The 50,584-nt window shown below is 65.2% G+C and carries 68 protein-coding genes; 34 read left to right on the top strand and 34 right to left on the bottom strand.

Going from position 1 to position 50,584, the window contains the following annotated elements; genetic code table 11:
- Nucleotides 1-38 precede the first annotated feature (38 nt).
- Nucleotides 39-1,553 carry a MocR-like pyridoxine biosynthesis transcription factor PdxR gene (gene pdxR / locus ACVW17_RS29570; protein WP_456755138.1) on the bottom strand — a complete coding sequence of 505 codons (1,515 nt, stop codon included), beginning with the start codon at nt 1,551-1,553 and terminating at the stop codon, nt 39-41.
- A 71-nt stretch (nt 1,554-1,624) separates the two neighbouring features.
- Between pdxR and ACVW17_RS29565 the strand changes: the two genes are divergently transcribed.
- Together ACVW17_RS29565 and ACVW17_RS29560 are read left to right on the top strand one after the other, a co-directional pair.
- Nucleotides 1,625-2,350 (top strand): pyridoxamine 5'-phosphate oxidase family protein, encoded by a 726-nt coding sequence (locus tag ACVW17_RS29565; RefSeq protein WP_456755137.1) that lies wholly within the window; start codon nt 1,625-1,627, stop codon nt 2,348-2,350.
- Between the two features lie 56 nt (nt 2,351-2,406).
- On the top strand, nt 2,407-3,684 hold the full coding sequence (locus ACVW17_RS29560; RefSeq protein ID WP_456755136.1) for an ArgE/DapE family deacylase: 1,278 nt from the start codon (nt 2,407-2,409) through the stop codon (nt 3,682-3,684).
- A 16-nt stretch (nt 3,685-3,700) separates the two neighbouring features.
- Here the strand turns inward: ACVW17_RS29560 and ACVW17_RS29555 are convergent, their stop codons facing one another.
- Nucleotides 3,701-3,928, bottom strand: coding sequence for a hypothetical protein (locus ACVW17_RS29555; RefSeq protein ID WP_456755135.1), 228 nt, complete (start codon nt 3,926-3,928; stop codon nt 3,701-3,703).
- Between ACVW17_RS29555 and ACVW17_RS29550 the strand changes: the two genes are divergently transcribed.
- Together ACVW17_RS29550 and ACVW17_RS29545 are read left to right on the top strand one after the other, a co-directional pair.
- On the top strand, nt 3,927-4,325 hold the full coding sequence (locus ACVW17_RS29550; RefSeq protein WP_456755134.1) for a PaaI family thioesterase: 399 nt from the start codon (nt 3,927-3,929) through the stop codon (nt 4,323-4,325). The genes ACVW17_RS29555 and ACVW17_RS29550 overlap by 2 nt on opposite strands.
- A 140-nt stretch (nt 4,326-4,465) precedes the next feature.
- On the top strand, nt 4,466-5,089 hold the full coding sequence (locus tag ACVW17_RS29545) for an N-acetyltransferase family protein (RefSeq protein WP_456755133.1): 624 nt from the start codon (nt 4,466-4,468) through the stop codon (nt 5,087-5,089).
- A gap of 81 nt (nt 5,090-5,170) precedes the next feature.
- Here the strand turns inward: ACVW17_RS29545 and ACVW17_RS29540 are convergent, their stop codons facing one another.
- The 3 genes from ACVW17_RS29540 to ACVW17_RS29530 all read right to left on the bottom strand — a co-directional run bounded on the left by ACVW17_RS29540 (nt 5,171) and on the right by ACVW17_RS29530 (nt 6,569).
- Entirely contained in the window at nt 5,171-5,479 is a 309-nt protein-coding gene (locus tag ACVW17_RS29540) for a hypothetical protein (RefSeq protein WP_456798184.1), read from the bottom strand.
- Nucleotides 5,480-5,593: 114 nt separating this feature from the next.
- Complete coding sequence (locus tag ACVW17_RS29535) at nt 5,594-5,869, bottom strand: putative quinol monooxygenase (protein WP_456798183.1); 276 nt, start codon at nt 5,867-5,869, stop codon at nt 5,594-5,596.
- Nucleotides 5,870-5,885: 16 nt separating this feature from the next.
- Nucleotides 5,886-6,569 (bottom strand): DUF2161 domain-containing phosphodiesterase, encoded by a 684-nt coding sequence (locus ACVW17_RS29530; protein ID WP_456755130.1) that lies wholly within the window; start codon nt 6,567-6,569, stop codon nt 5,886-5,888.
- Nucleotides 6,570-6,712: 143 nt separating this feature from the next.
- On the opposite strand from ACVW17_RS29530, the gene ACVW17_RS29525 reads away from it, so the two are divergent.
- On the top strand, nt 6,713-7,057 hold the full coding sequence (locus tag ACVW17_RS29525; RefSeq protein ID WP_050401415.1) for a GrlR family regulatory protein: 345 nt from the start codon (nt 6,713-6,715) through the stop codon (nt 7,055-7,057).
- Nucleotides 7,058-7,085: 28 nt separating this feature from the next.
- Here the strand turns inward: ACVW17_RS29525 and ACVW17_RS29520 are convergent, their stop codons facing one another.
- The 3 genes from ACVW17_RS29520 to fabG are packed head-to-tail and all read right to left on the bottom strand — an operon-like array spanning nt 7,086 to nt 8,270.
- On the bottom strand, nt 7,086-7,334 hold the full coding sequence (locus ACVW17_RS29520; RefSeq protein ID WP_456755129.1) for a ParE family toxin-like protein: 249 nt from the start codon (nt 7,332-7,334) through the stop codon (nt 7,086-7,088).
- Nucleotides 7,331-7,540, bottom strand: a complete 210-nt coding sequence (locus ACVW17_RS29515; protein WP_456755128.1) for a hypothetical protein — start codon at nt 7,538-7,540, stop codon at nt 7,331-7,333. Before ACVW17_RS29515 ends, ACVW17_RS29520 begins: the two co-directional genes overlap by 4 nt.
- Before the next feature lie 49 nt (nt 7,541-7,589).
- Nucleotides 7,590-8,270, bottom strand: coding sequence for a 3-oxoacyl-ACP reductase FabG (gene fabG / locus ACVW17_RS29510; protein WP_456755127.1), 681 nt, complete (start codon nt 8,268-8,270; stop codon nt 7,590-7,592).
- 127 nt (nt 8,271-8,397) lie between these two features.
- Here fabG and ACVW17_RS29505 point away from each other — a divergent pair, with 127 nt between their 5' ends.
- The 3 genes from ACVW17_RS29505 (at nt 8,398) to ACVW17_RS29495 (ending at nt 9,429) form a co-directional block, all read left to right on the top strand.
- Entirely contained in the window at nt 8,398-8,805 is a 408-nt protein-coding gene (locus tag ACVW17_RS29505; RefSeq protein ID WP_456798182.1) for an SGNH/GDSL hydrolase family protein, read from the top strand.
- Between the two features lie 5 nt (nt 8,806-8,810).
- Nucleotides 8,811-9,092: a hypothetical protein gene (locus ACVW17_RS29500; RefSeq protein WP_456798181.1), complete on the top strand. Its 282-nt coding sequence runs from the start codon at nt 8,811-8,813 to the stop codon at nt 9,090-9,092.
- 130 nt (nt 9,093-9,222) lie between these two features.
- Nucleotides 9,223-9,429, top strand: a complete 207-nt coding sequence (locus ACVW17_RS29495; protein WP_035634033.1) for a hypothetical protein — start codon at nt 9,223-9,225, stop codon at nt 9,427-9,429.
- A gap of 41 nt (nt 9,430-9,470) precedes the next feature.
- Here ACVW17_RS29495 and ACVW17_RS29490 read toward each other — a convergent pair whose 3' ends face one another.
- Nucleotides 9,471-10,214: a tyrosine-protein phosphatase gene (locus tag ACVW17_RS29490; protein WP_456798180.1), complete on the bottom strand. Its 744-nt coding sequence runs from the start codon at nt 10,212-10,214 to the stop codon at nt 9,471-9,473.
- A gap of 97 nt (nt 10,215-10,311) precedes the next feature.
- On the opposite strand from ACVW17_RS29490, the gene ACVW17_RS29485 reads away from it, so the two are divergent.
- A complete protein-coding gene (locus ACVW17_RS29485; RefSeq protein ID WP_456755124.1) occupies nt 10,312-10,623 on the top strand; it encodes an MliC family protein in 312 nt (103 codons plus the stop codon).
- A gap of 104 nt (nt 10,624-10,727) precedes the next feature.
- Here the strand turns inward: ACVW17_RS29485 and ACVW17_RS29480 are convergent, their stop codons facing one another.
- Nucleotides 10,728-10,937, bottom strand: coding sequence for a DUF2735 domain-containing protein (locus ACVW17_RS29480; protein WP_456755123.1), 210 nt, complete (start codon nt 10,935-10,937; stop codon nt 10,728-10,730).
- 541 nt (nt 10,938-11,478) lie between these two features.
- On the opposite strand from ACVW17_RS29480, the gene ACVW17_RS29475 reads away from it, so the two are divergent.
- The 5 genes from ACVW17_RS29475 (at nt 11,479) to ACVW17_RS29455 (ending at nt 15,173) form a co-directional block, all read left to right on the top strand.
- Complete coding sequence (locus ACVW17_RS29475; protein ID WP_456755122.1) at nt 11,479-12,513, top strand: glutamine synthetase beta-grasp domain-containing protein; 1,035 nt, start codon at nt 11,479-11,481, stop codon at nt 12,511-12,513.
- Nucleotides 12,514-12,722: 209 nt separating this feature from the next.
- Nucleotides 12,723-13,427 carry a GrlR family regulatory protein gene (locus ACVW17_RS29470; protein ID WP_456798179.1) on the top strand — a complete coding sequence of 235 codons (705 nt, stop codon included), beginning with the start codon at nt 12,723-12,725 and terminating at the stop codon, nt 13,425-13,427.
- A gap of 3 nt (nt 13,428-13,430) precedes the next feature.
- On the top strand, nt 13,431-14,117 hold the full coding sequence (locus ACVW17_RS29465) for a substrate-binding domain-containing protein (protein WP_456755120.1): 687 nt from the start codon (nt 13,431-13,433) through the stop codon (nt 14,115-14,117).
- A 32-nt stretch (nt 14,118-14,149) separates the two neighbouring features.
- Nucleotides 14,150-14,968 carry a tetratricopeptide repeat protein gene (locus ACVW17_RS29460; RefSeq protein WP_456755119.1) on the top strand — a complete coding sequence of 273 codons (819 nt, stop codon included), beginning with the start codon at nt 14,150-14,152 and terminating at the stop codon, nt 14,966-14,968.
- A 55-nt stretch (nt 14,969-15,023) separates the two neighbouring features.
- Complete coding sequence (locus tag ACVW17_RS29455) at nt 15,024-15,173, top strand: hypothetical protein (RefSeq protein WP_016843021.1); 150 nt, start codon at nt 15,024-15,026, stop codon at nt 15,171-15,173.
- A gap of 100 nt (nt 15,174-15,273) precedes the next feature.
- Here ACVW17_RS29455 and ACVW17_RS29450 read toward each other — a convergent pair whose 3' ends face one another.
- The 5 genes from ACVW17_RS29450 to ACVW17_RS29430 all read right to left on the bottom strand — a co-directional run bounded on the left by ACVW17_RS29450 (nt 15,274) and on the right by ACVW17_RS29430 (nt 21,038).
- The gene (locus ACVW17_RS29450) at nt 15,274-15,891 is read right to left on the bottom strand and encodes an Isoquinoline 1-oxidoreductase subunit (protein WP_456755118.1); all 618 of its coding nucleotides are present in this window, start codon (nt 15,889-15,891) and stop codon (nt 15,274-15,276) included.
- Nucleotides 15,892-15,902: 11 nt separating this feature from the next.
- Nucleotides 15,903-16,427, bottom strand: a complete 525-nt coding sequence (locus ACVW17_RS29445) for a (2Fe-2S)-binding protein (RefSeq protein ID WP_456755117.1) — start codon at nt 16,425-16,427, stop codon at nt 15,903-15,905.
- Complete coding sequence (locus tag ACVW17_RS29440) at nt 16,424-19,198, bottom strand: xanthine dehydrogenase family protein molybdopterin-binding subunit (protein WP_456798178.1); 2,775 nt, start codon at nt 19,196-19,198, stop codon at nt 16,424-16,426. Before ACVW17_RS29440 ends, ACVW17_RS29445 begins: the two co-directional genes overlap by 4 nt.
- Before the next feature lie 142 nt (nt 19,199-19,340).
- Nucleotides 19,341-20,432 carry a hypothetical protein gene (locus ACVW17_RS29435; protein WP_456755115.1) on the bottom strand — a complete coding sequence of 364 codons (1,092 nt, stop codon included), beginning with the start codon at nt 20,430-20,432 and terminating at the stop codon, nt 19,341-19,343.
- A gap of 279 nt (nt 20,433-20,711) precedes the next feature.
- Nucleotides 20,712-21,038 carry a DMT family transporter gene (locus ACVW17_RS29430; protein ID WP_456798177.1) on the bottom strand — a complete coding sequence of 109 codons (327 nt, stop codon included), beginning with the start codon at nt 21,036-21,038 and terminating at the stop codon, nt 20,712-20,714.
- Nucleotides 21,039-21,316: 278 nt separating this feature from the next.
- Between ACVW17_RS29430 and ACVW17_RS29425 the strand changes: the two genes are divergently transcribed.
- Nucleotides 21,317-22,939: an ABC-F family ATP-binding cassette domain-containing protein gene (locus ACVW17_RS29425; protein ID WP_456755113.1), complete on the top strand. Its 1,623-nt coding sequence runs from the start codon at nt 21,317-21,319 to the stop codon at nt 22,937-22,939.
- A 1-nt stretch (nt 22,940) separates the two neighbouring features.
- On the opposite strand, the gene ACVW17_RS29420 is transcribed toward ACVW17_RS29425, so the two are convergent.
- Nucleotides 22,941-23,573, bottom strand: a complete 633-nt coding sequence (locus ACVW17_RS29420; protein ID WP_456755112.1) for a DapH/DapD/GlmU-related protein — start codon at nt 23,571-23,573, stop codon at nt 22,941-22,943.
- An 87-nt stretch (nt 23,574-23,660) separates the two neighbouring features.
- On the bottom strand, nt 23,661-23,840 hold the full coding sequence (locus tag ACVW17_RS29415; protein WP_456798176.1) for a hypothetical protein: 180 nt from the start codon (nt 23,838-23,840) through the stop codon (nt 23,661-23,663).
- A gap of 91 nt (nt 23,841-23,931) precedes the next feature.
- Between ACVW17_RS29415 and ACVW17_RS29410 the strand changes: the two genes are divergently transcribed.
- Nucleotides 23,932-24,807 (top strand): MBL fold metallo-hydrolase, encoded by an 876-nt coding sequence (locus ACVW17_RS29410; RefSeq protein ID WP_456755111.1) that lies wholly within the window; start codon nt 23,932-23,934, stop codon nt 24,805-24,807.
- Nucleotides 24,808-24,835: 28 nt separating this feature from the next.
- Here ACVW17_RS29410 and ACVW17_RS29405 read toward each other — a convergent pair whose 3' ends face one another.
- The 3 genes from ACVW17_RS29405 to ACVW17_RS29395 are packed head-to-tail and all read right to left on the bottom strand — an operon-like array spanning nt 24,836 to nt 26,057.
- A complete protein-coding gene (locus tag ACVW17_RS29405; protein ID WP_456755110.1) occupies nt 24,836-25,030 on the bottom strand; it encodes a hypothetical protein in 195 nt (64 codons plus the stop codon).
- A 37-nt stretch (nt 25,031-25,067) separates the two neighbouring features.
- On the bottom strand, nt 25,068-25,370 hold the full coding sequence (locus ACVW17_RS29400; protein WP_456755109.1) for a PilZ domain-containing protein: 303 nt from the start codon (nt 25,368-25,370) through the stop codon (nt 25,068-25,070).
- A gap of 6 nt (nt 25,371-25,376) precedes the next feature.
- A complete protein-coding gene (locus ACVW17_RS29395) occupies nt 25,377-26,057 on the bottom strand; it encodes a DUF2336 domain-containing protein (protein ID WP_456798175.1) in 681 nt (226 codons plus the stop codon).
- Nucleotides 26,058-26,491: 434 nt separating this feature from the next.
- On the opposite strand from ACVW17_RS29395, the gene ACVW17_RS29390 reads away from it, so the two are divergent.
- Together ACVW17_RS29390 and ACVW17_RS29385 are read left to right on the top strand one after the other, a co-directional pair.
- The gene (locus ACVW17_RS29390; RefSeq protein WP_456755107.1) at nt 26,492-27,451 is read left to right on the top strand and encodes a helix-turn-helix domain-containing protein; all 960 of its coding nucleotides are present in this window, start codon (nt 26,492-26,494) and stop codon (nt 27,449-27,451) included.
- Between the two features lie 71 nt (nt 27,452-27,522).
- Complete coding sequence (locus tag ACVW17_RS29385; RefSeq protein ID WP_456755106.1) at nt 27,523-27,768, top strand: PilZ domain-containing protein; 246 nt, start codon at nt 27,523-27,525, stop codon at nt 27,766-27,768.
- 110 nt (nt 27,769-27,878) lie between these two features.
- On the opposite strand, the gene ACVW17_RS29380 is transcribed toward ACVW17_RS29385, so the two are convergent.
- Nucleotides 27,879-28,127, bottom strand: coding sequence for a hypothetical protein (locus ACVW17_RS29380; RefSeq protein WP_074126695.1), 249 nt, complete (start codon nt 28,125-28,127; stop codon nt 27,879-27,881).
- Nucleotides 28,128-28,273: 146 nt separating this feature from the next.
- Here ACVW17_RS29380 and ACVW17_RS29375 point away from each other — a divergent pair, with 146 nt between their 5' ends.
- Together ACVW17_RS29375 and ACVW17_RS29370 are read left to right on the top strand one after the other, a co-directional pair.
- Nucleotides 28,274-28,951, top strand: a complete 678-nt coding sequence (locus tag ACVW17_RS29375) for a nitroreductase (protein WP_456755105.1) — start codon at nt 28,274-28,276, stop codon at nt 28,949-28,951.
- 267 nt (nt 28,952-29,218) lie between these two features.
- Entirely contained in the window at nt 29,219-30,382 is a 1,164-nt protein-coding gene (locus tag ACVW17_RS29370; protein WP_456755104.1) for an acyl-CoA dehydrogenase family protein, read from the top strand.
- A 147-nt stretch (nt 30,383-30,529) separates the two neighbouring features.
- Here the strand turns inward: ACVW17_RS29370 and ACVW17_RS29365 are convergent, their stop codons facing one another.
- Nucleotides 30,530-32,611 (bottom strand): methyl-accepting chemotaxis protein, encoded by a 2,082-nt coding sequence (locus tag ACVW17_RS29365; protein ID WP_456755103.1) that lies wholly within the window; start codon nt 32,609-32,611, stop codon nt 30,530-30,532.
- Between the two features lie 173 nt (nt 32,612-32,784).
- Nucleotides 32,785-33,036, bottom strand: a complete 252-nt coding sequence (locus ACVW17_RS29360) for a hypothetical protein (RefSeq protein ID WP_456755102.1) — start codon at nt 33,034-33,036, stop codon at nt 32,785-32,787.
- Between the two features lie 180 nt (nt 33,037-33,216).
- Between ACVW17_RS29360 and ACVW17_RS29355 the strand changes: the two genes are divergently transcribed.
- Genes ACVW17_RS29355 through ACVW17_RS29345 form a run of 3 tightly spaced genes read left to right on the top strand, consistent with a single transcriptional unit; the run spans nt 33,217 to nt 34,613 of the window.
- On the top strand, nt 33,217-33,807 hold the full coding sequence (locus ACVW17_RS29355) for an NADPH-dependent FMN reductase (RefSeq protein WP_456755101.1): 591 nt from the start codon (nt 33,217-33,219) through the stop codon (nt 33,805-33,807).
- Nucleotides 33,808-33,828: 21 nt separating this feature from the next.
- Nucleotides 33,829-34,098, top strand: a complete 270-nt coding sequence (locus ACVW17_RS29350; RefSeq protein ID WP_456798174.1) for an SDR family NAD(P)-dependent oxidoreductase — start codon at nt 33,829-33,831, stop codon at nt 34,096-34,098.
- Nucleotides 34,095-34,613, top strand: a complete 519-nt coding sequence (locus ACVW17_RS29345; protein ID WP_456798173.1) for an SDR family NAD(P)-dependent oxidoreductase — start codon at nt 34,095-34,097, stop codon at nt 34,611-34,613. The genes ACVW17_RS29350 and ACVW17_RS29345 overlap by 4 nt, the downstream gene beginning before the upstream one ends.
- A gap of 13 nt (nt 34,614-34,626) precedes the next feature.
- Here the strand turns inward: ACVW17_RS29345 and ACVW17_RS29340 are convergent, their stop codons facing one another.
- Nucleotides 34,627-35,007 (bottom strand): hypothetical protein, encoded by a 381-nt coding sequence (locus ACVW17_RS29340; RefSeq protein ID WP_097675394.1) that lies wholly within the window; start codon nt 35,005-35,007, stop codon nt 34,627-34,629.
- A gap of 176 nt (nt 35,008-35,183) precedes the next feature.
- Here ACVW17_RS29340 and ACVW17_RS29335 point away from each other — a divergent pair, with 176 nt between their 5' ends.
- Nucleotides 35,184-35,813 carry a L,D-transpeptidase gene (locus ACVW17_RS29335; protein WP_456755099.1) on the top strand — a complete coding sequence of 210 codons (630 nt, stop codon included), beginning with the start codon at nt 35,184-35,186 and terminating at the stop codon, nt 35,811-35,813.
- Between the two features lie 140 nt (nt 35,814-35,953).
- Here ACVW17_RS29335 and ACVW17_RS29330 read toward each other — a convergent pair whose 3' ends face one another.
- Nucleotides 35,954-37,072, bottom strand: coding sequence for a hypothetical protein (locus ACVW17_RS29330; RefSeq protein ID WP_456798172.1), 1,119 nt, complete (start codon nt 37,070-37,072; stop codon nt 35,954-35,956).
- A 399-nt stretch (nt 37,073-37,471) separates the two neighbouring features.
- On the opposite strand from ACVW17_RS29330, the gene ACVW17_RS29325 reads away from it, so the two are divergent.
- From ACVW17_RS29325 to ACVW17_RS29315, 3 genes are all read left to right on the top strand, one after another.
- Nucleotides 37,472-38,032 carry a septal ring lytic transglycosylase RlpA family protein gene (locus ACVW17_RS29325; protein ID WP_456798171.1) on the top strand — a complete coding sequence of 187 codons (561 nt, stop codon included), beginning with the start codon at nt 37,472-37,474 and terminating at the stop codon, nt 38,030-38,032.
- A gap of 356 nt (nt 38,033-38,388) precedes the next feature.
- Nucleotides 38,389-39,894, top strand: coding sequence for a serine hydrolase domain-containing protein (locus ACVW17_RS29320; protein ID WP_456755097.1), 1,506 nt, complete (start codon nt 38,389-38,391; stop codon nt 39,892-39,894).
- A gap of 105 nt (nt 39,895-39,999) precedes the next feature.
- Nucleotides 40,000-40,206: a hypothetical protein gene (locus ACVW17_RS29315; protein ID WP_074126738.1), complete on the top strand. Its 207-nt coding sequence runs from the start codon at nt 40,000-40,002 to the stop codon at nt 40,204-40,206.
- Nucleotides 40,207-40,266: 60 nt separating this feature from the next.
- On the opposite strand, the gene ACVW17_RS29310 is transcribed toward ACVW17_RS29315, so the two are convergent.
- Nucleotides 40,267-40,995, bottom strand: a complete 729-nt coding sequence (locus tag ACVW17_RS29310; protein ID WP_456755096.1) for a class I SAM-dependent methyltransferase — start codon at nt 40,993-40,995, stop codon at nt 40,267-40,269.
- 175 nt (nt 40,996-41,170) lie between these two features.
- On the opposite strand from ACVW17_RS29310, the gene ACVW17_RS29305 reads away from it, so the two are divergent.
- On the top strand, nt 41,171-41,356 hold the full coding sequence (locus ACVW17_RS29305; protein ID WP_128970955.1) for a hypothetical protein: 186 nt from the start codon (nt 41,171-41,173) through the stop codon (nt 41,354-41,356).
- A gap of 140 nt (nt 41,357-41,496) precedes the next feature.
- Nucleotides 41,497-42,018, top strand: coding sequence for a DUF1993 domain-containing protein (locus ACVW17_RS29300; RefSeq protein ID WP_456755095.1), 522 nt, complete (start codon nt 41,497-41,499; stop codon nt 42,016-42,018).
- Between the two features lie 112 nt (nt 42,019-42,130).
- On the opposite strand, the gene ACVW17_RS29295 is transcribed toward ACVW17_RS29300, so the two are convergent.
- The 7 genes from ACVW17_RS29295 to ACVW17_RS29265 form a co-directional block, all read right to left on the bottom strand.
- Complete coding sequence (locus ACVW17_RS29295; protein WP_456756555.1) at nt 42,131-42,367, bottom strand: hypothetical protein; 237 nt, start codon at nt 42,365-42,367, stop codon at nt 42,131-42,133.
- Between the two features lie 419 nt (nt 42,368-42,786).
- A complete protein-coding gene (locus ACVW17_RS29290) occupies nt 42,787-42,960 on the bottom strand; it encodes a hypothetical protein (RefSeq protein ID WP_456755094.1) in 174 nt (57 codons plus the stop codon).
- A 9-nt stretch (nt 42,961-42,969) separates the two neighbouring features.
- Nucleotides 42,970-43,200 (bottom strand): DUF6894 family protein, encoded by a 231-nt coding sequence (locus tag ACVW17_RS29285; RefSeq protein ID WP_244063322.1) that lies wholly within the window; start codon nt 43,198-43,200, stop codon nt 42,970-42,972.
- Between the two features lie 139 nt (nt 43,201-43,339).
- A complete protein-coding gene (locus ACVW17_RS29280) occupies nt 43,340-43,684 on the bottom strand; it encodes a tRNA-binding protein (RefSeq protein WP_456798170.1) in 345 nt (114 codons plus the stop codon).
- Nucleotides 43,684-44,310, bottom strand: coding sequence for a LysE family translocator (locus ACVW17_RS29275; RefSeq protein ID WP_456755092.1), 627 nt, complete (start codon nt 44,308-44,310; stop codon nt 43,684-43,686). The genes ACVW17_RS29280 and ACVW17_RS29275 overlap by 1 nt, the downstream gene beginning before the upstream one ends.
- 18 nt (nt 44,311-44,328) lie before the next feature.
- Complete coding sequence (gene pdxY / locus ACVW17_RS29270; protein WP_456755091.1) at nt 44,329-45,186, bottom strand: pyridoxal kinase PdxY; 858 nt, start codon at nt 45,184-45,186, stop codon at nt 44,329-44,331.
- 10 nt (nt 45,187-45,196) lie between these two features.
- Entirely contained in the window at nt 45,197-45,370 is a 174-nt protein-coding gene (locus ACVW17_RS29265) for a hypothetical protein (protein WP_016840760.1), read from the bottom strand.
- 515 nt (nt 45,371-45,885) lie between these two features.
- Here ACVW17_RS29265 and ACVW17_RS29260 point away from each other — a divergent pair.
- Both ACVW17_RS29260 and ACVW17_RS29255 read left to right on the top strand, forming a co-directional pair.
- The gene (locus ACVW17_RS29260) at nt 45,886-46,125 is read left to right on the top strand and encodes a hypothetical protein (RefSeq protein ID WP_456755090.1); all 240 of its coding nucleotides are present in this window, start codon (nt 45,886-45,888) and stop codon (nt 46,123-46,125) included.
- A gap of 85 nt (nt 46,126-46,210) precedes the next feature.
- On the top strand, nt 46,211-46,864 hold the full coding sequence (locus tag ACVW17_RS29255) for an FMN-binding negative transcriptional regulator (protein WP_456755089.1): 654 nt from the start codon (nt 46,211-46,213) through the stop codon (nt 46,862-46,864).
- 143 nt (nt 46,865-47,007) lie between these two features.
- Here the strand turns inward: ACVW17_RS29255 and ACVW17_RS29250 are convergent, their stop codons facing one another.
- On the bottom strand, nt 47,008-47,298 hold the full coding sequence (locus ACVW17_RS29250; protein ID WP_456755088.1) for an alpha/beta fold hydrolase: 291 nt from the start codon (nt 47,296-47,298) through the stop codon (nt 47,008-47,010).
- 680 nt (nt 47,299-47,978) lie between these two features.
- Here ACVW17_RS29250 and ACVW17_RS29245 point away from each other — a divergent pair.
- The 3 genes from ACVW17_RS29245 to ACVW17_RS29235 all read left to right on the top strand — a co-directional run bounded on the left by ACVW17_RS29245 (nt 47,979) and on the right by ACVW17_RS29235 (nt 50,563).
- Nucleotides 47,979-48,701 carry an ROK family protein gene (locus ACVW17_RS29245; protein ID WP_456755087.1) on the top strand — a complete coding sequence of 241 codons (723 nt, stop codon included), beginning with the start codon at nt 47,979-47,981 and terminating at the stop codon, nt 48,699-48,701.
- A gap of 133 nt (nt 48,702-48,834) precedes the next feature.
- Nucleotides 48,835-49,095, top strand: a complete 261-nt coding sequence (locus tag ACVW17_RS29240) for a PepSY domain-containing protein (RefSeq protein WP_097675378.1) — start codon at nt 48,835-48,837, stop codon at nt 49,093-49,095.
- Nucleotides 49,096-49,279: 184 nt separating this feature from the next.
- Nucleotides 49,280-50,563, top strand: a complete 1,284-nt coding sequence (locus ACVW17_RS29235) for a cystathionine gamma-synthase family protein (RefSeq protein WP_456755086.1) — start codon at nt 49,280-49,282, stop codon at nt 50,561-50,563.
- The last annotated feature ends 21 nt before the right edge of the window (nt 50,564-50,584 follow it).

Raw genomic sequence — 50,584 nt, 5'->3', positions numbered from 1 at the left:
CCGTAAGCGGACACTGACCAAAACGCGGGCGACCATAGTCAGATGGCTGCGATTCTCCTAGAGCGCCGCGGCTTGGCAGATGACTTGATGGATACCTTGCGCGCCGCGCGTAGCGCAGTCAGCGTTGTCTTCGCCAGTTGTTCCGCCGACGCGACAAGTTGCGGAACCGGATGACCGGAAAATCCCAGCACGAAGCCGGGCAATGGCTGCGCGCGATGATAGGTCTCGGCGAGCAGCCAGCCGCCGACGCCGGCGTTGGCCTTTGCTTGGGCTGCAACCAGCGGATCGGTCGCGGGATCCAGGCGTGCGACGAGATGCAGGCCCTGTGACGGCACGGGAACCGTGAGCTCGCCTTCGGATGCATTTTGTAGGGTCGACGCCAGCACATCGCGTGCCTCGCGATAGAGCTTGCGTGCCTTGCGCAGGTTGGCGGCGAAGGCGCCGGAGTTCAGCATGTCGGCCACGGCGCCTTCCATCAGCGTGCCGGGAAAGCGGTCGAGCGCGGCGCGCGCCGCCGTGACCGGACCGATCAAGGCTTCGGGCAGGGCGCAATAGCCGATCCGCAATCCCGGAAACAGCGTCTTGGCAAACGTGCCCATGTAGATCACGCGGCGCAGATGATCGATGCCGGCGAGCGACAGCAGCGGCGCGCCGTCATAGCGGAACTCGCTGTCGTAATCGTCCTCGAACACGAACGCGCCGGCGTCGCGGGCCCAGTCGAGCAGCTCGAGCCGGCGCGGCATCGACATCTGTACGCCGAGCGGAAACTGGTGTGATGGCGTGACATAGGCGGCGCGCGCTGCCGGCGCGGATGCGCGTCCCTTGTCGATGCGCATGCCGGAGCCATCGACCGGCACCGACACCGGCCGATAGCCGCAATGCTCGATCGCGCGGCGCGCGGCCGGATAGCCGGGATCCTCGCACCAGACCTGGTCGCCGGGCTTGAGGATCGCCCCGAGTACGATGCGCAACGCGTGCAGCGTGCCCGACGCCAGCATGATCTGGCCGGGGTCGCAGCGCAGCCCGCGCGCCGACAGCAGATGGTCGGATATCGCCGCGCGTAATTCGCTGCTGCCGCGCGGATCGCCGTAGTGCAGATGCTCGGAGCCGAAGGCGCGCAGCCTGCGGCCGGCAAAGGCACGGAAGCGCTGCAGCGCACGCTCGTCGATATGGGTACAGCCGAGCGACAGCGCATTGTGCTGCGGCGGCTCGATCTCGATCCTGGCGTGTCGCGGCGCGGTCGCCTGGGCGGGAATGCGCGCGGCGACGAAGGTGCCGGAGCCGGTGGTCGCCACCGCAAAACCGTCGGCGATCAAGCGCTCATAGGCGGTGGTGACCGCGTTGCGGCGGAAGCCGGTCTGCTTGGCGAGCGCTCGCGACGGCGGCAGCGGCTCGCCCGGCTTGACCAGGCCGCCGACGATGGTGTGGCACAGCGCCTGATAGAGCCGCTGCTGCGAGGCTGCGCCGGCCGTGACATGCGGGCCGCTGAGGTCGAGCGGCAGCTCCGGCTTGCGCGCCGCGGGCGTCCGGGAATTGGTCGGAATTTTTCGCATGGAATTGGCACTATCGCAGACCAAATGAGCAGCTACAACTCTGGACAGATTCCAGATCTGACGAGGTTACCGTGACCGAAGGCGCATCCACTCCGTCCTACCCCCTATCGTCCCGCAACCGGGTCAAGCGCAGGCATGACCGCGGCTTCTACGACCACGCCACCGTGCACAAGATCCTGGACGCCTCGATGCTGTGCCACGTCTCCTATGTGATCGACGGCCAGCCCTACTGCACGCCGACCTTCTTCTGGCGCGAGGGCACCAGGCTCTATTGGCACGGCTCGAGCGCAAGCCGCATGCTGGAGAACCAGTCGGAGGGGCAGCGCGTCTGCCTGACGGTCGCGCATCTCGACAGCCTGGTGCTGGCGCGCTGCGGCTTCAACCATTCGGCCGACTATCGCGCGGTGATGGCGTTCGGCTCCGCCTATCTCGTGACCGATCCCGCGGAGAAGGAGCGGGCCATCGTCGCGATGGTCGACCGCTTCTTCCCCGACCGCACCGCGGGCCTGCGCGCCAGCAGCACGCAGGAGATCAAGGCGACCTCGTTCATCGCGATGGAGATCGAGGAGGCTTCGGCCAAGGTTCGCGCCAAGGGCGTCGCCGACGACGACGAGGACTACGAGCTGCCGATCTATGCCGAGCGCATTCCGGTGCGCACCGTGCTCGGCGCGCCCGAGCCGTGCCCGCGGCTGCTCGACGGCGTGACGCGGCCTGCGACGCTCGATGGCTATTCGGAAGGCCGTCTCCTCGAAGATGCATTGCGGGATGCCTATTTTGCGCAATACCCCGCCGGGTGAAATCGGGCTACGCTGCGGCTCCCGCTTTTTTCTGATATCCCCCATGGAGCCAAAGCATGACTGCCGAGACGCCACAACGAATCCTTGCCGCCGTTGACGAAGGATTCGATGCGCAGCTTGCGACGACGCAGGCCTTTGTCGCGATCCCCTCGACCCGCGGTGCCGAGGGGCCGTGCCAGGACATGATCGGCGACCTCTTGCGCGAGCGCGGTTATGAGGTCGACGACTGGCACATCAATCTCGACGATCTCAGGGATCTGCGCGGCTTCGGCCCGATCGAGCATGATTTCTCCAGGGCGCGCACGGTGGTCGGCACTTACCGTCCGGCGACCAATGCCGGCAAATCGCTGATCCTGCAGGGCCACTGCGACGTGGTGCCGACCGGTCCGCTGGAGATGTGGGAGACGCCGCCGTTCTCGCCCGTGATCAAGGACGGCAAGATGTACGGCCGCGGCGCCTGCGACATGAAGTCCGGCACCATCGCCGCGCTTTATGCGCTCGATGCGATCAGGAAGGCCGGCCTCAAGCCAACGGCACGGATTCATTTCCAGTCCGTGATCGAGGAGGAGAGCACCGGCGTCGGCGCGCTCTCGACCTTGCAGCGCGGCTATCGCGCCGATGCCTGCTTCATTCCGGAGCCGACCAACGGCAAGATGATCCGCTCGCAGGTCGGCGTGATCTGGTTCCGTCTGAAGGTGCGCGGCTTCCCGGTGCATGTGTTCGAGGCCGGTGCGGGCGCGAACGCGATCATGGCGGCGTATCACCTGGTGCACGCGCTGGAGAAGCTCGAGATCGCCTGGAACGAGCGCGCCAAGGCCGACCGCCATTTCAAGGACGTCAATCATCCGATCAACTTCAATCCCGGCATCATCAAGGGCGGCGACTGGGCCTCCAGCGTGCCGGCCTGGTGCGACGTCGATTGCCGCATCGCGGTGTTGCCGGGCTGGTCGATCGCCGAGTGCCAGAAGGAGATTCTGGCCTGCGTGTCGGCGGCGGCGCGCGACCATCGCTTCCTGTCCAACAATCCGCCGCAGGTGGAATGGTCGGGCTTCCTGTCGGAAGGCTATGAACTGGTGAACTCCGAGGCGCCGGAAGCCGCCTTCGCCAAGGCGCATCAGGCGGTCTATGGCGGCGCGGTGGAAGATCGCGCCTTCACCGCACTGACCGATACGCGCTTCTACGGGCTGAACCACGACATCCCGAGCCTCTGCTTCGGCGCCAGCGGCGCGGCGATGCACGGCTTCAATGAATATGTCGAGCTGGACTCGCTGCGGAAGGCGACCAAGGCCATGGCGCTGTTCGTCGCGGAATGGTGCGGGGTGGAGAAGGGCTAGCTTCGTTCTCTCCCTGTCATTGCGAGCGAAGCGAAGCAATCCATTTCACCACATACAGAGACATGGATTGCTTCGTCGCTTCGCTCCTCGCAATGACGGCGGTTGGATTCATGCGCGCTCCGCCCACAACGCCTTCACGAACGTCATGGTCGCCATTACCTCGGACGTCATTGCCGGGCTCGGCCGGGCACTCCATCATGCCGGTACCAATCTCGAAGAAGGCCACGAAGCAGGGAGTGTCCATGACGCCGCTCGAAAAGATCCAGTCGATGAAGATGCCGTTTGCGGAGTTGAAGGGCGTCAGCTTCATCGAGGCCAGCCAGGATCGCGTGGTCGCGAAGATGCTGGTGCGGCCGGAGCTCTGCACGCTCCATCACACCATCCACGGCGGGGCGGTGATGGCCTTCGCGGATTCGGTCGGGGCCGCCGCCACCGTGATCAATCTGCCTGAGGACGCCAAGGGCACCACGACGCTGGAGAGCAAGACCAATTTCATCGGCGGGGCCAAGGAGGGAGCGACCGTGATCGCGACGGCAACGCCGGTGCATCGGGGGCGGCGGACCCAGGTTTGGCAGACCAGGCTGGAGACCGAGGATGGCAAGCTGGTCGCCGTGGTCACTCAGACGCAATTGGTATTATGATGAGGCAATGATGTGATTTTACGATCACATCATTGTTTACTTAAATGAATCTAGAGACTTGAATTATATGCTGCGACGCACAATATAGGGCCTGCTAGGGACTCGACGCCTCCTCGAGGGCTACCAAGAGGAGTTATGAAATGAACTATGATTCCATCCGTGCGACGGCTGCCACGGGCACCGTGCGGACGTTGAGCCAGCAGGAGGAACTTCCTCTGCTGCGCGATCACCTGCTGCGACTGGACCGTACCAGCCGCCATGATCGTTTTCATGGCTTCATCGACGACAGCTTCATCCGCCGCTATGCCGAGCGTTGCGCCAACGACGGCACGGTGATCATCGCCTATTTCGAGGACGGGGTCGTCCGCGGTGCGGCCGAGCTGCATCCGCCGGAGCAATCTCCGGATGCGCAGCCCGAGATCGCCTTCAGCGTGGAGCGGTCGGCCCGCCGCAAGGGCGTCGGCAGCACGCTGTTCCGCAAGCTGATCGCCGAGGCCCATGCCAAAGGCTATGAGAGCCTGCGCATCACCACCGGCGCGCAGAACGATGCGATGCGTGCGCTTGCCATCAAGTTCGGTGCGCAGCTGACCTTCCGTCACGGCGAGTCCACCGGCAGCATCGATCTGACCGAGCAGCGCCAGGCTGAACCGGCGCCGGCCGCTGCACCGGTGACACCGGTCGAGGCCGCCCGCGCGATCGTCGACATGAACCGCGCCTATTGGCGCATGGTGATGCAGATGTCCGGCTGGGGCCGGGCCGCCTGAGTACATGCTTCACATCAAATGCAAAAAGGGCAATCCGCTCAGCGGATTGCCCTTTTTCTTTGAGCTAACGGATGTTGTTTCTCAGATGCCGGTGCGCTTGGCGGGCGCGAGACGGCGAACCACGCGGCGCTCGACCACGACAGAGCGCTGCGCGCCCTGTTCGCCGGCGATCACGCGGGTCGCGGTGCCGGTGCGGGCGCTGACGCGCGCGGTCTTCTTCACCTCGGCCAGCACGTCGTCATAGGGCAGGCCCATCAGGGACGATGCGATCTCGGCCTGGGCCTTCACGTCATCGGTGATGCCGATGGCCGCGAAGATTGCCTCCTCCAGCGTCGGCGGATCGTGCCGCACGCGCCTCGTGCCGTATTTGGTGTTCCAGTCTCCGCTCATCGCCGCCTCATCCTTGAATCGCGGGAGATACGTAAGGCGCCCAATGTTGCATTGCAATATGAATGTGGGATGGCAATCCAGCCATGCAGCTAGAGTCTCTCAATCTTGTGAGTGTCATAAAGTTCGATGGTGGTCGCGGCCGCCGCGAGAGATTGCAGCGATCGGACAAAATCGCGTGACGCGGGCACCGCGAAGTGCGCCGCCAGCGCGGCCCCGGTCGGCCCATTGCTCGAAAAACACCAGCCTGAGCGGGTTCTCGCAGTCGACATGGACCGCGTGCGAGATGCAGCCGGGCTCGGTGCGCGAGCGATGGACGTGTGCGAGGCTCAGCCGTCGCACCTCGTCGAACGTCTCGGGGCGGGCGGTGATGTTGCCGGTGACGACGATCATGATCTCCCCCAGTCGGTTACGGGGCGGCTTCGGCCCCTGATGCAGTGATCGGCTGCTGCGGCCAGCGCTTCAGCGCGGCCCGGCCGGCATCGGTCAGCACATAGATGCCGCGCTCGGCACGGTCGAACCAGCCATAGACATTGTGCTGCAGGATCTTGCCGGCGTCGGGAATATCCGTGCGCAGGTCCCGCACCCGGCGCGGGCCGCCCGACATCGCAGAGGCGCAGGCCAGCGCCTGCTGGCGGTAGGCGGTCATGATCGGCGCACGGGTCGAGCCACCCATGGCCGGATCGCCCTTGCGCTTGCGGTGCTCGGCGATCAGGCGCGAGCGCTTCTTCGGATTGCGCCGGATCGCCGTGGTCGGCGGCGGCACCAGCACCTCGACGTCGCCGCGGTCGGTGACCCCGAGCATGCCGAAGCCGAGCCGCCGGCACAGATTGCGATAGCGCGCGTCGCTCTCGCGGCCCTTGCCGCGGGCCGACACCTTGGCCGCGATCCAGACCTCGTCGGCGGCCGCAGCGCGATCGACCGCCTGCAGGATCAGTTCGAGATTGAAGGCGAGTTTCAGTTCACCGATCACGACGATGGGCGGATCGTCGCCGCTCAGCGCCACGAGGTCGCAGCCGCCGATCTCGCCCTTGACCGCGAAGCCGAGCTTTTCCAGGAAGTGCTTGACGGGCAGATAAAGCGCGGTTTCCAACGGTAAGGGCTCCGGCGGCCGATCTGGCCGCGACTCAATTCGCAGCAGCATAGCCCGGATCGACCGCTGCCGACGTGGACGGAATTTGCTCAGATCGTGCCCGAGCGGCTATTGTGAGGCCGGGACAACGGCGTGACCACATCATGATCCGGAACGGGCTCTATCACATCACCGTCGAATTTCTCGACGGCGTCTCTGGCGGCAACCAGGGCGTCATGGTGCTGCGCGACGGCCAGATGCGCGGCGGCGACTCGTTCTTCTTCGCCCATGGCAGCTACACCGCGGCCGATGGCAAGTGGAAGGGCGAGGTCACCAACGAGGAGCATTCGCCGACCTATGGCGAGCGCCCGGTGTGGGAACGCAAGGTGGTCACCATCGGCTTCACCGGCACCTATACTGACCAGACCGCCGAGGGCGACGGCATGGCACTCGCCGGCAAGCAGAGTATCCGCTTCAGGTCGAAACTGCGGCTGCTGGTTGCGGATTGAGGCGCGGTGCTGGCCGGTCTCGCCGGCGTCAGCTGATCAGGCGATCTGCGTGGGAGCCGATCCAGAACCAAAGATATCCTTCGCCTGTTTCGACGGCGAGCGCGCGATAGCGCATGCCGACCCGAACCGACCAAAATCGCCCGACCTTCTTGAACTGGAGAGATGGATGGCGAGGATTGCGCTTCAATAGCGCAAAGTTCGCGTCGGCGAGCTCCCGGATATGAACAGGCAATTGCTGGTAGGCAGCCCAAAATTTGGGGGAGGCCGCGTGCTTCACAAGTCGCGCGACTGCCCGGCGCGATGCGCTGCCAGGGCTTCGTCCGCCAAGGCGTCGAGTTTCCCGGCCTTTGCGTCTCGTTCGATCGCTGCATCGAAGCGCTCCGCATCGAACGCTTCAAACCAGGCACGAAAACGGGCCAGTTCGCGAGGAGGAAGCTGTTCGACGGCCTTTTCGATATCTTCCGCAGTAGTCATGACCAACATATGGCATCGGCCAGATCGAGCGGAAAGGCGTCGCGATGAAGCCGAGCGCCTAAACCCGCCCGTTGACCGGCAGCAGCGCGCCGGTGACGGCGCTGGCGGCATCGCTGGCGAGGAACAGGATCACCTCGGCGAGTTCCTTTGGCGTCACCCATTTGGAGATATCGCCCTTCGGCATCGCGGCGCGATTGGCCGCGGTGTCGATGATCGAGGGCAGCACGGCGTTGACCGTGACCTTGCCCTTGAGCTCCGCGGCGAGCGACTCGGTGAGACGATGCACGCCGGCCTTCGAGGCGGCGTAGGGGCCCATGCCGGAGGCGGCCTGCAACGCGCCGAGCGCGCCGATATTGACGATGCGCCCGGCGCCGGACCTGACGAGATGCGGGATGGCGGCGCGCGACGTGTTGAAGGCGGTCATCACGTTCATCGCATGCATGCGCTGCCAGGTCGCGGGATCGCCGTCGCTCACCGCTTCGAAGGTGAAACCGCCGGCGATGTTGATCAGCCCGTCGAGCCGGCCGAAATGCGCGGCCGCCTTGTCGATTGCGGCCGCGGCCTGCGCCGTGTCGGTCAGATCGATACCGCCAAGCTCGATACGCTCGGCGGTCGCCGCAAGCGTTGACGCCGCATGATCGATGCCGGCGACGCGCGCGCCGCGCGCCAGCGCTTCCTCGGCGACCACTTTGCCAAGCGCGCCGAGGGCGCCGGTGATGACGATGGCTTTTCCGTTCATGGCGGGTCTCCGTACGCACGAGCTGGCTGAGTGCTCACTATGATCAGGCGGAATTCATTTGCAATGCCGCCAAATTCGTCTCCCACTGCGCGCATTGATAATTTCGTTCACCTCAAGGGTGTTTGCGATGCCGACACTGAGGCCCTGCGAATCCCATCTCGACATCGTCAAGTTCAGCTATCCGATGCCGCATTTCGCGGAAGCGCTCCGGCATCAGCGCAAGATCAAGGTGGTGGCGCTGGGATCATCGTCAACGGCGGGCGCCGACAATGTCCTGCCGTTCCCGCCGCGGCTCGAAATGCTGCTGCGGCAACGCTTCTTCGGCCGGATGATCGACGTGATCAATCGCGGGGTCGGCGGCCAGGAAGCACCGGAAGAGTATTCGCGCATCGAGTCCGATGTGACCGCCGAGGCGCCGGTGCTGGTGATCTGGCAGGTCGGTACCAACGCGGTCTACAAGAGCTACAATCCGGCCGAGGTGCGCGCCACGCTGGAGGCAGGTCTCGACGTGCTCGCCGCGCTGCCGCTCGCGTGATCGTGATGGATTCCCAGTACACGCAGGCGATCGTCGGGACGCAAGCTGCGCTCAATCTCGCCAACGTGATCATGCCTGTCATCGCGGAGGTCACCGCGAGCCGCAAGGTGAATCTGTTCAGCCGCTTCATGCTGATGAAGCGCTGGGTTGATGACGGCATTCCGCTTGGCGAGCTCGACGACGGCGGGCAGCTTCACACCAGCGAATGGGCGACCAATTGCGTGACCCAGTCGCTGTTCGCCGCGATCGACGAGGCCTTGAAGCCGGAAGCGATCACGTCGGGCTGATTGCGTGACGTCCGACTACGTAAGACTACGGGGTAGGGGCGGTTGCGTAAAATTTGCGGCAGTTCTGTAAGTCGTTTGCAGAAACCTGTCCCTTAGAAGCGGACCTCCAGCCAAGGTAGGGGTTATGCGAATGGGAAATCTTCCGGACCACGGTTTACCGCTCGTTCAGCTTAAGGAGCAGCGGCGCGATCTCGTGGTGGCACTGCAGAATCGCAAGGGGCCAGTGGGCAGCTGGGAATTGATGCAGATCGCAGCGATCCAGCAGGCGATCTCGGCATTCGAGGATGTGATTGCCGACCTCGATGCGGAGCTCGAGCTCGAGGCCGCGGCGGCCTGAGCCGATTGAACCGATCAAGTGATCTGATCAGGGTGATCTGATCAGGCTTGCAGATAGCGGTCTTCAAGCGCCTTGCGCTCGGCCCGGCCGAGCCCGAGGCCTTCACGGAAATAACCGTCGAGGCTGCCATAGTCGGCATCGATCGCCTCGAACGCCGCCTCCAGAAATGCCGCGCGCACGGTGCCGAGCACCTGCTTGACGTCGTCGGGCAGCTCGGTGCTGTGGGCCGGATCGCGTTTGTAGTACTGATTGGTCAAGAGATAGTCGTCCGCGATCACCTGCTCGGACACGCCGAGCGCGTGCAGGATCAGCGCGCAGGCAAAGCCGGTGCGATCCTTGCCCGCGGTGCAATGGATCACCAGCGGCGCGCGATCCTCGAGCAGATGGGCGAACAGCGTGCGATAGCGCGCCGTGTTGTCCTGCACGTAGCCGCGATAGGATTCCCGCATCACGTCGATCGCATCGGCTTCGGACAGTGCACGGTTGCCGGCGATCGCGCGCAGCGCGGCCACCACCGTCGGCTCGACGGGGAGCGAATGCACGGTCACCTCGCTCATGCCGCACAGCGCCTCGGCGCGCTCGGCGACGCCGCGGAAATCGAATGCGCTCCTGACCCCGAGGGAGCGCACCACGGCGACGTCCTGCTCGGTGAGATGCGCAAGATGGTTCGAGCGGAAGATCTGCCGCCAGCGCACCGTCCGGCCGTCGCGCGTCTGGTAGCCGCCGAGGTCGCGGAAATTGCTGGCGCCGGCGAGGTTGAGGTGACGGGCAGGGGCTTCGGACATCGGGCGGGCCTGTTGCAGCTGTTGGGATCCTGGCTCAACCTTGGGCGCAGGAATGACGGCGCAGACTGGTCTATAACGGGCCTCTCGGGGGGAGAATATGACTTATCGCGGAGGCGCCATTCTGGCCGGCGCATTTGTTCTCGCAATTCTTGGTTCCTCGGCGGCATCGGCGCAGTCCGCCTTCCGGAATTATCATTGTGCCGACGGCACGCAGTTCATTGCGGCGTTCTTCAACAACGATACCCGCGCGCATCTGCAGCTCGACGGCAAGGCGGTGACATTGACGAAGCGGCTGTCGCTGACGGGCGTGCGCTACAAGGGCGGCGGCGTCACGCTCGAGTTCACGCGGGCCGGGCTGACCAGACTCCGGCATGCGAGGAGGCCGGTGACGGCCTGCGAGCTGGCATGAAACAGGCTGGCATGAAAAAGGGCCGAAACGCTGTGTTCCGACCCCTCTCTATTGTCTTGATGCTGTCTGACGTTTTTGCGTCACGCCTCGCCGCCGCACTGACATCAGTGATCGCGGCTCGGCTTGGCGTCGTCGATAGCGGCCTGATGGTACCAGCTCTCGCTGCAGGCTGAGGTCTCGACCTCAGCGAGTTCGCGCGCTGACCGCATGTCGCCGTAGCGGCGTCCGCCGACAGCCGCGCGGCCCCCTGCCGGGAATTGATAGATCGTCGCCGATCCCTGGATTGGCCCTTGGTTTTGGCCCGTCGTGATCATGTCAAAGTCTCCTTTGGCCGGAGCGAGCCTCCATGGTGCGCCCGACTCATTCGCGTGTGGTTACCGTGATTTTGATATCGGCCCGAGCTCGGTCGCGTGCAAGTTGACCAAGAAATAGTCATTATCTGTCTAATTCGTGTGCAAACCCAGGTTTGCCTCCTGCGGGGCAGGATGCAGCTGACCAACGCTTGAGCCGTGACGATGGTTGCTGGGCGCCCGGCGGTCGGACACGAACTGTCACACAGCCCTGCCGCCGCATTAATCGGCTGATGCGGGCGTAGCCGAATTTGCTGCAGAAACGGGCGGCGGCGGGGGCGGAGAGAAGATTTTGGCTGACCGCGGCGCATGCCAGCCGCGCTGCTATGTCGCAGCTAAAAATGCGAGGTCCGCTGTGGACAGCGGCGAACGGGACGGGTGCCGCAGTGCAGCGACTGGCATTTTAATTGCTTAGTAAGAGCCGGCCGATGGTGGCCGGGTACGCGTGCGGCGACCGACTGGCTTTCGGTTCCTCACGGTTTTGCATCATCAACAGAGAGGTTCAATGACCAAGTACAAGCTCGAGTATATCTGGCTCGACGGATATACGCCGACGCCGAGCCTGCGCGGCAAGACGCAGATCAAGGAATTCGCGTCGTTCCCGACCCTCGAACAGCTTCCGCTGTGGGGCTTTGACGGTTCGTCCACCCAGCAGGCTGAAGGCCACAGCTCTGACTGCGTGCTGAAGCCGGTCGCCTGCTATCCCGACGGTGCGCGCGAGAACGGCGTGCTGGTGATGTGCGAAGTCATGATGCCCGATGGCAAGACGCCGCATGTCTCGAACAAGCGCGCGACCATTCTGGACGACGAAGGCGCCTGGTTCGGGTTCGAGCAGGAATACTTCTTCTACAAGGACGGCCGTCCGCTCGGCTTCCCGGAGCAGGGTTATCCGGCTCCGCAGGGCCCGTACTACACCGGCGTCGGTTACAAGAACGTCGGCAGCGTTGCCCGCAAGATCGTTGAAGAGCATCTCAATTTGTGCCTGCACGCCGGCATCAACCACGAAGGCATCAACGCCGAGGTGGCGAAGGGCCAGTGGGAATTCCAGATCTTCGGCAAGGGCTCCAAGACCGCCGCTGACCAGATGTGGATGGCTCGCTATCTGATGCTGCGTCTCACCGAGAGCTACGGCATCGACATCGAATTCCACTGCAAGCCGCTCGGCGATACCGACTGGAACGGCTCGGGCATGCACGCCAACTTCTCGACCAAGTACATGCGCGAAGTCGGCGGCAAGGAGTATTTCGAGAGCCTGATGAAGGCCTTCGACAAGAACCTGATGGACCACATCGCGGTCTACGGCCCGGACAACGACAAGCGTCTGACCGGCAAGCACGAGACCGCGCCGTGGAACAAGTTCAGCTACGGCGTGGCTGATCGTGGCGCCTCGATCCGCGTGCCGCACTCCTTCGTCAACAATGGCTACAAGGGCTATCTGGAAGACCGCCGCCCGAATTCCCAGGGCGACCCCTACCAGATCGCTTCGCAGATCCTGAAGACCATCTCCGAGGTGCCGACCGGCGCCAAGGCTGCTGCGTAAATGACTGCGGCTTAATGGCCGCGGCGTAAGCGCGATCAGACCCGGATGGAGCCATCCGGTACCGCTATGGGGTCCGCCAGGGCGACAGCTTTGGCGGACCTTTGCGTTTGACGACAGGGTTTGCAGGCGGTGTTCCGCCGAAAGCGGTTTCGCCGCGTTATGAACCGCGCTAGATAACGATTGGATATTGGCTGCCGGGGACGCGGCGCTTGTTTGAGGGGTTCTACAAGGTCCGGTTCGAGCTGGGCGGCGCCGTCGGCCGCAGCGTGATGTATGTCGGCAACGGCAAGCTGCTCGGCGGCAATTCGGCGTTCGCCCATATCGGCACCTACGCAAGGGACGGCGACGAGGTCGCAGTCGAGATCCAGACCGTTCGCCACAATCCGGATCCGAACTACCGCGCGATGGCCGGTACCGATGACGCGACGCTGATCGCCAAGGGCCGTCCGGACGGCGAGCTCTATCGTTTCAAGGGCGAGCTCAAGGAGTTGCCCGGCGTGCCGTTCCAGTCGGTGATGACGCCGATCACCGAGGCCGACATCCCGATCGCCGGCGGTGTCGGCGACGGCGGCATCGTCAACGGGCTCTATTCGATCCACATTCGCGTGCTCGATGGGATCGACGGCGGCCTCACCGGCGTGATGCTGCTCAACGACGGCCGCATCCTCGGCGGCGACGCGTTCTTCTACTATCTCGGCAGCTACACCTCCGAGAAGGGCCGCTGGAAGGGCCAGATCCTCAATCAGGAGCACACCTCGGCGATGGGCGAGAACCCGGTCTTCGGCGGCCATGAGGTCGGCATCGGTTTTTCCGGCACATGCGACGCGGAGGGCGCGGTGCTCGAAGCGACCGCACTGGCCGGCAAGCGCAGCCTGCGCCTCACCGCCGCGCTCAAGCTGATGCGGCGGGCGTAAGCGATGGACAATTCGGTTCGCGTGCTCTCGACGCTGGCGCTGAAGGGCGCGGTCGCGCGCCTTGCCGAGGCCTATCTGGCAGCGAGCGGGGTGCGGATCGATGCCGATTTCGCGCCGACGCTGGCGCTGCTCGACCGCCTGCGCGGCGGCGAGGGTGCCGATCTCGTGATCCTGACCCGCGAGGGTCTGATTGAGATGATCGGCGAGGGCCGCATCGCGCGGGACAGCGCGGTCGACCTCGCGCGCTCCAATGTCGGAGTTGCGGTGAAGGCGGGTGTCGCGCATCCCGACATCGCGACCGAGGCCGCGCTGCGTGCGGCGCTGCTCGGCGCGCGGGCGGTCGCCTATTCGCGGCTTGGTGCCAGCGGGATCCTGTTCGCGCGGCTGATCGAGCGTCTCGGCATTGCGGAGGCGATCAACGCCCGCGCAGTGATCATTCCGATGGGCTTCACCGCCGAGAAGCTCGTCAGCGGCGAGGCGGATCTTGCGATCCAGCAGATTAGCGAGTTGAAACAGGTGGGCGGTATCGAGGTCGTCGGGCCCATCCCGCGGAGTTTGCAGACGCCGGCGGTTTTCTCCGCAGGCCGCATCGCGGCCGCGCAGCGTGCAGAGGCCGCCGATCAACTGCTGCGCTATCTGTCGTCGGCGGATGTTGCGCCGGTGCTGCGCGAGACCGGGCTTGAGCCTTGAATTTGCCCGCACCGCGACGCAACCTGCCGCCCATGTTCAGACCTCTCCAAGCCATTGCCGTCGTCGCTGCGCTGGCGGTTCCGGCGCTCGCCCACGCGCAATCGGCCGACCTCGTGCTGTGCGACCGGCTCGCCGCCGATCCCTCCGATCCCGACAAGCCGGCCGATGTGAAGGGCGTCGGCGACATCGCATCGGCCGACATCGCGACTGCGATCAAGTATTGCGCGGTGGCGGCAAAATCGTCGCGCCGCGCGATGTACGAACTCGGCCGCGCCTATGCCGCCAACCGGCAGACGGCGGAAGCGGCAACCGCCTGGCGCAAGGCGGCCGACAAGGGCTCAACGTCGGCGATGGTCGAGCTCGGCGTGCTCTATGGCAACGGCACCGGCGTCGCCAAGGACGAAGCGCAGGCGCGAAAACTGTTCGAGCGCGCGGCGCAGGCCGGCAATGCGCGCGGCGTCAGCAATCTTGCGGCGCTCGGCGGCAGCGCGGCATCCGATCCGGCGCGTGCGCGCGAACTGCTCGCCAAATCGGCCGAGACCAATGCCGAGGCGCAGTACCAGCTCGGCATGATGCTCGCCGAAGGCAGGGGCGGTGCGCAGGACGATACCGGCGCGCGGGCGCTGTTCGAAAAGGCCGCGGCGCAGAACCATCCGGGCGCGCTGGAGCGGATGGGCGCGTTCGCGCAGGCCGGACGCGGCGGGCCGAAGGACAGCGATGCCGCAAAAGCCTATTACGAGCGGGCGGCGGCGCTCGGCGACGAGGACGCCAAGAAGGCGCTGGAGCGCGCCCGCTGTCCCTATGTGATCAAGGACAAGCGCGGCAACGCCGTGACCAATCTCTGCTTCTAGGAACGCTCGCGCGCGCGTCTCGTTGATATGCGAAACGCATTGGCGAGGCGATGTCATGATCCGCAAGCTGCGTTCCGGCGAGTACCGGCTGTATTCCCGCAAGGTCAATCCGAAGACCGGCAAGCGCCGCAATCTCGGCACCTTCAAGTCACGCGCGGCGGCTGAGAAGCACGAGCGCGACGTGCAGTATTTCAAGCGACACTAGAGCTTCGGTCCTCAGAACCGAAGCTCTAGCCTTTTTTTGACGCGTTTTCTTCACGCGAACCGGCGTCCGCTTCGCTCGAAAACGCTATGGTCTCTTCGCGCTAGGGCGGCGGGCACGTTGCGCCCGTCTTGACCCAGGCCTCGACCAGCGCGCCGGCCTGCGCCTGCGTGCCCGGTGCGGGCGAGCGGCCGAAGCCGGGATGCCAGGCCCAGCCCACCAGCGTGTCCTTGCCGATATGCTCGATCAGCTCCTCGACCTTGCGGCCGCCATTGCGCGCGGGGTCGCGGATCTGGGCGCAAATCTCGCCGACGGTCTTGCCGGCCCATGCCATCTCGCGTGGTGCCAGGTGCCATTCCGGGTGACCAGGCACGCGGCCGGGATCGAAATTGGCATGCTGGTGGCAGATCGAGCAGCGCATCGCGTCCTTGCCGTGGCCATCGGCGCCGCGGGTGACCGGCGGCTGGTGCATGCGGCTGATGTCGCCCTGCCGCGGGCTGTCGCCGGCCGGATGGCAATTGGTGCAGCGCGGATGGGTCAACACCTTGCCGAGCTCGGTGAAGATCGCAGCCGAGCGCTGCTCGACGTTCTCGATGCCGGCAAAGCTTTCCGGCGAGGCGAGGGCGTGGCTCGCGCTCTCCGATGCCGCATAACCTGCGCACAGGCTGGTCGCGAGCGCCGTCGCGACTGCAACGATCCGAAACCGCGTGTCCGGTGGCATCGCGCGCAGGCTCATTTGTTGGCGGTCAGATAGCGGTTGGAATCGGCGAGGATCACGTCGCGCACCGCCTGGTGATACTTGATGTAGCCGGTGCAGCGGCACAGATGACCATCGAGCGCGTCCGCAATCACGGTCTCGAGCTGGTCGCGTGCGACCGGCGTCTTCGCCAGCCGTTCGAGCAGCACTTGGCCCTCGTTGAGGAAACCGGCCGTGCAATAGCCGCACTGGAACGCGAAGTGGTCGATGAAGGCGCGCTGCAACGCCGAGAGCTCGCCGTCCCTGGCGTGACCCTCGACGGTGCGGATCGTCATGCCGTCGAAATTCGCCGCCGGCACCACGCAGGTCGGGCTGGTGATGCTGGTGCCGTCGGGGTTATCGATGATGATCGCGCAACTCAGGCATTGCGCGGCGCCGCAGCCGAACTTGGTTCCGGTCATCCCGAGCATTTCGCGCAGGAAGTCGTTCATCGAGAGGTCGTCGCGGACCTCGATCGGACCGTGCTTCTGGCCGTTGATGGTGAGGTTGAGCGTGGTCACGCAAGCGCTCCCTTGAGCAGGGCTGATGTCACCGGCAACGAGCGGAAGCGATGGCCGGTGGCGTCGTTGATGGCGTTGAGCAGCGCCGGCACGATCGGGATCATCACCACCTCGGCCATGCCCTTCGGCGGCTCGTCCGGCGTCAGCGGCGGCAGCATCTCGATCTCGAGATCGTGCAGCGGCAGATCGGAGCCGCGCGCGATCAGGTACTGGCCGAGATTCCATTGCCCGTTGCCGGGCCCGCCTTCGAACGGCGGCAGGGTTTCGAGCAGCGCGTAGCCGACGCCCATCGCGAACCCGCCATGCGACTGGCCGAGCACCACTTCGGGCACCAGCGCCTGGCCGCATTCGAACACGCTGTAGGCCTTGGCGATGCGCAAGGTGCCGGTCGCACGCTCGATCTCGACACGCACCAGCGTGCCGCACATCGAGGTATAGGCGGTGCCGATCCGGTTGTTGTCGGTCGGCGGAAACTTGACGCTGACACGGTCGATCCGCTCGAACCGACCGCGGCCGCGGCGGATCGCCAGCGCATCGATCTCGGCGCGATACTGCTCGCCGAACAACGGGAAGCGGGCGCGCGACCAGGCCCAGCGCGAGAAGCTGTGCGCGATTGCGCCGGTGACGAAGCCGCGCGCATGTGCGGCCGCGGCGAGCTGCGGCAAGGGCAGCGGCGCGAGATCGTCGAGCACGAGCTGGCCGTCCTGCCAGCGCGCCTTGTCCCACTGCCGGGCGCGCGGATCGGCCTTACCGATGTGCCAGAGCTCGAGCGCGGCCGGCCACAGGCCGAAGCGGAAGATCACGCGCGCCGCCTCGGCCGCCGAATGCGTCCCAACATGGGCGCCGATCGAAGCGCTGGTGGCCGAGCTGATCGCGGGTACCCAGCGCGGGTTCTTCTCGGCTGTGTCCTGGGTCTTCTGATCCATCGTGTAGGGATCGCCCGAGGTGACGAGCCCGAGCGCATCATAGCTGTCGACCCGGGAGACGGCGACCTCGTCGGCCACGCCGCCGAGATGGCCGGCGACCCGGTTCGCCAGCGCGGTGCCGACACCATTGCCCATCTCGACATGATCGCAATGGATCGCGATCCGCCCCTCCGGATCGATCTCGACCCGGCCGAGCGAGCAATCCGCGCCCGAACCGTAATCCTTGGTGACGCAGGCAACCCCGGTGCCGATCAGGCGTCCTTCCGGCGCGTTCTGCTTGGCTGCGGCGCGTTGCTGCCAGATCGGATGCGTCTCGAGCTTGTCGAGGATGTCAGGCGTGCGCACCGACACGATGTAGGGATTGCCGGTCATGGTCCGGCCGTTCTGTTTCAGCGCGTTGTTGCGCCGGAACGCGATCGGATCGACCTTCAGCTCGCTCGCGGCCTCGTCGATCAGGACTTCGAGCGCGGTCATGGTCTGCAGCGTGCCGTAGCCGCGCATCGAGCCTGCGGTGACACCGCGCGAATGCAGCGCCACGGTGGTGACGTCGACCTTCGGGATATCGTAGATGCCGATCGCGGCGGTCGCGGCCACGACCGCGACATTGGCGGAAAAGTTGGCGAGCCCGCCGCCGTCGAGCACATGGTCGGCGGCAAATGCGGTGATCTTGCCGCTCTTGCGATCGATCCCGATCCGCGAGCGCATCTTGATCGGGTGGCGTTTGATGCCGCCCTGGAATTGCTGGTAGCGGTCGTGCGCCAGCCGCACCGGCCGTCCCGGAAAGAACATCGCCGCCAGCGCGACGTAAAGCACGAACGGCGTATGGTCGCGGCCGCCGAAGCCGCCGCCGACATGGGCGAATTGCGCGTTGATGTGCGAGGGCCGGAACGGCGGGCGAGCCTTGCCGAGCAGATGAGCGATCGACTCGGTCGCCTCGTAGGGCGACTGCACGCCGAGCACCAGTTCGAGATTGCCGCTGGTCTCGCTGTACCAGGCGAGCCCGCTCTCCGGTTCGAGGAACATCGGATCGACCGACTGGGTCTCGAACTCGCGGTCGAGCACGAGCTGCGACGGATCGTCCCGGTCGAGCTGGGCGCGGATTTGTTCGCCATAGGTCGCGGCCTTGGCGTAGTCGGCCTTGGTCTCCGTGGCGAGCGGCAGCCAGACCGGCAGCGCCGCGTTCTGGATGCGGCTCGGCGACACCCAGCCGGCTTGGATCGGCGAGTAGATATCGGGCGCATCGGGTGTCGCGCCGGCGACGCGCGTGAAGCGATACGCGCCAAAGTTCGGCAGGACGACCGGGCCGGTCTCGTCGCCGAACTTGACGAAGCCGACATCGCGCAGCGCGAGGCGCGCGCGGTCGAAGGCGTCGAACTGCTCGAAGATCAACAGCGCGACCGGCTGCCCGAGATAGATCGGCGTCTTGCCGAGCGGGCAGAACAGATCGCCGGCGTGGAACTCCGGCACCCGCGCGCCGATCCGGTCGAGATCGGCTGCGGTGACGACGACCGAGGGCTTCGCCGGACCATCGAGACGGGCGAGGTCCATGCCGGCATAGACATGCGTGGCATCATTGGCGCGGACCAGGATGGCGTGCGAGGTGGTCGCGGGCCAGCCCGGCATGTCGGCGGCACGAAAGTCTGACGCGTAGAGTTTTGCGCCGGTGACCTTCGCCACGCCGTCGACGCGGCCGGCGCCCTTGGCCGCCGGGTTGAACTGGCCGCGCCCGGGCAGCGTCTCGCGGCAGGCGAAAGCCGGTTCCTTGGCAAGCGCCAGATGCGACAGGCTGACCGTGATGCCGCCTGCCGACAACCACTTCACGAATTCGCGTCGCGAAGGCCGCATGGTCTGATCTTTCATCGACATCTGAACGGCATATCGCGCCGGGGTTTAACGATTGGTGCAATACACGCGAAAGTATTGCGGCAAAGCGAGCGCAACTGCAACGCCGCAATAGGTCGTAGCCTTCTCACTCGTCGCCTTGGCCTCACTTGAGGTCGGCGATGGTGGCCGGTCCCGGACCCGGCGTGACCAGCGTCGGCCATTGCTTGGAGCCGAACGGCACCAGCGGGGGCAGGAAGGTCGTCATGCCGCGCTTCTTGGTCTCGGCGATGATCGCCTCGCGCGCATCGCCCCCCATCAATTCATAGTCCATCAGATGGTAGCTGCCGAAGAACAGCGCACCGACCGAACGGTCGGCGATGATCCGGGTCAGCGATTCCAGCATGTCCGACGGCGTGGTGGTGAAGGAGATCGTCTCGATCAGCATCAGGCGGCTGTTGATGGCGTCAGGCCCGAAGAACTGCGCCAGTACGCTGAAGATCACGTTGTTCTGCCGCGCCACATAGATCGTGTTGCTCGCGCCGTAGGTCTTGTCCCAGTCGGCGCCGAGCTGGCTCTTCCAGTCGGCCATGACCGTCATCCAGTGCGCGACCTGGGTCTGCGCGGCCCAGGCGACGTTCTTGGCGAGCAGTGGCGCCTGCTTCTTGCCGAACGCCTCGAGCGTCGCGAAGGGGATCGCGCCGGCGGTGAGGCATTCGTCCATGAAGGCGAGGTTGTTCTTGAGGATGGCGCGGTTGTTGTCGCGCCAATCCGCCTGCATCGGCGTGGCATCGAGCCCGTCGAGCGCCGACTGCATCCGGCTGCGATAGGCCTGCATCGATCCGCGCCACGCCTTGTCGTCGGGATTGTCGACATAGGGGCCGACCACTTCGGCCAGCGCCATCGTGCTGTGGCCGACCGACTTGAGCAGCTGATAGACGATCGGCACCTGCGGCGCCTCGGTCGGCGGCTTGCCCGGCCGGTACAGGATCAGGCGGCCGCCGGCGCCGGAGAACAGGCCGAGGATCACCGGATGCTTGTCGAGGATGTTCTTCTGGAAGATGCGCGCCGCATCGCCATAGAGCTCGAACATGCCGGTGTTGAGCGCGAGCACGTCCTTGGTCGCGACGTCGGCCGGCGTCGATGAAGTCTTGCCCGAGATCGGTGCCATGTAGTCGGGCAGCGACTGGGCGAGGGCGGCATCGCCGCTGCCCAGTAGTACCACCAATGCAGCGACCAAACGGAAACGATGAGTCATGTTATGCTCCTCGCAGCCGCCGACCCACGCCGAAGTCCGCGATGCGGCCCCCTCGACGCTGGCGGGATGCGCAATTGTTTTTGACGCAAATGAACTGGGATGGTCGATCCCGCAGGACGCAACACGACGAGGGCGGGTGCTTACAGCTAAGCGACGAATCGGCGGGTGTCCACACCCGAAGACTACGCGGGTGGTTGCGTCATAACGTCATTCGGCGCTGGATTCAGCGGCGCTTTCTCATTCAGGGAATCATTCGCGTCGGCCGGCTTGCCGATGGCCTCAATCCTTGATCAGGAGCACGCCGCCGATGATCAGCGCGATGCCGGCCAGCCGCGAGATCGACACCGGATGCTGGGCCAGCCCGAACATCCCAAAATGGTCCATCGCGATGCCAGCGATCATCTGGCCCGCGACCACCAGCGCCAGCAGCGTCGCGGCGCCGAGCGACGGCAGCAGCAGGATCATCAGGAGGATGAAGACGCCGCCGAGGATGCCGCCGCTCCAGGCCCACCACGGCACAGCCGAGACCAGCTTCCAGGACGGCACCGGCTCGCGCGTTGCGACCAGCACGACCGCCATCGTCGCGAGCCCGCCGAGATAGCTCACGAGCCCGGCCCAGGCCGGCGAGTTCAGGGCGGGACCTGAGATTGCCGTTCAGGACCTGTTGAACGGCCACGGCAATGCCGGCACCGAGCGCGAGGAGATAGAGGAACCAGACTTGCATGTGACGCCCCAAATCGATCGCCGAAGGATTTCCTTGTCATATTCGATCGGCAACGATCGTGGCATGCATTGGCGCGCGGCGCGCAACCCGCGGAATGGGCTTCCACCCGCGTCCGAGATCGAATAAGAGGCCGCAACCCCTAATTCCCCAGTATTTGAGCATGATCCGCCTCGATAACGTCTCCAAGCAAGTCGGCCACCAGATCCTTTTCATCGAAGCCTCCGCGGCGCTCCAGAGGGGCGAGAAGATCGGCCTGGTCGGGCCGAACGGCGCCGGCAAGACCACGCTGTTCCGCATGATCTCGGGTCGCGAAATCCCGGATGAAGGCCAGGTCTCGCTCGATCGCGGCATTTCGATCGGCTATTTCAGCCAGGATGTCGGCGAGATGAGCGGCCGCAGCGCGGTCGCCGAGGTGATGGACGGGGCAGGCCCGGTCAGCGTGGTCGCGGCCGAGCTCCGGGAACTCGAGGCCGCAATGGCCGACCCCGACAAGGCGGACGAGATGGACGACATCATCGCGCGCTATGGCGAGGTGCAGCACCAGTTCGAGGAGCTCGACGGCTACGCGCTCGACGGCCGCGCACGCGAGGCGCTGGCAGGCCTCGGCTTCAGCCAGGAGATGATGGACGGCGACGTCGGCAAGCTCTCCGGCGGCTGGAAGATGCGGGTGGCGCTGGCCCGCATTCTCCTGATGCGGCCCGACGTGATGCTGCTCGACGAGCCGAGCAACCATCTCGATCTCGAAAGCCTGATCTGGCTCGAGCAGTTCCTTAAGGGTTACGAGGGCGCGCTGCTGATGACCTCGCATGACCGCGAGTTCATCAACCGCATCATCAACAAGGTGGTCGAGATCGACGCCGGGCAGCTCACCACCTATTCCGGCAATTACGAATTCTATGAACAGCAGCGCGCGCTCTCCGACAAGCAGCAGCAGGCGCAGTTCGAGCGGCAGCAGGCGATGCTCGCCAAGGAGATCAAGTTCATCGAGCGCTTCAAGGCGCGCGCCTCGCACGCAGCCCAGGTGCAGAGCCGGGTCAAGAAGCTCGACAAGATCGAGCGGGTCGAGCCGCCGCGCCGGCGCCAGACCGTGGCGTTCGAATTCCAGCCGGCGCCGCGCTCCGGCGAGGACGTCGTCAGCCTGAAGAACGTCCACAAGGCCTATGGCAGCAAGCGGATCTATGACGGGCTCGACTTCATGATCCGTCGCAAGGAGCGCTGGTGCGTGATGGGCATCAACGGCGCCGGCAAGTCGACGCTGCTGAAGTTGGTCGCCGGTTCAACCGAGCCGGACGACGGCGCGGTCGCGATCGGCGGCAGCGTCAAGATGGGCTATTTCGCCCAGCATGCGATGGACCTGCTCGACGGCGAGCGCACCGTGTTCCAGTCGCTGGAGGACGCATTCCCGCAAGCCGGGCAGGGCTCGCTGCGCGCGCTTGCCGGCTGCTTCGGTTTCTCCGGTGACGATGTCGAGAAGAAGTGCCGGGTGCTGTCGGGCGGCGAGAAGGCACGGCTGGTGATGGCCAAGATGCTGTTCGATCCGCCGAACTTCCTGGTGCTGGACGAGCCGACCAACCATCTCGATCTCGCCACCAAGGAGATGCTCATCAACGCGCTTTCCGAGTTCGAAGGCACCATGCTGTTCGTCTCGCACGACCGGCATTTCCTCGCCGCGCTCTCCAACCGCGTGCTCGAGCTGACGCCCGATGGCATCCATCAATATGGCGGCGGCTACACCGAATACGTTGCGCGCACCGGCCAAGAAGCGCCGGGTTTGCGGAGCTAGCTCAAGCCCGCCACCGCGCGCAGAATGCCTCGACGTCGCCGGACTGAAACTCCGGCAGGCGCTCCCAAATGGTTTCCGGCGGCCAATTCCACCAGGCGATCTGCGACAGCTCGGCCGCGATCTTGCGGCTGAACCGCTCCTTGATCGGCCGGGCCGGGACGCCGCCGACGATGGTGTAGGGCGCGACATCGCGCGAGACCACCGCGCCGGCCGCCAGCACCGCGCCGTCGCCGACGGTGACGCCGGGCAGCACGATCACGCCATGGCCGATCCAGACGTCGTTGCCGATCACGGCGCGATCCGCGCGTCTGTTCTTGAAGAAGTCATGATCGCGCTCGGCGGCGTCGGTGTAATATTCCGGGCAATAGGTGAAGCGATGCTGGGACGGGCGCTCGAGCGGATGATTGGGCGCACCGATCCGGACCTGCGCCGCGATCGCGCAGAAGCGGCCGATCACGGCGTCGGCGACCATGCAGCCGCTGCCGAGATAGGAGTAATCGCCGAGCTCGCTGTATTCGATCGCGGTGTCGCCGAGCACTTCGCAGCAACGTCCGACCTTGACCTCCCGCAGCTTGACCGTCGTCTCGATGACGGTTTCGGCAATCTTGGGGCGGGAAGGTTTTGGTGCGGTCATGGCGTTGTCCTCGATAGGGCGAGCCGCTTCAGTCGCACGATTTTTGTTACGGTGAAATGACAGGAAAGGAGAACAGGCGCCCGCGGTCTAGTTTTTCAGGGTATCCGCCGCGACAATCGCCCGCACCATCGCGTCCTTCAGCGCCGCGCTGTTGGCGGGGTTCGATTGGCGCTTGCCGCCGGGGTCGTCGAAATCGCGCGATGGGGCATCGGCGCAGCATGGACGACATTTCGGATGAAATGCGGCATCGCCGTTTCTCGCCAGCAATGCAAAGCGGCATGGGGCGCTGCGTAGCGCTCGGCTTGTGGAGCCAAATACCGCCCGCTACGCTTCGGAAAAAAAGCGGGAGCGGAACGGCATGAAGCAGATCAGGATCGGCGACATCACGATCGACGCGGTGATCGAGCGCGAGGGGCCGTGGCGGCGGCCGCAGGATTTCTTCCCGACCTACGACGACGCCGTCTTCAAGCATCACCTCAAGACGATGGAGCCCGAGGTCTTCGACGCTGCGCGCGGCATGATGGTGATCACCTACCAGACCTTCGTGGTGCGGACCCCGCGCTATACCATCCTGGTCGACACCTGCACCGGCGAGGACAAGGGGCACCCGCCACCGTTCGACTTCCCGGGCAAGGAGCGTTGGCGCAACGAGCTGTTCGCGCTCGGCATCTCCTATGAGCAGATCGACTACGTGTTCTGCACCCATCTGCATATCGACCACACCGGCTGGAACACGACGCTGCGCGACGGGCGCTGGGCGCCGACCTTTCCGAACGCGAAATACGTTTTCCATAAAGGCGAGTACGCGGCCTGGGAGGCCGAGAATGCGAAAGGCGCCAATCCGCCCGGCACGGTGTTTCGCGACAATTGCCTGCCGATCGTCGAGGCGGGGCAGGCGCTGCTGGTCGACGACGACTACGCGCTCGACGACACCGTCACGCTGACGCCGACGCCGGGCCATTCGCCCTGCCACTGCTGCATCAACATTGTCTCGAAGGGGCAGCGCGCGGTGGTCGCCGGCGACCTGATGCATCACGCGATCCAGTGCCGCGAGCCGGAGTGGTCGGCTAAGCCGGATTGGGATCCGAAGCAGTCGGCACGGTCGCGTCGGAAATTCTTTGCCTCGGTCGCCGGGACCGATACGCTGATCCTGCCGATCCATTTTCCCGCTCCGACGGTCGGCCTGATCACGGCCGACGGCGATCGCTTCGACTATCGCTTCAAGCGGGAGTAGACGCGGGCGGCCGGGAGCCCAGGTGTTATCAGAACCGCGCCGTGCGGGCCCGGCGCGGGGCCTGGGTCAGAAAGCGCTCCAGATCGGCGCACAGGCGATGCGCGAGCTCCTCATCGATCGCGAAGGTCGAGGCGGTGCCGGCGCAGTCGATTTCGATGGTTCCGCGCAATGGCGCGGCGGAGGTGGTCGACACCTCGATGTCTGTCGCTCTCTGCACGGTCATCTCGTCAACCTTCCCTTCAGGCGGTGGCCGCCAATCCTCATCTGGGGATGACGGGGCGTCCCTTTCGCCGTCGTTCTTCGATGAATCTCACGCCGATCTCGGTGCCGTCGACACGAACCAGCTCGCAGCGCCGGAACGCCAGCCCCCGCGAGGACAGCACCAGAAAGAATTCCTGGGCCTTCAGCACGTCGAGTGTCCCCTCGACCTCGAGCCGGGCACCGCTCTGCGAGACGTCGAGCAGGATGCAGCTCCGCCGCCAGGTCCCGTCGACACCCATCAGATTGACGGGATGGCGCGTGTCGAGCTTGACGCGCTCCGCCCTGCGGTCGCCATATGTCATGCACACTCACACGGCCTGGGTGCGCTTCGTCGTCACCATGGCCCGCGCCTCCGCATCGTCGATCGTGGCTGGCGGGTTTGCGGAGGCGCGGGCCGCACCGGCAGCGTTGGCGGCGCGGATCGTGTCCCGAAGCTCGGGCCGCACGAGCTTGAGCAGCCGGGCCTGCCGGGGCGGCGTCGACCGCATCACGAGGTCGGCAAGGACGCGGTGAGGCAGGTCGCTGCGCGAGATCAACGCGTCTGCGATGTCGTCGTCGCGCTCGGCGGCATCGACCATCATGGCAAGGCCGGCGCTGGTCATATCCGCGCCGGGATTGCGCGCCAGCGCGCGAAGCACATTGCTGTCGCCGCGCATCAGCAGAATGTCCGCGAGCTCGGCGTTGACCTGCTTGCGGCCGGCGATCGCGCAGAGATGTCCTTCGGCCCGCATCCAGGCGATGTCGATCAAATCGGCATCCGGAATGCAGTCGCATTTTCTCAGGATCGGCGCGGCGACATCGGCGTCGTCATGGTTGGCCAGACGACGCGCCAGTTCGCACGGCACCAGGTGCAAGTCGGCAAGCGAGCGGCTGAGCGTGGTCAGGGTCCGCAACTCGACGTCGTCAGTCAGGCGGATCAGGATCCCGTCGAACATCTCGACCTGTTGCGCGCTGAGCCGATGAGCGTCGTCGAGAAAAAGCTTTGCCACCTCCTGTAGCATACGCGTGCGGAGATCGGGGGAGCCGGCCTTCAGGACGTGGTCGAGCTTGGCAATAAGTTCTGGCGAGGCAATGGCTGTCATTGCGGTACCTAAAATGTTCCGCGACGAGGAACGTCATTGTTCCCAAGGTCAATCTGCCCGCCGAATCTTTAATAGAGGTATAGAATTCGATGGGGAGGGCCACCCCGACGGTGGATGTCCCGGCAAACACTATCGAAATTCGGCAGCGGCGAACCTTTGCCTGATTGTCCGGCTGGGCGCATGACCCGCATTTTCCCTGATTGAATTTGTCGGACGATTCGCATCTGGTGCTTGGAATTCATCAATGAGCCCGGGCGCGAGGTGGGCGCGGCCGACAAATTTTGCAGAACAGTTCATTTGAAGACCAGTTCATTTGAAGAACATGTCATAGGAGCGGTCATTTGACGGCGCCATTGCTGGTGCCGAGAGTCTTTCGTTTTGACGATGTTGATGCATTCCGGAGTTCGATCCGAAATCTGGATGTTGATTTCACGCCACTCGTGCGGAAGATTTCGGCCGAGCAGGTCATCCTGAGCTTGCCGGGATGCGAGCTCAATTACACCCAGTCCTTTCCACGGATCGTCGACGCACAGCTTGGGCCGCACACCACCGCTGTCGGCTTCACGATGGACGATGGCGTTCCGATGCGCTTCAACGGCGTCGAGCGTGATCGTGCGGTGATCGTAGTCGGCGGCGGCGGCGCGTTCTATACATCGGTGGAGCAGACGGCGCGCCAATATGCCTCGGTGATGTTCACGCCCGAGATCGTCGACCGCGGTTGGCCGAACCCCGGTCTCCATTTCAGCATCCACGAGATTTCTCAGCGCGCGCAGGACCGGCTGCGCGAGGTGGTCAGGCAGGTCCTGCTCGTCACGTCGGAACAGGTTGCGATCGCGGAATTCGCTTCGGGGGCCTCGATCAAGGAGACGCTGCTCGCCGCGATCGACGACGCGTTCGCCGAGATCGTGCCGGCCAGATGGGCGACGCGCGCCAACACGACGCGCCAGTTCAAGGTGTTCAACGACGCGCGCGCCATTCTGGCCGGCGATGTCGCCCATCCGATCTACAGCGGCGAGCTCGCCAAGCAGATCGGCGTGTCGGTGCGCACGCTGCACGACGCCATCCAGCGCTACCGGGGCATCAGCCTGCATCGCTATCTGCGGCTGCGCCGGCTCTGGCTGGTACGCAAGCAACTGCTCGCCGGGGCGCCCAGCGTTAAGGCCTGTGCGCTTGCCTACGGCTTCTGGCACCTCAGCGATTTCTCGCGGAGCTACCGGTCACATTTCGGGGAAGCACCGTCGGAGACGCTGGCGGCCGCCCGGGTGCGCGCCGATCCGTCATCGGACAGACACGAATCGTAACAATCCATCTGAACGGAATCTTAACGCGGGCCGGGGAATCTGTCGGTACGATTCCACCAGAGGCGGCCCTGATGCACCCCCGGCGATTTGCGCGTGTTCGACCGTCGGGTTGCGTCTCCAGTGTGGTCAAGCTCCAGCTGGACCCGAAGACGCCGCTGATCGAATGCCGGCTGGTGGACTATTCCGCCGGAGGGGCCTGCCTGGAGTTTTCCAAGCCGATCCAGCTGCCCGAACGCTTCGAAATGCTTCACGGCAACACCAGGAAGCGCTGCCGGCGGGTCTGGAGCAGGGGCGTGCGGGTCGGGGTCTCGTTCTGAGCGCCGAAGGGACGGTCGCTCGCCACCGCCAACAGCCGTTCGGGCCGCGCGCCGCGCGACCCGATGGTCTGTCCCGATTGAAATGAGCGAATGAGCGCCGGCGAGGGGGCTCAGGCGCCGCTCTGGCACTTCTTCATGAATGAGGTCTTGGCCGCGCCGGCGAGCTTCTTGCCGTCGGAGCCGACTGCCTTGGTCTCGCAGGCGTCCATCGTGCACTTCTTCATGAACGAGGTCTTGGCCGCGCCGGCCAGCGGCTTGCCGTCCTTGCCGACCGCCTTCGTCTCGCAGGAGGCGTCCTGAGCAAATGCCGAACCGGCGGCAAAGGTCGCGATCACGGCCGCCAAGAAAATCCGCTTCATCTGGGTTCTCCCTAAACCAAACCAGTGGCCGGATTGGATATCGGATTCTTGGCCCGATCAAGTTCCCACAGCCGATTTTGTCTATAAAATACCCGGTTAGCTGCGGGAAAATTCCGTGCGCACGGAACAAACGGGGGAAACGCGGAATGGAATTCGAGACGCTGGTACAGACACGCAAAAGCGTGCGCGGGTTCAAGAAGCAGCCGGTGTCCCGGGCGACCGTCGAGGAGATCATCGAGGTGGCCAAGCGCGCGCCGTCCTCGATGAACACCCAGCCTTGGCACGTCCACGTCCTGACCGGGGCGCCGCTGGAGGAAGTGCGCCGCCGCAACATGGAGGAGATGATCGCCGGCGCCAAGGCCAAGCGCGACATCGTCAGCCATGGCGAGTACCAGGGCGTGCACCGCGGCCGCCAGGTCGACATCGCCAAGAAGCTGTTCGGCGCCATGGGGATCGCCCGCGACGACAAGCCGATGCGGCAGGACTGGGTGCTGCGCGGCTTCCGCCAGTTCGACGCCCCGGTCTCGCTGGTGCTGACCTATGACCGCATCCTCGATCCCGGCGCGGTCTGCCATTTCGACCTCGGCGCGCTCTGCTACGGCATCGTGCTGGCCGCCTGGGATCGCGGCCTCGGCAGCGTGATCAATGGCCAGGGTATCATGCGCTCCGACATCGTGCGCGAGGTCGCCAGCATCCCCGAAGACCAGGTGATCATGACCTGCGTCGCGATGGGCTATCCCGACGACAGCTTTGCCGCCAATGCGGTGCGCTCCGACCGCGAGGCCAATAGCGACTTTGTCAGCTACGTCGGGTTTGCCGAATAAAGTTAGGTCAGGGCGAGGCGCCGCGTTCGTGCGGCGATCGCCGGTCGTTTGCTGGCTGCCAAAAACCTCATGCTGGCGATCGACTGCTCGACGCGCCATCTCGTCCGGTGCGATTCAGTACGCGCTGACCGCGCCGCGGGATATTGAATTCCGCGCGGTGAAACCATCGCGCGAGCGTGAGCGCGAGCGTGCGTTTCCGCTATTCCCGCCGAGAAGAAATGCGCTACTGGTTTTCTGAAACATAATAGCGCAGGCGAGGAATCTCCGATGAGCGATGACGAACAGACAGCCATGATCCGCGAGACCGTCGCGCGATTCGTGGATCGCGAACTGATCCCGCTCGAGCCGCAATATCTGAAATCGAAACTACCCGGCAGCGATCATCCCGAACTCACGCCGGAACAGCGCAAGCGGCTGCGCGACGTCTCCAAGGAGCTCGGCCTCTGGGGCCTCGATGCGCCCGAGGATCTCGGCGGCCACGATCTACCGACGCGGACGATGGCTGCGGTGCATGAGGAACTCGGCCGCAGCTGCGTGCCGTTCGTGCTGCCGCCGGACTCGCCGAACCTGCGCATGCTGCAGGCGGTCGGCACCGACGCGCAGAAGAAGAAATACCTGCAGCCCTATATCGAGGGCCGGATGGCCTCGGCGATCGCGATCTCCGAGCCCGGCGCCGGCGGCGATCCCGCAGGAATGAAGACGCGCGCGGTGCTCGAGGGCGACCAGTGGGTCTTGAACGGCCGCAAGATCTGGATCAGCAATGCGCGCGCCGCCGACTTCATCATCGTGATGGCGCGGGTCGGCAACGATCAGCGCCAGGGCGGCATCACCTCCTTCATCGTCGAGAAGGGTACCGCGGGCTTCATCATCGAGCGCGAGATCCCGATGGTCGGCGGCGGCTCGACCTATGAGATCGTGTTCGAGGACTGCCGCATCCCGAAGGACTCGGTGCTGGGCGAGGTCGGCAAGGGCTACGCGCCGATGCAGCTGCGGCTGCGCACGCGGCGGCTCGAGATGGGATCAACCTGCGTCGGCATCACCAAGCGCGCGCTCGACATGATGTGCGAGCACGCCAAGCAGCGCGAGACCTTCGGCGTCAAGCTTGCCGAGCGCCAGGCGATCCAGTGGTGGATCGCCGATATCTCGACGCGGATGCATGCCTGCCGTCTGATGGTGCGCGAGGCCGCCGACAAGACCGATCGCGGCGAGGACATCCGCCACGAGGCCTCGATGATCAAGGTGTTCGCGACCGAGATGGCCTATGATGCTTGCGACCACGCCATGCAGACGCTCGGCGCGCTCGGCGTCACGCTGGAATTGCCGCTCAACGCGCTGTGGCAGAAGGCCCGCCTGATGCGGGTGTACGAAGGCCCGAGCGAGGTCCATCGCCAGGCGATCGCCCGCCGCGTGCTCGGCCTGCGCGGGGGGTAGTAGGGCGCGAGGCTCTCGACGTCCTTGCGAGGAGCGACAGCGACGAAGCAATCCATGCCTCCACTTGCGGCACAATGGATTGCTTCGCTGCGCTCGCGATGACGTGGACAGAGCCGTGGTCGTTCCGCGATCGTGGCGTGCCGTCGGCTACGCCGCCCGCACGTCCGACAGGAAGCGGTTGACCTGGCCGGCGAGGTCTTTCGATTGCGACGAGAGCTGCTCGGCCGCGCCCAGCACCTGGGTTGCGGCGGCGCCGGTGTCGTCGGCGGCGCGCTGCACGCCGGAGATGTTGGAATTGACCTCCTGGGTGCCGCGCGCGGCTTCCTGGACGCTGCGCGAGATTTCCCTTGTCGCCGAGCCCTGTTCCTCGATCGCCGCCGCGATCGCGGTGCCGATCTGGTCGATCTCGGTGATGACGTCGACGACGCTGCGGATGGCGGTGACGGTCTCGTCGCTGGCGGTCTGGATCGCGGTGATCTGCTCGGAAATCTCCGTGGTCGCCTTCGCGGTCTGGCCGGCGAGCGACTTCACCTCCGAGGCGACCACGGCAAAGCCACGGCCGGCCTCGCCGGCGCGGGCCGCCTCAATGGTGGCGTTGAGCGCGAGCAGATTGGTCTGTGCCGCGATGCTCTGGATCAGCGTCACGACGTCGCCGATCTTCTGGGCACCTTCGGCCAGCGAGCGCGCGGTGTCGCCGGTCCGGCGGGCATGGTCGACCGCGCGTGCGGCGATCTCGGTCGAGGTCGCGACCTGGCGGGCGATCTCGGAGATCGACGAGGTCAGTTCCTCGGTCGCGCTCGCGACCGTCTGGACGTTGGTCGAGGTCTGATCGGAGGCCGCGGCGACGACCGCGGCCTGGCGGTTGGTGGCGGCCGCAGTGGCCGACATCGATTGCGCGGTATCCTCCATGACCGAGGACGCCGCCGACAATCCGCCGACCAGCTCGGTGACCTTGGCCTCGAAGGCGCGGGTCAGGTCGTCGAGCACGCGGGCGCGGCGCATCTTGACGTCGTTCTCGGCTTCCTTCTCGGTCGCGAGGCGATCGGCTTCGATCCTGTTGTCCTTGAACACCTGCACGGCGGCGGCCATCGCGCCGATTTCGTCATTGCGCGCGGCGCCCGGGATCGCCTCGGCGACGTCGCCGGCGGCAAGCCGCGACATCCGGCCGGTGAGGGCGGCGATCGGGTTGAGGATGCGGCGGCGGACCATCACGATGAGGCCGGCGCTGGCGGCAATGACCGCGAGCAGCCCGATCAGCGCAATCACGAAGCTGACGCGCGCCGACGAATAGGCGCTCGCGAGCCCTTGCTCGGCATTCTCGTAGAACGCCTCGCGCACGGTGATGATGGCGGCGAGGCCGATCTGCGATTCGGGATAGTAGGTGTCGAGATCCAGCTCGTATTTGCCGGTCACGGCGCCTTCCTTGGCGAGCTTCAGCGCCTTGCCGAACCGCTCGACATAATCGGCCTGCATCTTGCCGAGCGCCGTCATGACGTTCGCGGGTGTTGCGGGATTGTTGCGCAGCTCCTGCAAGGTCGAGAGGATCTGCTCGGTGCGGCCGGTCGAGCGATAGAGCTCGAGCTTCTCCGGCTCAGTCGCGACACGTTTGGCGCCGACCAGCGCCTTGTGCAGGCTGGCATTGAGGCCGCCGATGTCGCGCAGCGTCCAGGCGACGTTGGCGTAGTTGGCCTGGCGATAGGCATTGCCGTCGAGGCCGGCGAGCCGGCGCACCTGCTCGTCGAGCAGCGTGGTGACGCCGGCGTTGAACACGGAATTGTCGGCGACGATCTTGCCGGCGGCGGCGCGGCGGGCATCGACCGGACCGGCGATGGCAGCCGCGATGGCGTCGCGCAGCCCGGTGAATTTCGTCTTCAGCGCGTCGATCTGGCTCGCGACGGCCTCGCCGTCGTCGAGCGATCCCGGCAGTGTGGCGCGCACCTGGTTGACCTTGGCAAGCGCGCCGTCGGTCAGCTGACGCTGACGGTCGAGCTCGGCGATCTGCTTCGGATCGATCGTGCCGGCTGCGAGCAGCAGGTTGGTGGCGTAGCCACGCTCGGGGTTCATGTAGCGCGGGATGTCGCCAACCGCGCGGACGATGTCGAGCCGGCTCTGTGCGGTCGAGACCTTGTCCATGATCTGGTACTTGGTGACAGCGACATAAGCCGCGAGCCCGCCGCCGACCGCGGACAATGAGACGATCGCGGTCGTCAGGAGAGTACCGATTTTCATGGGATGCGCGCCATTCTGGACGAGAGGAGAGACCTCAACCGTACCGGGTGCGCATTAAGCTTGGGTTTATGATGCGGGTCCGCGGCGGTCCCGATCATTCGAAAGTCGAAGGCGCCGCACCGCCCGGCCGACACTGGCGGCAAGGCGGTGTAAGCGCGGGCGAGGCGCGACGATCAGTGCTCGTCGTCGTCAGCGCCCTTGGTCGCGGCGCGGTGCTGCGTCGCGCCATTGGAGCCCGCTTCGCCGCAGGGCAGCTGGTTCCAGGTGCCGTCGGCGGCCTGCTGATAAGCCTGGCAGCCGGCCGGCGTGGCGGCGGTGGATTTCTCGTCGGCTTTCTGCCGCTCGGCACTCTTTGCCAGCGCTGGCGTGGCCATGGCAGCGATGGCTGCGAGCGAGCTTGCGAAAACCAGGTTTGCGATCCGCATGTCGGGTTCTCCTTCTCGAAGCGAGATCATATCCAGAAAAGGAATCTGGCGATTTTGGGCCGTGGCGCGGCGCCTGCGACCAATTGCTTAATGGCAGGAGAACGAGCCGGAGCGGCGGTTAACGTTTGCGCGGCACGCCGCGGGACGGCTGTCGCAGTGCCGTGCTAGGATCGGCGCATCATGACGCACCGCATTCTCGTTCTCTACGGCTCCTACCGCTCGGATCGCATGGGCATCCGGCTCGCGCATTTCGTCATCGACGGCCTGCGTGCCCGCGGCGACGATGTCGAGTTGATCGACGCCAGGGAGGTCGGCCTGCCGATGCTCGACCGGATGTACAAGGAGCATCCCAAAGGGCAGGCGCCGGCCGCGCTCGAAACACTCGCGGGCAAGATCCGCGACGCTGACGGCTTCCTGTTCGTCACCGGCGAGTACAATTGGGGCATCCAGCCCGGGCTGAAGAACCTGACCGATCATTTCCTCGAGGAATGGTTCTGGCGTCCGGCCGCGATCGCAAGCTACTCGGCCGGGCGGTTCGCCGGTGCGCGCGCCGCGACCGCCTGGCACGGCACGCTGTCGGAGATGGGCATGGTGGTGGTGTCGAGCACGATCAGCGCGGGGCCGATCGCGCAGACCCTGTCGGCCGAAGGCAAGCCGATCGGCGAGGGCGGCAAGTCGCTCGAACGCGCCTTCCCACGCTTTGCCGACGATTTTTCCTGGTGGATCGAAGCCGCCAAGGCGCAGCGGGCGCGCAAGGCGCCGCCGTACTGAAGCAAATCCTCGGAGGGGATCATGAGCCTGTTCACATCGCCCTTCGATTCCGCGCGCGAGGCGGCCCTGGTGACCGGCGCCGGCAACGGTATCGGCCGCGCCATCGCGCAGGCGCTGGTGGGCGAGGGCGTGCGCACCGTGTTTGCCGATCTACACGAGGACAGGGTGTCAGCCGCAATCAAGACGGCGCCGCGTCCCGAGCTCGCAGTGCCCTGGGTCGGCGATCTCGCGCAGCGTGCGGCATGCGACGCCTTGCTGAAACACATGCGCAAGCTGCACTCGGGCAGGTGACGCATTTCGTTCACAGCGCCTCGCCGCCACGCCGCGAAGCCGATCATGCGATGGCGGTCGATGACGAGACCTGGCGACAGATGCACGCGGTCAACCTCGATGCCGGCTTTCACCTGTCGCGCGAGCTGGCGAGCAAGCTGATCGCGGCGAAGACGCCGGGCTCGTTCCTGCTGCTCACCTCGCTGCATGCGGGCACGCCGCGCAACCTGCCGCATTACTCGACGGCGAAGGCCGGCATGGCGATGCTGGTGAAGGAGCTTGCCAAGAGCTGGGGCCGCTATGGCATCCGCGTCAATGCGCTGGTGCCTGGCGCGATCGCGGCCGGCGGCTTCGTTGCCGATCCCGCGCTGGCAAGGCACATTCCGCTCGGCCGGCTAGGTCAGGCGAACGATCTCGCGCCGATGGCGCTCGCCGTGCTCTCGCACAAGCTCTCCGGCTACGTCACCGGCGCATCGATCGTGATCGACGGCGGCTTGTCGCTGACCAACTGGTTCGCGCCGCCGGAGCTCGATTGAGAATTGAAGTCTGCTACTTCGTCCTGATGTAGCCCGCGAGCCGCGACTTCTGGTCCTGGCACCATGTCGTCATGCTGCCGGCGCGGCGTTGGTCGAGGTCGGTGGACTGTGTTGCGATCGCGACTTCGGTCATCAGATCGTCGGCTTGCTTCTCGCCCATCTTGCCGCCGGTGTGCATGAAGGCGATCGCCTTGCGCACCTGCTCGGTGGTGCCGTCGGGCAGGTGCATGTCCTGCGCGCGCTGCACGAGATCCTGATAGACCAGGTCGGTGCCGGGGCATTCGACCTTGGCGGCAAAAGCCTGCAGCACCATCGTGACATAGGCTGCGCGCGGATCGGCGTGGGCCGGTGTCGCCGCGACAATCAGGCCGCCGATCAGCAAAGCGTAACGCATCGAATTCCTCCCGATGTTTTAGACATTTTGTCGCAAGGCTAGCGTCCGCGGGAACCGACTGCAACCGCCAGGACACACCTGCCGAAGGAACCGATCAAACAGCCGTGTTCCAGCCGGCGCTGCCACGATTTCAGCACGATTTCGGCAGCAAGTGCCACAAGTTGACGCAGGGGAGAATGATCGTGTCGAAATTGGGGCTTGCTGCGGTGCTGGTAGGGTCACTTGCGCTTGGCGGCTGCATGCAGGCGACGCTGTCGCCGGTGACGGATGCCGCGATGACGCCGCGTGATCGGCAATTGCTGGCGCATCCGCCCTATGCGGAGGCCAAGATTCCGGATCAGTTCCAGCGCCACATTGTCGATTACACGCGGAAGGAGCAGCCAGGTTCAATCCTGGTCGATACCGACGCGCGCTACCTCTATTACGTACTGCCGGGCGGCAAGGCGATCCGCTATGGCGTCGCCGTCGGCGAGGAGGCGATGGCCTTCTCCGGCGTCGCTACGGTCGGCCGCATGGCGGAGTGGCCCGATTGGGTTCCGACCCAGGACATCCAGGAGCGGCTCGGACCGTATCCGAAGCGGGTCGCCGGGGGACCGGCCAATCCGCTCGGAGCCCGGGGCATCTATCTCTACCAGGGCAACAAGGACACGCTGTACCGCATCCACGGCACCAACCAGCCCGAATATATCGGACAGGCGATCTCCTCGGGCTGCATCCGCATGAACAACGCCGACGTGATCGACCTCTACCAGCACGTCAAGCCGGGCGCGACCGTGGTCGTGCTGCCGCCGGGACAGAGCGCGTAAGGCCGCCAGAACGTAGGGCGGATTAGCCGACTGCGTCCGCCGTAGCTCAACGAGCGAAGGCGGGAGGCGTAATCCGCCATCATCGCAGGCCAGGGGGCGGATTACGCTTGCGCTAATCCACCCGACTTTTGCGAGTCCCGTCAGCGCAGCGGCATCGGCGGGCGAACCACCGGGCCGCCGTCATCTGCGTCAACAACACTGGACTGCTGCTGCGACTGCACGGGCCGCGGTGTGACGGCCGATTGCGGGGCGACTGGAGCCGGCGCCGGCAGCGGCGCGGCTGAGGCCGGCGGTGGCGGCGGGATGTAGGCCTGGGTGGGCCGACGCACCGGCGGCGGAGCAACCGCGGTGTGGGGGACCGCCGGCGTGATCGCCGCGCGTGGGCGCGGCGGGACCGGCCGCGGTTCGACGGCCCTGGTCTCAGTGGTCCGAGCGACACGCTGGGTCAGCTGATCCTGGCCGGCCTTGAGCTGGTCGATGCTGGCCTTGAGCTGCTCGATCTGCTGCCCCATCGACGCGAGGTCGCGGGCCATCGACTGCAACAATTGCGTTTGGTCAGGTGCACCTGCGGCTGGCGCCGCCGGGGTGGCGGGCGCGACCGGAGCCGCTGCGGCAACGGGGGCTGCGGCGGGAGCGGGCGCGGCCGTCGCGACGTCCTGCGGCGCAGCGGCCGGAGCGGCTTCCGCCGGCTGATCGGCAGCGGCTTGCGCTGTGGGCGGGGTCGCCTGGTCGGAAGCAGCGGCCGTCTTGCCGGGCAGCAGCGACGTCAGGGCCTCGATCTGAGGCACGTACTCCGCCACCACCTGCTTGACGCGATGTCCGTAGTGCTGCCACGCCGCGGTGCCCATGGCGCCGGCGATCGCGAACACGAACCAGAACGCGCGGATCGCCCATTTGTTGGTGGGACGCGGCGCGCGCTCGAGCCTGATGTCGTCCAGCCTGCCATCGTGGCTGGCGCTGTATTCCGGCATCGCCGGGGGCACCGGTGCCGCTGATATCGGCGTGACCGGCGGCACCGAGGCGACCGCAGCGGCGGATGCGATCGGCGGTGCGGACGAGGGCGCAAGGCTCGACGGTGCGAGACTCGACGGTGCAAGGCTCGACGGCGCAAGGCTCGGGCCGAACCACGGTTCGCGCTGCCCGGCTACCTTGCCGGCCTGCTGTGCGGGCGCTGCGGCATTGTCCGGGCGGGTTGCGGCGAAGCTCGGTTCGATCGCGAAAATATCGTGCGGATCAGCGTCTTTAAGTGTCGATTGCATTGGCGGTCCCCGTTTCAGTCCAAGGTCAACCGCAAATGGCGGCCGGCGAATCCTCGCTCTGTTTCGACCCCTGGCCCGGGCCCCACGACTCCAGTCCGGTTTGACCAAAGCAAGGCGAGAGGGTGGAGAGGTTGGGGAGTTTCGGGAACCGAAACCGGAGGCCGACGGCGCGCGCGTCCATCTGCATGTGCGCGCGGCACCGGACCGCATTCCCAGCGCAAGCGCCTGGGTTGTGTGGCGTATCCACCACACCTGGCCGGAAATCGCGTGGCGTGCGGCACGTCCGACCGCGCTCCGCCACCGTTCCGCCCGGATTGGATTCGGCTCATTGGAGGTTGGATTTTCGGCTTGGGCTGGGGCGCGAGTTGGGGATGCAACATGGTACGCGACGATGCAGTCATGTCGTACGTCGAGGTCAAGCGCGGTGCGCATGGTGCTGCGCCCGTCATCCTGTTTGCTCAAGCGCGAAAGCCGCTCCGGCTGTTCGCCGTCGTGATCGGCGCGGCGTCGCTCGCGGCCTGCGCGCAGTCCTCGGTTGTCAGTCAGCGCTCGCAAGCGCTGGCGAGCCGGCCGCCATCGACCGAGCCGGTGCGGGCGGCGTCATCGGCCTCGCGCACCCATGTGGCCGCCGCGCGCAAGCACGCGCCCTTTGCCTCGCGCAAGGGCGGCGACACCAGGACCGCATCGCAGGGCATGGCGAGCTTCTACAGCGACGCGCAGGAGACTGCGAGCGGCGAGAAGTTCGACGGACGCGAACTGACTGCCGCGCATCCGACTTTGCCGTTCGGCACCAAGCTGCGCGTCACCGACGTCAAGACCGGCCGTTCGGTCACCGTGCGCGTCAACGACCGTGGGCCATACGTTCCCGGGCGCATCGTCGACGTCTCCTATTCTGCCGCGCAATCGCTCGGCATGATCGGCAAGGGCGTCGCGAATGTCAGGCTCGACGTGGTGCAGTGAACCGGAGCGCGCACGCAAGGTTCGGGATTTTTGCCGGCCGGATCGGGAAAAAGTCCCGGCGCTGAGGACGCTTTAATCCTGTTGCCGGCGCGATGGCGGCCAATAGAATTGGTGCCGCTACTTCCCCGCGCTTGTCATTTTCTAAGGCGCGTGGATTTCTACCCAAACGAACCTTTCCCCGCCTTGGAGTGTCCCGCCAAGGCGGGATTTTTCTTTTGGGAGGCTTGCGCGCCGCGTGCGTTGACACGACCGGCTGGAAACCTAACCTCCGTTCTGCTTTCGGAGGACGGCCTATGCCCAACAACAATCAAGAAACTGACGGCATCGCATCAGGTCAGCCGTCTCGGCGCGGAGCATTGCAACTGTTCCTGGGTGGCGCTGCGGTCGTGCTGGCGCCCGAGGGACACTTCGGCACTGCGGCGACGGCGCAGGCCGAGACCGCGTTCGCGGACGGGCTGTCGCGCGGCCGGCCCGACGAGCAGGGCATCGCGCCATCCGCGATCCTCGATTTCCTCGATGAGGTCGACCGCCAGGGCTACGAGCTGCACAGCTTCATGCTCTGGTGCAACGGCCGGGTGGTCGCGGAGGGCTGGTGGTCGCCGTATCGCGCCGACCGCAACCACATGATGCATTCGCTGACCAAAAGCGTCACCGTCAGCGCGGTCGGGCTCGCGATGGCCGACAAGCGCTTCGGTTTGCAGGACAAGGCGGTGTCGTTCTTCAAGGACAAGCTGCCGGCTGTGGTCGACGACAAGCTCGCGGCAATGACGGTCGAGGATCTCCTGACCATGCGCACCGGCCATGCCTCGATGACCTCGGGGTCGGCGTGGCGGCCGATCAAGACCAGCTGGGTCGCCGAGTTCTTCAAGATTCCGGTGGTCTACCAGCCCGGCACCAAATGGGTCTACACCTCGGCGGCGACTTATTTGTTGTCCGCGATCGTCACCAGGACGACCGGCGAGACCGTCGCCGACTATCTGAAGCCGCGCTTCTTCGACCCTCTTGGAGTCTCGGGCTATGAATGGCCGGTCGGGCCGGAGGGCATTTCGCCCGGCGCCAACGGGCTGAGCTGGAAGACGGTCGATTGCCTCAAGCTCGGCATCCTGTACGCGCAGAACGGCATGTGGAACGGCAAGCAGGTGCTGCCGGCCGATTGGGTGGCGGCGGTGCAGCAGCCGCACGTCAAGGACACCTACGGCTATCAATGGTGGATCGGGCCCGAGACGTTCTACGCCGACGGCCTGTTCGACCAGCTCAGCTTCGTCTTCCCCAAGCACAATGCCGTGCTGGCGATCACGGCCGGCATTCCGCAGCGCAGCGGTTTCAACAGACTGGTGTTCCGACATTTCCCGGCGATGTTCGCAGGCACTGTCGCGAAGAACGATGCCGACGCGGAGAAGCTGAAGGCGCGCACCGCGGGCTTGCAATTGTTGCCGGCGTTGGTGCCGGCCTCGTCGCCGGTCGCCGCGCAGATATCCGGCAAGACCTGGCAGATGCCGGAGAACGCCGACGCGATCAAATCGGTCAATCTCAGCTTCGGCGACAAGACCTGCACTTTCACGCTCGAGGATGGCAGGGGCACCCACACAATCGACGTCGGTCTCGACGCGCCGCGCGAGGGCACCACGACGATGACCGGCAACAAGCTGCATCACGAGTATCAGCCCGATGTGATGCGGGTGGTCGCGAGCGGCAGCTGGCGCGACCTGCGTACCTTCGTGATGACCTGGACGTTCGTCGAGTCAGCGTTCCGCGACACCGTGACCTGCACCTTCGAGGGACCGCAGATGCGGTTCGCGCGCAGCGTCAATGTCAACTCGTCGGCGCTGGATATGCCGACCTTGATGGGCAAGCTGGCGTAGCCGCGACCGTAAATTGCGGCCTGCCGAATCTTGCGGCGGGGCTTCCACCAAATTGTCACACTCCCAGCGAATTGCGGCCCAAAGCCGCTGCCATCACACCGCCGGATGGACGACCTCGGCGAGGGACAAGCGTTGGCCTACAAGATGATCGCAGAACGCGAGAACGAAACGGTCAGGATCGAGCGGGAGAGCACCTTCATCATCATCGCCAAGGCCAGGGTCTGGGCCAGCGAGGGATGGCAGGTGGTGATCACCGACAAGGACGGCAAATCATACCCGCCCGAGGAATTCGACAAGCTGCTTGCGGCGTGATCCTCTTGGTTTGCGCATGATCTCTTCGGAAAACCGCTTCGCACTTTTCCGGATCAGGCGCTAGCGCTGCGCTGACACCAGCAGCATCATCGGCCGTTCGAGTTCATCGGCGAGTTCAGGCATCGCCTTGATCTGCTCGCGCGTCGGGCAGAATTCCTCGACACGGCGCAGCGTGAAGCCGGCGCCGATCAGCGCGTTGAGCGTGGTGCCGATGGTGCGGTGATATTTCAGCACGCCCTGCACATACCAATCCGTTCTGCGCTCGCCCTCGATGAAGTAGCGGTTGACCGGCCAGGTCCTGCGGCCGTCTGCGTCCTGCAGCCAGTCCGGACGGGTGGCCGCCATGTAGATCGGGTGCTCAATGGTGAAGACCAGATGCCCCTCAGGAACGATCGCGCGAACCAGCATGCGCGCCAGCCGGTCGAAGTCCCTGATGTAGTGGAAGGTGAGGGCGCTGTAGGCGAGATCAAACGTCGCCTTCGGCAGCTCCAGCGTTTCGAGGTCGGCAATCTCGTAAGTGATGGCCGGATCCTGCGTCATGGTCTTGGCGCGATCAATCATGTTCTGCGACAGATCGATGCCGAGCACGCCGGAGGCGCCTTGCTCGCGCATCCAGCGCGACACCCAGCCGAAGCCGCAGCCGAGATCGACCACGTGCTTGCCCGCGACGTCAGGCAGCATGGCGCGGATCGCAGGCCATTCCGGCGCGCCGAGCAGGCCGCGGACCTGCCGCGGCAATTGGCTGTAGCCGGCGAAGAAGCCGGGATCGTCATAGATGTTTTGCGCCATGGCCACTCGGGAAGGGACGTTGGTTGCTTCTCTGTAACCGCCGCGGCGGCGCGTGGGAACCGCTGATTGTATCGCGCGCGGGAACCAGACACGGCATTCGGCGGTTTCTGATGTCAGCGCCGCGGGATACGCCGAACGCCTGTCCCTGCGGCGTCAGACAGCCGAGGAGAGCGTCATGATAGCCGAGATGCAGATCCACACCATCGCGCGGCAGATGTTGCTGAAGCACGGCCCCGAGGCAATCGCGCAGGCCGCACAGAATGCCGTGGCCTGCGAGCGCAAGGGCGAGACCGAAGACGCCCGCGACTGGCGCCATATCGAGGATGCCCTGAAGATGATGCGCGGACCGCATCAGAGCTGACGCGGACGATGCCTCACCAAATGGTCCGGCGCTGCGCGCCGGACCATTTGGTTTGCGCCCCCCAGTGCAGCTTGCCTTCCCCCGAATTTCCGGGAACTGTGTTCCGGCAAGCAGACAAATTCTATCTGGGGGAATTCGCCATGACCTTTTCACTCTACGACGCGACCGTTGCCAACTATCTGCAGATCCTCGGCGCCACCGCGGGCTTTCTTGAGAAGAGCCTCGCGCATTTCAAGGCGAACGGAGTCGATCCCGCGGAGATCGTCGAGACCCGGCTGTTTCCGGATATGTTGCCGCTCCGCTTCCAGGTGGTCTCGCTCGCGCATCATTCCCGCGGCGCGATGGAGGCGGCGAAGAACGGCGTGTTCGTGCCCCCGTCCGGCAAGCCCGATCTGGATTACGCCGCGCTGCAAGCGCTGGTGAAGGACGCGCAGAGCGAATTGTCGGCCCTGACGCCGGACGCGGTCAATGCGTTGCTCGGGCGCGAGGTGACGTTCAAGGTCGGCGAGCGGTCGATGCCGTTCACCGCCGAGGGCTTCCTGATGTCATTCTCGCTGCCGAACTTCTTCTTCCACGCGACCACCGCCTACGACATCCTGCGTCACAAGGGCGCGCCGCTCGGCAAGCGCGACTTCATCGGCCGGCTGAATCTGAAGAAGTGATCGAACGACGCGTCAACCGATCTTGCAGCGGTGGCAACGTCAGCCGCCGTTCGCGACAAGACCACTTCCGCGCGCTGACGAGCGCGATCCGCGCATGTTTCGGGCGTGGACGCTAGCCCGTCCTGGGCCAGCGCGGCACCGGATCGAGCGGCGTCCGATACAGCTCGTGCCGGTCAATGTCGGTGACGCGCACGGCGCAACCGCGTGCCTTCAGCTCCGGCTTGACCTGCGACAGCTCATTGGCGAGCTGATCGGCGCGATCGGAGGCGAGGCTGATGTTTTCGAGGATGATTGTTCCTTGATTGCGGAACTCGTCCCCCACCACAAGATCGAAGGTGTAGTACGGCATCCCGAAGTTCTCCGTTTCGGTTTGCATCACAGGGTAACACTGAGTCGTGCGTTCCCTAAGATGCGTGGCGCACAATCAACGAGCGATTGGCGCAAAAACGATGTGCAGCGCATCGCACGATGAACGTTGGAGCACGCGGTACGCAGCACGGCGAAGGAGTCCTGTGCGGTAGCTCACCGCCATGCCGTTAAGATTTGATTAAAGCTGTCGTCGCAAGCTTAAGCCCAGTTGGAATCGCAGCGGAACCGGACTCCGGGAACCGGCAGCTGCAGGAGAAGGCCGGTGGCGTAACGCCCGCCGGCCTTTTCTCGTCCTGGACGCCGCGACCTAGAGCCTTTCCCGGTCGGAACGGGGCTCTAGACTCTTGTATTGACGCGCTTTCCTCACGCGAACCGGTATCCACTTCGCTCGAAAACGCTCTAGTCGCGCAATACGGCTTGCTGCCTGGCGCGGCACTTCGGGCCGGGCCCGCGCATGTAATACAGCTCGGGGCGATAAGGGTTGACGACGCCGTCGATCAGAAGGACGCAGCGCGCGATAAGATGGGCGAGGCGGCGGCGAAGCGGGCGCAGAGCAAGTTCCATTGCGTTCATGGTGCGCCCTCAGTGCAGCTCGCCGAGTATGGCGGTGAACGGCAGTTCAAAGATCTCAGTGCCGATGTCGTCGGTGACGTGGACCGCCCAGTTGCGCCAGTCTTCCACGCTCGGTGTCATGACAAAGCTGCGCGCCAGCTGCTCCGCATGCACCCGTGCCTCCGAAAGGTCCATGGCAGCGCCGATGCGATCCAGGATGACGTGCTTGTCGTCGGAGCAGTGAAAGAAAACTGCAGACATCTTCCGATTCCCATGCCGAAGCGATTCTCGCGCGTTGCAATAGCAGTGCGCGAAGCTTCCGAGAATCCGGGTGATCCCCCATCGGTAAACTACGGGGATTCCAGACGATTTGAATCACGCGGCCGTGATCTCTGCAATGTCAGAAAATCGGCTCGCCGATCGCAACCTGGCTGCGCGGGCCGAGCCCGATCACCCGGCCGTCGGCGTCCCTGGCGCCGAGGATCAGGAGTTCCGAGGTGAAACCCGCGATATTCTTCGGCCCGAGATTGCAGATGCACACCACCAGCGAGCCGATCAGCGCCGCCGGCTCGTAGTTCGTGATCTGCGCGCTCGACCACATGATCCGCTCGGCCCCGACATCGACGCCGACCTGGTACGAGGGATTGCGGGCACGGGGGAACGGCTGCACCTCGACGACCTTGCCGATCCGGATGTCGAGGCGGGCGAAATCGTCATAAGTGGCTTGTGGCTTGAGCGGAGACATCAGCGCTCCTGAAACGCGAGGCGGATGCCGAGCGCGATATAGATCGTGCCGACCACGCGGCCCTGCCACTGCCCGATGCGGCGATGCCGCCGGATCCACGGGCTGATCTGCCCGGCGGCCAGCGCGAGCAGCGAGGTGTAGGCCGCGCTCATCACGACGAAGATCAGGCCCAGCGTCGCGAACTGCGCGACGGCCGAGCCGTGGCCGGGATGCACGAACTGCGGCAGGAAGGCGAGGAAGAACAGCGCGGTCTTCGGATTGAGCATTTCGGCCCAGATCGCCTGCCGAAACGCGCGCCTGGGATCGACCGGCTGCGAGGTAGGCAAGTGCAAATCGTCGTTCTTCTCGAACAGCGCGCGGACACCGAGCACGATCAGGTAGATCACGCCGGCATATTTGACCATCGAGAATGCCAGCGCCGAGGTCATCAGCACGGCCGACAGGCCGAACGTCGCCATCGCCGTGTGGACGAGGTCGCCGAGCGCGATGCCGAACCCGGTCGCGATGCCGACGCGCGGCCCGCCGCTGACCGAGCGCGCCAGCACGAGCAGCACGGCCGGACCCGGGATCAGGAACAGGCCGAGCACGACGGCGGCGTAGGTGAGGAGGGTGGTGAGGTCGATCATGGAATGTGTTCCCGGATGTCAGGATGCAGGGATCGCAACGGCCGCGAAGCGCGGCTTCGGATCACGCATCACGTCGGCGCTTTCGACAATCCGCATTTCCTCGGTTCCTCGCTGCGCCGTGCGCTCCAGCACTCCGTGGATGCCTGAGGCGGCATGGCCGAGCGCCTCCGGGGTCGCAAGGCCGCGGAGGCGGGCGGCGACGAACAGCGCGGCGAACAGGTCGCCGGTCCCGGACGGGCTGATCGGCACGCGTGGGGTGCGCACGCGCCAGGCTCCCGTGCGCTCGATTGCCAGCGTCTCGATCTCGCCATGGGGCGTGCCGGCAAGCTCGGCACTGGTGACGACGATGGTCGCCGGCCCCCGCGCCATCAGCGTGCGCGCCTGTGCAACGACGTCATCGGTCGTCGCGACGCGCGCGCCGCACAGAAATTCGAACTCGAAATGATTGGGCGTGATGATGTCGGCCAGCGGACAGAGCTGGTCGCGCACCAGCGGTGGGATGTCCGGTCGCACGAACATGCCGCGGTCGCGATCGCCGAGCACGGGATCGCAGCAATAGAGCAGGGCCGGATTCTGCGCCTTGGCCCGGGCGACGAAATCGGCAACCTCCATGGCGATGTCGGCCGAGCCGAGATAGCCCGAGAGGATCATCCGCGCCGCTTCGATCGCGCCGCGCTCCTCGACGCCGCGCAGGAGGTCGGCGACCAGCTGCACGTCGAGCACCCGGCCGCGGATGGTCGGATAGCCCGGCCGATTGCTGAGCAGCGTGGTCGGCACCGCGATGACGTCGATGCCGTGCAACTGGATCGGAAAGCTGGCAGCGCTGTTGCCGACATGGCCCCAGGCGACCTGGGACTGGATCGAGATGACGCTCATGTTGTCCGCATCACCCGAACAGCGCGGCGTAGATGACGTAAAGCCAGCCCAGGATACCGTGGATGATCGCCCACAGGATCGAATGGTTCTTGGTGTAGGAGATCGCAATCGCCAGCGCCGAGCCGAACCCCACACCGTATTTCGCGCCCTCGACGCGGACGCCATAATATCGATTGCCGTTCATGGTGGTCCTTCCAGCGGAGCTGCGTGATCGGCGACAGCGTAACCCGCCGGTTGCGGTCAGTTCAACGGCGGACATGCGCCGTCGTCGCGCAACGGCCGGTACTCGGGGTGATGGGTCGTGGCTTCCGCCAGGACGACGGCAGTGGATGGCTCGTGATCCGACTGCCACACCACCGGTGTCATCACCCGCGAAAGCGGGTGATCCAGTATTCCAGAGGCAGCAGGACTTGAGGCAGCAGTACTTGGGCCGAGAGGCCGCGGCGTACTGGATCGCCCGGTCGAGCCGGGCGATGACAGGTGAGAGTGAGGACGCAGCCTTGAACTCCTCGCGACATGTTTCTCCAGCCGCCGGTCACGTTCCGATCAATCGAATGTGTCGAACCGTGCCGCAGAGTACGCGAATTCGCTGCGTCGGAGCGGAATAATCGGCCGCGCCATCCGTCATGGTAGCAGCGAGAATGCTTCGGCAGGCCGGCGAGATGGTCCCATCCTGTTGAATCCAACCGGAGACGTTCGATGACTGCGATGAGACATATCGCGGCTGGCCTGGTTGCGCTCGCCATGTTGACGACGTCAGCCATGGCGCGGGACATGCCGCTGGCCGGCCCTTATGGGTTCGCAAGGGCCCGCGCCGCCAGCCACTGGAGCGGCGCTCCGCCGCACATGCAGGCGCAGCGTTTCGGCGACACCGAGGCGCTGCCGCGCGACCAGCCGGGCGGCGTCTGCGACCATGGCGACAACGCCATGATCTGCTGAGCCGGACGGTGCATGGCGGTGATCTCCGGCAAAAGTTGCGCTAGCCTCGCTGGGTCGTCTCCCTCCAGCTGCGAGCGCCGCCGCCATGCACATCCTTCGTCCCCAGTTTCGCATCGAGCAAGGCCGCGCGCTGGACTTCGCGGCGGCGCGCGGTTTTGGCGCCATCGTCGCCGCCGATGCGCGCGGCCCGCGGGCCTCGCATGTGCCGTTCGTGATCGCGCGGCGTGACGGTCAGGTGGTCGTGCAGATTCATCTCACCGCGAACAATCCGCTGGTCGAGCTCGCCGACGGCGTCAGGCGCTTCCTGCTCATCGTCTCCGGCGACGACGCCTACATCTCGAATGACTGGTACGTTTCGCGTGACAATGTCTCGACCTGGCTCTACGAGGCGGTGCATCTGTCCGGCGTCGCGCATTTGCGCGATCACGGCGAGAACCGCGGCCATGGCGATGCGCTGCTTGCGGCCGCCGAGGCTCGGTTGCCGAAGCAGCCTTGGGATCTCACGCAGATGGAGCCCGGCAAGCGCGAGCAGATGCTGGCGGGGATCCGGGTGATCGACATCGTCGTCGACGAGATCGAGGGCCAATCGAAGCTCAACCAGCACAAGAGCGACGCGGACTATGTCGCGCTGGTCAACCGCCTGACGCAGGCCGGGGAAACCGCAAGCCGGAGGTTGGCGCAGAAGATGCGGGCGTTAAGACCGGAGCTTGAATATGAGCCGGGTCGCGTAAAAGCGTAACCCGCCATCTTTCCTGCTCGGATCGCGGGATTACGCCTTCGGCCAACGAACTTGCAAACGTGTTGTTAAGATTCGCTTTGCGCTGGTTTGCTCGACTCCGATTCGTTCTGCGCGAACAAAATGGAGTCGGATCGGGAACATAGTCAGGGGGCAACCAGGAAGCTCAGGACCTCGCTGTTGAATCGATCCGCTTGTTCGACGTTGAGGATGTGAACGCCGGGTAGCAGAACGAGTTTGGCATGGGCGATTGCTGCAGCGATCGCCTCGCTGTGACTGGCCCGTGTGACGGTGTCGCTCTCGCCGCCCATGACCAGCGTCGGTGCCGCGATCAGCGAGATCACCCGGCGAAGATCGACATCGCGCAGCGCGGTAAAGCAGCCGGCGAGCCCGCGTGGCGGCGTGGTGAGTACCATGCTGCGGAATTCGTCGACCATCTCATTTGGCGCAGCCAGCATCGTGCACGGGCGCGGGCGACGTTGCGCGAATTCGACCTGCTGAAGGCCTACGCCACCAGCTTGCCGGCGGTGAAGAGGTGGTCCCGCGGGTGGTGATTGGCGATCTCTGCCCGCCATCGCCAGCATGCGCACGGACCCGTCGCGGAGGCGCTTTGACGTCATCTCGGAGATTGGCGGCTCACTCGACGCGCAGGGCCGGACGGCAAACGGCTCCGTGCCAAGCGTGGGCGGTGAGAGGCGAGGTGGTGTGCTTGTGCCAATCCGCCCTACGAAACGTGCCAGGCGCAAATTGCGCAAACGTGTTGTTAAGAATCGCTTCGTGCCGATTTTTCGATTCCGATTCGTTCTGCGCGAACGAAATGGAGTCGAACGGAGAACGCGTCTGTGACGGCGCCGGCCGCGCCGTCAGAGAGGCCAGCGCTTGCAACATGTGCGACGGGCTCGATGATGCTCCGCGTCGGGCGCAATAATCCCACGATGGCACAAGATCGATTGCGCGGGCACCGTTTGCGTATGCATGTTGTTAACGCTTGAGCCGCGTCGATTTTCTCGATTCCGATTCGTTCCTCGCGAACAAATTGGAGTCAGATGCAGAACGGCGCTGTGGCGTGCAATGCGTTTCTCTGCTCCACTTGGTACGCAGAAGAAAGAGCGGATGGATGGTCAAGAAGGCAACCAGGACAAGGAAGAAGCCGGCATCGCGGCGGATCGTGCTGGCGATCGACATCGGCGGCACGCATGTGAAGGTGATGACCGACAAGGTGCGCATCAAGCGCGAATTCGAGTCGGGGCGGACTCTGTCCGCGATCGAGATGGTGCAGCAGGTCAAGGCGCTGACCGGGGACTGGTCCTATGACGTGATCTCGATCGGCTATCCCGGACCGGTCGTTCACAACCGTCCGCTCGCCGAGCCGCACAATCTCGGCCGCGGCTGGGCCGGCTTCGCTTTCCACAGAGCGTTCGGCCGGCCGGTCAAGGTCGTCAACGATGCGCTGATGCAGGCGATCGGCAGCTACCAGGGCGGGCGGATGCTGTTTCTCGGCCTCGGCACCGGGCTCGGCTCGGCGATGATCGTGGACGGCGTGTTCGAGCCGATGGAGCTCGGCCATTTGCCGTACCGCAAAGACGCAACGTTCGAGGACTATGTCGGGGCCGCGGGCCTCGAGCGGCGTGGCCGCAAGAAATGGCGTAAGAGCGTCGACGACGTCATCGCGCGGCTGTCGGCCGCGCTGGAGCCGGACTACATCGTGCTCGGCGGCGGCAATGCCGACAAGGTCGACAATCCGCCGCCCAAGGTGCGGTTCGGCGACAACGCCAACGCATTCGAGGGCGGCTTCCGGTTGTGGAAGCAGTCAACGCGCAAGCCGCGCGGCGCGCCTTGATGAAACCGAAACTGCCACGAAACTGCCGCGACTGCCGAAGTTTCGTGCTGTTCCGATGTTGCGGTTCCTGGAACTGATCGGGTGCACCGCTCGTTTTATGCGGCATAACATCCCGTTCCATGAGGAGTGAACCATGCGAAGCTTGATTATTCCCGCCATCGCGGCTCTTGCGATCGGCGCTGCGACGCCGGCGATGGCCTATGATTCCGGCAGCCAGATCTCGATGGAGGCGGCACTCGACGTGGCGACCAGCATCGGCGTCGTGACGGTGTCGAACACCCAATTCCTCGGCGATGAGTGGGAGGTCGAGGGCCGTGACCGGCTCGGGCGCTGGATGCAGGTCGATGTCGACGCGCGCACCGGCGAGGTGCGCAACGTGGATCGCGGCTGGTAGCGGCGTCTTCAACCCGGCGTGAGCGATTTGAACGGCCGGCGGCGCGGGGCGCTTCGCCGGCCGTTCGTTATCCAGAATGTTCGATGCCGCGCTTTGGCCGAACGCCATAAAGGTGCGCTATGCTGGCGGCAGATTCCGGGAATCTGCTGCGAGCCGCGGCGGTCCCGCGACAAGGAGACCGGCCATGACCAAACCGTTTCCATCCAAAACCCACATCGGCAACCACCTGCTGCATCCGGAAACCCAGATGCTCAACTACGGCTACGATCCGCAATTGTCGGAGGGCGCGGTCAAGCCGCCGGTATTTCTGACCTCGACCTTCGTGTTCCGGACCGCCGAGGACGGCAAGGACTTTTTCGATTTCGTCGCGGGCCGTCGCGAGCCTCCGGAAGGCATGGGCGCGGGGCTGGTCTATTCGCGGTTCAATCATCCGAACAGCGAGATCGTCGAGGATCGGCTTGCGATCTACGAGCGCACCGAGAGCTGCGCGCTGTTCTCCTCCGGGATGTCGGCGATCTCGACCACGGTGTTCGCCTTTGCGCGGCCCGGCGACGTGATCCTGCATTCGCAGCCGCTTTATGGCGGCACCGAGACGCTGTTCACCAGGACGCTGGCGGCGTTCTCGATTCAGGCCGTGGGCTTTGCCGACGGCCTCGACGAAGGCGTGGTCCGCGCCGCAGCCGAGGAGGCGATGAAGAAGGGCCGTGTCGCGATGATCTTCATCGAGACGCCGGCCAACCCGACCAACGGCCTGGTCGACATCGCGCTGACCAGACGCGTCGCCGACATGATCGGCAAGGCGCAGGGTTTCACCCCGATCATCGCCTGCGACAACACGCTGCTCGGGCCGGTGTTTCAGCGGCCGATCGAGCATGGCGCCGATCTGTCGCTGTACTCGCTGACCAAATATGTCGGCGGTCATTCCGATCTGATCGCGGGCGCGGCGCTCGGCTCGAAGAAGCTGATGAAGGACGTCAAGGCACTGCGCGGCGCGATCGGCACCCAGCTCGATCCGCATTCCTGCTGGATGATCAGCCGTTCGCTGGAAACGCTGAGCCTGCGCATGGAAAAGGCCGACCGCAATGCGCGGATCGTCGCCGACTATCTGCGCGACCATCCCAAGGTGGCGCAGGTGCATTATCTCGGCCATCACGATGCGGCATCGGCAGCGGGGCGGGTGTTCGCGAGCCAAAGTAGCGGCGCCGGCTCGACCTTCTCGTTCGACATCACGGGCGGGCAGCAGGCCGCGGAGATATTCCTCAACAGCTTGCAGATCTTCAAGCTCGCGGTGAGCCTCGGCGGCACCGAGTCGCTGGCGAGCCTGCCGGCCACGATGACGCATTCCGGCGTGCCCGCCGATATCCGCAAGAAGATCGGCGTGCTCGATACCACAATCCGGCTCTCGATCGGGATCGAGCATCCGTCCGATCTCGTCGCCGACATCGCACAGGCATTGAGCAAGGCGTGAAAAGGTCGTGAGCCGGACAGG

The sequence above is a fragment of the Bradyrhizobium sp. USDA 4473 genome (assembly GCF_054063335.1).
Note: the sequence above shows the minus strand (reverse complement) of the source record. Positions and strands in the feature narration are given on the sequence as shown.

What these genes read in the sequence shown, in the direction of transcription:
- ACVW17_RS29400 (WP_456755109.1), bottom strand. Translation starts at nt 25,370, where the DNA reads ATGACATATGGCGACCGCAGGGCGGAGCGCGTCAAGCTCGACACGCGC.
- ACVW17_RS29505 (WP_456798182.1), top strand. Translation starts at nt 8,398, where the DNA reads ATGCCGACACTGAGGCCCTGCGAATCCCATCTCGACATCGTCAAGTTC.
- ACVW17_RS29300 (WP_456755095.1), top strand. Translation starts at nt 41,497, where the DNA reads ATGACCTTTTCACTCTACGACGCGACCGTTGCCAACTATCTGCAGATC.
- ACVW17_RS29500 (WP_456798181.1), top strand. Translation starts at nt 8,811, where the DNA reads ATGGATTCCCAGTACACGCAGGCGATCGTCGGGACGCAAGCTGCGCTC.
- ACVW17_RS29535 (WP_456798183.1), bottom strand. Translation starts at nt 5,869, where the DNA reads ATGATCGTCGTCACCGGCAACATCACCGCCCGCCCCGAGACGTTCGAC.
- ACVW17_RS29480 (WP_456755123.1), bottom strand. Translation starts at nt 10,937, where the DNA reads ATGATCACGACGGGCCAAAACCAAGGGCCAATCCAGGGATCGGCGACG.
- ACVW17_RS29515 (WP_456755128.1), bottom strand. Translation starts at nt 7,540, where the DNA reads ATGTTGGTCATGACTACTGCGGAAGATATCGAAAAGGCCGTCGAACAG.
- ACVW17_RS29265 (WP_016840760.1), bottom strand. Translation starts at nt 45,370, where the DNA reads ATGAACGGCAATCGATATTATGGCGTCCGCGTCGAGGGCGCGAAATAC.
- ACVW17_RS29560 (WP_456755136.1), top strand. Translation starts at nt 2,407, where the DNA reads ATGACTGCCGAGACGCCACAACGAATCCTTGCCGCCGTTGACGAAGGA.
- ACVW17_RS29330 (WP_456798172.1), bottom strand. Translation starts at nt 37,072, where the DNA reads ATGCAATCGACACTTAAAGACGCTGATCCGCACGATATTTTCGCGATC.
- ACVW17_RS29310 (WP_456755096.1), bottom strand. Translation starts at nt 40,995, where the DNA reads ATGGCGCAAAACATCTATGACGATCCCGGCTTCTTCGCCGGCTACAGC.
- ACVW17_RS29340 (WP_097675394.1), bottom strand. Translation starts at nt 35,007, where the DNA reads ATGCGTTACGCTTTGCTGATCGGCGGCCTGATTGTCGCGGCGACACCG.
- ACVW17_RS29555 (WP_456755135.1), bottom strand. Translation starts at nt 3,928, where the DNA reads ATGGACACTCCCTGCTTCGTGGCCTTCTTCGAGATTGGTACCGGCATG.
- ACVW17_RS29475 (WP_456755122.1), top strand. Translation starts at nt 11,479, where the DNA reads ATGACCAAGTACAAGCTCGAGTATATCTGGCTCGACGGATATACGCCG.
- ACVW17_RS29295 (WP_456756555.1), bottom strand. Translation starts at nt 42,367, where the DNA reads ATGCCGTACTACACCTTCGATCTTGTGGTGGGGGACGAGTTCCGCAAT.
- ACVW17_RS29255 (WP_456755089.1), top strand. Translation starts at nt 46,211, where the DNA reads ATGCACATCCTTCGTCCCCAGTTTCGCATCGAGCAAGGCCGCGCGCTG.
- ACVW17_RS29460 (WP_456755119.1), top strand. Translation starts at nt 14,150, where the DNA reads ATGTTCAGACCTCTCCAAGCCATTGCCGTCGTCGCTGCGCTGGCGGTT.
- ACVW17_RS29325 (WP_456798171.1), top strand. Translation starts at nt 37,472, where the DNA reads ATGTCGTACGTCGAGGTCAAGCGCGGTGCGCATGGTGCTGCGCCCGTC.
- ACVW17_RS29275 (WP_456755092.1), bottom strand. Translation starts at nt 44,310, where the DNA reads ATGATCGACCTCACCACCCTCCTCACCTACGCCGCCGTCGTGCTCGGC.
- ACVW17_RS29545 (WP_456755133.1), top strand. Translation starts at nt 4,466, where the DNA reads ATGAACTATGATTCCATCCGTGCGACGGCTGCCACGGGCACCGTGCGG.
- ACVW17_RS29335 (WP_456755099.1), top strand. Translation starts at nt 35,184, where the DNA reads ATGATCGTGTCGAAATTGGGGCTTGCTGCGGTGCTGGTAGGGTCACTT.
- ACVW17_RS29355 (WP_456755101.1), top strand. Translation starts at nt 33,217, where the DNA reads ATGACGCACCGCATTCTCGTTCTCTACGGCTCCTACCGCTCGGATCGC.
- ACVW17_RS29405 (WP_456755110.1), bottom strand. Translation starts at nt 25,030, where the DNA reads ATGACCGTGCAGAGAGCGACAGACATCGAGGTGTCGACCACCTCCGCC.
- ACVW17_RS29290 (WP_456755094.1), bottom strand. Translation starts at nt 42,960, where the DNA reads ATGAACGCAATGGAACTTGCTCTGCGCCCGCTTCGCCGCCGCCTCGCC.
- fabG (WP_456755127.1), bottom strand. Translation starts at nt 8,270, where the DNA reads ATGAACGGAAAAGCCATCGTCATCACCGGCGCCCTCGGCGCGCTTGGC.
- ACVW17_RS29240 (WP_097675378.1), top strand. Translation starts at nt 48,835, where the DNA reads ATGCGAAGCTTGATTATTCCCGCCATCGCGGCTCTTGCGATCGGCGCT.
- ACVW17_RS29495 (WP_035634033.1), top strand. Translation starts at nt 9,223, where the DNA reads ATGGGAAATCTTCCGGACCACGGTTTACCGCTCGTTCAGCTTAAGGAG.
- ACVW17_RS29550 (WP_456755134.1), top strand. Translation starts at nt 3,927, where the DNA reads ATGACGCCGCTCGAAAAGATCCAGTCGATGAAGATGCCGTTTGCGGAG.
- ACVW17_RS29450 (WP_456755118.1), bottom strand. Translation starts at nt 15,891, where the DNA reads ATGCCACCGGACACGCGGTTTCGGATCGTTGCAGTCGCGACGGCGCTC.
- ACVW17_RS29490 (WP_456798180.1), bottom strand. Translation starts at nt 10,214, where the DNA reads ATGTCCGAAGCCCCTGCCCGTCACCTCAACCTCGCCGGCGCCAGCAAT.
- pdxR (WP_456755138.1), bottom strand. Translation starts at nt 1,553, where the DNA reads ATGCGAAAAATTCCGACCAATTCCCGGACGCCCGCGGCGCGCAAGCCG.
- ACVW17_RS29410 (WP_456755111.1), top strand. Translation starts at nt 23,932, where the DNA reads ATGAAGCAGATCAGGATCGGCGACATCACGATCGACGCGGTGATCGAG.
- ACVW17_RS29360 (WP_456755102.1), bottom strand. Translation starts at nt 33,036, where the DNA reads ATGCGGATCGCAAACCTGGTTTTCGCAAGCTCGCTCGCAGCCATCGCT.
- ACVW17_RS29465 (WP_456755120.1), top strand. Translation starts at nt 13,431, where the DNA reads ATGGACAATTCGGTTCGCGTGCTCTCGACGCTGGCGCTGAAGGGCGCG.
- ACVW17_RS29420 (WP_456755112.1), bottom strand. Translation starts at nt 23,573, where the DNA reads ATGACCGCACCAAAACCTTCCCGCCCCAAGATTGCCGAAACCGTCATC.
- ACVW17_RS29455 (WP_016843021.1), top strand. Translation starts at nt 15,024, where the DNA reads ATGATCCGCAAGCTGCGTTCCGGCGAGTACCGGCTGTATTCCCGCAAG.
- ACVW17_RS29315 (WP_074126738.1), top strand. Translation starts at nt 40,000, where the DNA reads ATGGACGACCTCGGCGAGGGACAAGCGTTGGCCTACAAGATGATCGCA.
- ACVW17_RS29370 (WP_456755104.1), top strand. Translation starts at nt 29,219, where the DNA reads ATGAGCGATGACGAACAGACAGCCATGATCCGCGAGACCGTCGCGCGA.
- ACVW17_RS29375 (WP_456755105.1), top strand. Translation starts at nt 28,274, where the DNA reads ATGGAATTCGAGACGCTGGTACAGACACGCAAAAGCGTGCGCGGGTTC.
- ACVW17_RS29525 (WP_050401415.1), top strand. Translation starts at nt 6,713, where the DNA reads ATGATCCGGAACGGGCTCTATCACATCACCGTCGAATTTCTCGACGGC.
- ACVW17_RS29365 (WP_456755103.1), bottom strand. Translation starts at nt 32,611, where the DNA reads ATGAAAATCGGTACTCTCCTGACGACCGCGATCGTCTCATTGTCCGCG.
- ACVW17_RS29350 (WP_456798174.1), top strand. Translation starts at nt 33,829, where the DNA reads ATGAGCCTGTTCACATCGCCCTTCGATTCCGCGCGCGAGGCGGCCCTG.
- ACVW17_RS29485 (WP_456755124.1), top strand. Translation starts at nt 10,312, where the DNA reads ATGACTTATCGCGGAGGCGCCATTCTGGCCGGCGCATTTGTTCTCGCA.
- ACVW17_RS29305 (WP_128970955.1), top strand. Translation starts at nt 41,171, where the DNA reads ATGATAGCCGAGATGCAGATCCACACCATCGCGCGGCAGATGTTGCTG.
- ACVW17_RS29540 (WP_456798184.1), bottom strand. Translation starts at nt 5,479, where the DNA reads ATGAGCGGAGACTGGAACACCAAATACGGCACGAGGCGCGTGCGGCAC.
- ACVW17_RS29245 (WP_456755087.1), top strand. Translation starts at nt 47,979, where the DNA reads ATGGTCAAGAAGGCAACCAGGACAAGGAAGAAGCCGGCATCGCGGCGG.
- ACVW17_RS29435 (WP_456755115.1), bottom strand. Translation starts at nt 20,432, where the DNA reads ATGACTCATCGTTTCCGTTTGGTCGCTGCATTGGTGGTACTACTGGGC.
- ACVW17_RS29385 (WP_456755106.1), top strand. Translation starts at nt 27,523, where the DNA reads ATGCACCCCCGGCGATTTGCGCGTGTTCGACCGTCGGGTTGCGTCTCC.
- pdxY (WP_456755091.1), bottom strand. Translation starts at nt 45,186, where the DNA reads ATGAGCGTCATCTCGATCCAGTCCCAGGTCGCCTGGGGCCATGTCGGC.
- ACVW17_RS29380 (WP_074126695.1), bottom strand. Translation starts at nt 28,127, where the DNA reads ATGAAGCGGATTTTCTTGGCGGCCGTGATCGCGACCTTTGCCGCCGGT.
- ACVW17_RS29260 (WP_456755090.1), top strand. Translation starts at nt 45,886, where the DNA reads ATGACTGCGATGAGACATATCGCGGCTGGCCTGGTTGCGCTCGCCATG.
- ACVW17_RS29440 (WP_456798178.1), bottom strand. Translation starts at nt 19,198, where the DNA reads ATGCGGCCTTCGCGACGCGAATTCGTGAAGTGGTTGTCGGCAGGCGGC.
- ACVW17_RS29235 (WP_456755086.1), top strand. Translation starts at nt 49,280, where the DNA reads ATGACCAAACCGTTTCCATCCAAAACCCACATCGGCAACCACCTGCTG.
- ACVW17_RS29285 (WP_244063322.1), bottom strand. Translation starts at nt 43,200, where the DNA reads ATGTCTGCAGTTTTCTTTCACTGCTCCGACGACAAGCACGTCATCCTG.
- ACVW17_RS29425 (WP_456755113.1), top strand. Translation starts at nt 21,317, where the DNA reads ATGATCCGCCTCGATAACGTCTCCAAGCAAGTCGGCCACCAGATCCTT.
- ACVW17_RS29280 (WP_456798170.1), bottom strand. Translation starts at nt 43,684, where the DNA reads ATGTCTCCGCTCAAGCCACAAGCCACTTATGACGATTTCGCCCGCCTC.
- ACVW17_RS29250 (WP_456755088.1), bottom strand. Translation starts at nt 47,298, where the DNA reads ATGGTCGACGAATTCCGCAGCATGGTACTCACCACGCCGCCACGCGGG.